The 55,186-nt window shown below is 71.4% G+C and carries 60 protein-coding genes and 1 tRNA gene (2 of these 61 running past the window's edge); 39 read left to right on the top strand and 22 right to left on the bottom strand.

The window, feature by feature from the left end:
- On the bottom strand, positions 1-89 hold the start of the coding sequence (locus AC6CQV_RS05220) for a hypothetical protein (RefSeq protein ID WP_060958695.1). Its footprint begins 310 nt before the window's first position; the window shows 89 of its 399 coding nt (coding positions 1-89); its start codon is at positions 87-89; its stop codon lies beyond the left edge, outside the window.
- A gap of 84 nt (positions 90-173) precedes the next feature.
- Positions 174-1,169: a COX15/CtaA family protein gene (locus tag AC6CQV_RS05225; RefSeq protein ID WP_498260462.1), complete on the bottom strand. Its 996-nt coding sequence runs from the start codon at positions 1,167-1,169 to the stop codon at positions 174-176.
- Between the two features lie 291 nt (positions 1,170-1,460).
- Between AC6CQV_RS05225 and sufB the strand changes: the two genes are divergently transcribed.
- From sufB to AC6CQV_RS05280, 11 genes are read left to right on the top strand one after another with little or no spacing between them, the layout of a single operon-like run.
- Positions 1,461-2,879 carry a Fe-S cluster assembly protein SufB gene (gene sufB, locus AC6CQV_RS05230; protein WP_060958694.1) on the top strand — a complete coding sequence of 473 codons (1,419 nt, stop codon included), beginning with the start codon at positions 1,461-1,463 and terminating at the stop codon, positions 2,877-2,879.
- Entirely contained in the window at positions 2,879-4,099 is a 1,221-nt protein-coding gene (gene sufD, locus AC6CQV_RS05235; protein ID WP_060958693.1) for a Fe-S cluster assembly protein SufD, read from the top strand. Before sufB ends, sufD begins: the two co-directional genes overlap by 1 nt.
- Positions 4,096-4,425: a non-heme iron oxygenase ferredoxin subunit gene (locus AC6CQV_RS05240; RefSeq protein ID WP_060958692.1), complete on the top strand. Its 330-nt coding sequence runs from the start codon at positions 4,096-4,098 to the stop codon at positions 4,423-4,425. Before sufD ends, AC6CQV_RS05240 begins: the two co-directional genes overlap by 4 nt.
- A 14-nt stretch (positions 4,426-4,439) precedes the next feature.
- Positions 4,440-5,210 (top strand): Fe-S cluster assembly ATPase SufC, encoded by a 771-nt coding sequence (sufC, locus tag AC6CQV_RS05245; protein ID WP_060958691.1) that lies wholly within the window; start codon positions 4,440-4,442, stop codon positions 5,208-5,210.
- 10 nt (positions 5,211-5,220) lie between these two features.
- A complete protein-coding gene (locus AC6CQV_RS05250; RefSeq protein ID WP_060958690.1) occupies positions 5,221-5,550 on the top strand; it encodes a metal-sulfur cluster assembly factor in 330 nt (109 codons plus the stop codon).
- Between the two features lie 58 nt (positions 5,551-5,608).
- A complete protein-coding gene (locus AC6CQV_RS05255) occupies positions 5,609-6,769 on the top strand; it encodes a MalY/PatB family protein (RefSeq protein ID WP_498260463.1) in 1,161 nt (386 codons plus the stop codon).
- A gap of 46 nt (positions 6,770-6,815) precedes the next feature.
- The gene (locus AC6CQV_RS05260; protein ID WP_101306448.1) at positions 6,816-7,757 is read left to right on the top strand and encodes a siderophore-interacting protein; all 942 of its coding nucleotides are present in this window, start codon (positions 6,816-6,818) and stop codon (positions 7,755-7,757) included.
- Positions 7,754-8,767 carry a FecCD family ABC transporter permease gene (locus AC6CQV_RS05265; RefSeq protein ID WP_498260464.1) on the top strand — a complete coding sequence of 338 codons (1,014 nt, stop codon included), beginning with the start codon at positions 7,754-7,756 and terminating at the stop codon, positions 8,765-8,767. The genes AC6CQV_RS05260 and AC6CQV_RS05265 overlap by 4 nt, the downstream gene beginning before the upstream one ends.
- Positions 8,764-9,780, top strand: a complete 1,017-nt coding sequence (locus AC6CQV_RS05270) for a FecCD family ABC transporter permease (protein ID WP_498260465.1) — start codon at positions 8,764-8,766, stop codon at positions 9,778-9,780. Before AC6CQV_RS05265 ends, AC6CQV_RS05270 begins: the two co-directional genes overlap by 4 nt.
- Entirely contained in the window at positions 9,777-10,622 is an 846-nt protein-coding gene (locus tag AC6CQV_RS05275) for an ABC transporter ATP-binding protein (RefSeq protein WP_101306446.1), read from the top strand. The genes AC6CQV_RS05270 and AC6CQV_RS05275 overlap by 4 nt, the downstream gene beginning before the upstream one ends.
- Positions 10,623-10,635: 13 nt before the next feature.
- Positions 10,636-11,661 carry an ABC transporter substrate-binding protein gene (locus AC6CQV_RS05280; protein ID WP_498260466.1) on the top strand — a complete coding sequence of 342 codons (1,026 nt, stop codon included), beginning with the start codon at positions 10,636-10,638 and terminating at the stop codon, positions 11,659-11,661.
- A gap of 67 nt (positions 11,662-11,728) precedes the next feature.
- On the opposite strand, the gene AC6CQV_RS05285 is transcribed toward AC6CQV_RS05280, so the two are convergent.
- Together AC6CQV_RS05285 and AC6CQV_RS05290 are read right to left on the bottom strand one after the other, a co-directional pair.
- On the bottom strand, positions 11,729-12,361 hold the full coding sequence (locus AC6CQV_RS05285; RefSeq protein WP_498260686.1) for a biotin transporter BioY: 633 nt from the start codon (positions 12,359-12,361) through the stop codon (positions 11,729-11,731).
- Between the two features lie 128 nt (positions 12,362-12,489).
- Positions 12,490-12,978 (bottom strand): hypothetical protein, encoded by a 489-nt coding sequence (locus AC6CQV_RS05290; RefSeq protein ID WP_498260467.1) that lies wholly within the window; start codon positions 12,976-12,978, stop codon positions 12,490-12,492.
- 140 nt (positions 12,979-13,118) lie between these two features.
- Here AC6CQV_RS05290 and AC6CQV_RS05295 point away from each other — a divergent pair, with 140 nt between their 5' ends.
- On the top strand, positions 13,119-14,717 hold the full coding sequence (locus AC6CQV_RS05295) for an ABC-F family ATP-binding cassette domain-containing protein (RefSeq protein WP_498260468.1): 1,599 nt from the start codon (positions 13,119-13,121) through the stop codon (positions 14,715-14,717).
- Between the two features lie 22 nt (positions 14,718-14,739).
- Here the strand turns inward: AC6CQV_RS05295 and AC6CQV_RS05300 are convergent, their stop codons facing one another.
- The 4 genes from AC6CQV_RS05300 to AC6CQV_RS05315 are packed head-to-tail and all read right to left on the bottom strand — an operon-like array spanning position 14,740 to position 16,857.
- The gene (locus tag AC6CQV_RS05300; RefSeq protein ID WP_498260469.1) at positions 14,740-15,699 is read right to left on the bottom strand and encodes an SURF1 family cytochrome oxidase biogenesis protein; all 960 of its coding nucleotides are present in this window, start codon (positions 15,697-15,699) and stop codon (positions 14,740-14,742) included.
- Positions 15,696-15,899: a hypothetical protein gene (locus AC6CQV_RS05305; RefSeq protein ID WP_060958680.1), complete on the bottom strand. Its 204-nt coding sequence runs from the start codon at positions 15,897-15,899 to the stop codon at positions 15,696-15,698. Before AC6CQV_RS05305 ends, AC6CQV_RS05300 begins: the two co-directional genes overlap by 4 nt.
- A complete protein-coding gene (locus tag AC6CQV_RS05310) occupies positions 15,896-16,267 on the bottom strand; it encodes a DUF3099 domain-containing protein (RefSeq protein WP_101306441.1) in 372 nt (123 codons plus the stop codon). Before AC6CQV_RS05310 ends, AC6CQV_RS05305 begins: the two co-directional genes overlap by 4 nt.
- A 41-nt stretch (positions 16,268-16,308) precedes the next feature.
- Positions 16,309-16,857 carry a DUF4190 domain-containing protein gene (locus tag AC6CQV_RS05315; RefSeq protein ID WP_061781724.1) on the bottom strand — a complete coding sequence of 183 codons (549 nt, stop codon included), beginning with the start codon at positions 16,855-16,857 and terminating at the stop codon, positions 16,309-16,311.
- A 110-nt stretch (positions 16,858-16,967) separates the two neighbouring features.
- Here AC6CQV_RS05315 and AC6CQV_RS05320 point away from each other — a divergent pair, with 110 nt between their 5' ends.
- Positions 16,968-17,678 carry a beta-ketoacyl-ACP reductase gene (locus AC6CQV_RS05320; RefSeq protein ID WP_060958678.1) on the top strand — a complete coding sequence of 237 codons (711 nt, stop codon included), beginning with the start codon at positions 16,968-16,970 and terminating at the stop codon, positions 17,676-17,678.
- A 55-nt stretch (positions 17,679-17,733) separates the two neighbouring features.
- Here AC6CQV_RS05320 and AC6CQV_RS05325 read toward each other — a convergent pair whose 3' ends face one another.
- From AC6CQV_RS05325 to glgC, 3 genes are read right to left on the bottom strand one after another with little or no spacing between them, the layout of a single operon-like run.
- A complete protein-coding gene (locus tag AC6CQV_RS05325; RefSeq protein ID WP_061781725.1) occupies positions 17,734-18,429 on the bottom strand; it encodes an alpha/beta fold hydrolase in 696 nt (231 codons plus the stop codon).
- Positions 18,430-18,488: 59 nt separating this feature from the next.
- A complete protein-coding gene (gene serB / locus AC6CQV_RS05330) occupies positions 18,489-19,124 on the bottom strand; it encodes a phosphoserine phosphatase SerB (protein ID WP_498260470.1) in 636 nt (211 codons plus the stop codon).
- A gap of 20 nt (positions 19,125-19,144) precedes the next feature.
- A complete protein-coding gene (gene glgC / locus AC6CQV_RS05335) occupies positions 19,145-20,389 on the bottom strand; it encodes a glucose-1-phosphate adenylyltransferase (RefSeq protein WP_060958675.1) in 1,245 nt (414 codons plus the stop codon).
- A 46-nt stretch (positions 20,390-20,435) separates the two neighbouring features.
- Between glgC and glgA the strand changes: the two genes are divergently transcribed.
- From glgA to AC6CQV_RS05350, 3 genes are all read left to right on the top strand, one after another.
- Positions 20,436-21,629: a glycogen synthase gene (glgA, locus tag AC6CQV_RS05340; protein ID WP_060958674.1), complete on the top strand. Its 1,194-nt coding sequence runs from the start codon at positions 20,436-20,438 to the stop codon at positions 21,627-21,629.
- Between the two features lie 57 nt (positions 21,630-21,686).
- Positions 21,687-22,478 carry an ABC transporter ATP-binding protein gene (locus tag AC6CQV_RS05345; RefSeq protein WP_060958673.1) on the top strand — a complete coding sequence of 264 codons (792 nt, stop codon included), beginning with the start codon at positions 21,687-21,689 and terminating at the stop codon, positions 22,476-22,478.
- 112 nt (positions 22,479-22,590) lie between these two features.
- On the top strand, positions 22,591-22,848 hold the full coding sequence (locus tag AC6CQV_RS05350; protein ID WP_060958672.1) for a type B 50S ribosomal protein L31: 258 nt from the start codon (positions 22,591-22,593) through the stop codon (positions 22,846-22,848).
- 69 nt (positions 22,849-22,917) lie between these two features.
- Here AC6CQV_RS05350 and AC6CQV_RS05355 read toward each other — a convergent pair whose 3' ends face one another.
- Positions 22,918-23,673, bottom strand: a complete 756-nt coding sequence (locus AC6CQV_RS05355; RefSeq protein ID WP_498260471.1) for an exonuclease domain-containing protein — start codon at positions 23,671-23,673, stop codon at positions 22,918-22,920.
- An 87-nt stretch (positions 23,674-23,760) separates the two neighbouring features.
- Between AC6CQV_RS05355 and AC6CQV_RS05360 the strand changes: the two genes are divergently transcribed.
- The gene (locus tag AC6CQV_RS05360) at positions 23,761-24,660 is read left to right on the top strand and encodes an alpha/beta fold hydrolase (protein WP_498260472.1); all 900 of its coding nucleotides are present in this window, start codon (positions 23,761-23,763) and stop codon (positions 24,658-24,660) included.
- Here AC6CQV_RS05360 and AC6CQV_RS05365 read toward each other — a convergent pair.
- Positions 24,620-25,180, bottom strand: coding sequence for a CGNR zinc finger domain-containing protein (locus tag AC6CQV_RS05365; protein ID WP_101306436.1), 561 nt, complete (start codon positions 25,178-25,180; stop codon positions 24,620-24,622). The genes AC6CQV_RS05360 and AC6CQV_RS05365 overlap by 41 nt on opposite strands.
- Before the next feature lie 90 nt (positions 25,181-25,270).
- On the opposite strand from AC6CQV_RS05365, the gene AC6CQV_RS05370 reads away from it, so the two are divergent.
- Entirely contained in the window at positions 25,271-26,362 is a 1,092-nt protein-coding gene (locus tag AC6CQV_RS05370; RefSeq protein WP_498260473.1) for a DMT family transporter, read from the top strand.
- On the opposite strand, the gene AC6CQV_RS05375 is transcribed toward AC6CQV_RS05370, so the two are convergent.
- Positions 26,304-26,783, bottom strand: coding sequence for an Lrp/AsnC family transcriptional regulator (locus tag AC6CQV_RS05375; protein WP_060958667.1), 480 nt, complete (start codon positions 26,781-26,783; stop codon positions 26,304-26,306). The two genes, AC6CQV_RS05370 and AC6CQV_RS05375, sit on opposite strands and share 59 nt — an antisense overlap.
- Positions 26,784-26,960: 177 nt before the next feature.
- Between AC6CQV_RS05375 and pdhA the strand changes: the two genes are divergently transcribed.
- The 3 genes from pdhA to AC6CQV_RS05390 are packed head-to-tail and all read left to right on the top strand — an operon-like array spanning position 26,961 to position 30,531.
- On the top strand, positions 26,961-28,085 hold the full coding sequence (pdhA, locus tag AC6CQV_RS05380) for a pyruvate dehydrogenase (acetyl-transferring) E1 component subunit alpha (protein ID WP_082734086.1): 1,125 nt from the start codon (positions 26,961-26,963) through the stop codon (positions 28,083-28,085).
- Positions 28,082-29,092: an alpha-ketoacid dehydrogenase subunit beta gene (locus AC6CQV_RS05385; RefSeq protein WP_060958665.1), complete on the top strand. Its 1,011-nt coding sequence runs from the start codon at positions 28,082-28,084 to the stop codon at positions 29,090-29,092. Before pdhA ends, AC6CQV_RS05385 begins: the two co-directional genes overlap by 4 nt.
- A complete protein-coding gene (locus AC6CQV_RS05390; protein WP_498260474.1) occupies positions 29,089-30,531 on the top strand; it encodes a dihydrolipoamide acetyltransferase family protein in 1,443 nt (480 codons plus the stop codon). The genes AC6CQV_RS05385 and AC6CQV_RS05390 overlap by 4 nt, the downstream gene beginning before the upstream one ends.
- A 13-nt stretch (positions 30,532-30,544) precedes the next feature.
- On the opposite strand, the gene AC6CQV_RS05395 is transcribed toward AC6CQV_RS05390, so the two are convergent.
- On the bottom strand, positions 30,545-31,168 hold the full coding sequence (locus AC6CQV_RS05395; protein ID WP_101306433.1) for a TetR/AcrR family transcriptional regulator: 624 nt from the start codon (positions 31,166-31,168) through the stop codon (positions 30,545-30,547).
- A gap of 117 nt (positions 31,169-31,285) precedes the next feature.
- On the opposite strand from AC6CQV_RS05395, the gene AC6CQV_RS05400 reads away from it, so the two are divergent.
- Both AC6CQV_RS05400 and AC6CQV_RS05405 read left to right on the top strand, forming a co-directional pair.
- Positions 31,286-32,485 carry an acyl-CoA dehydrogenase family protein gene (locus AC6CQV_RS05400; RefSeq protein WP_198553620.1) on the top strand — a complete coding sequence of 400 codons (1,200 nt, stop codon included), beginning with the start codon at positions 31,286-31,288 and terminating at the stop codon, positions 32,483-32,485.
- Positions 32,486-32,489: 4 nt separating this feature from the next.
- Positions 32,490-33,302 (top strand): HpcH/HpaI aldolase/citrate lyase family protein, encoded by an 813-nt coding sequence (locus AC6CQV_RS05405; RefSeq protein ID WP_498260475.1) that lies wholly within the window; start codon positions 32,490-32,492, stop codon positions 33,300-33,302.
- 15 nt (positions 33,303-33,317) lie between these two features.
- Here AC6CQV_RS05405 and AC6CQV_RS05410 read toward each other — a convergent pair whose 3' ends face one another.
- Complete coding sequence (locus AC6CQV_RS05410; RefSeq protein ID WP_101306432.1) at positions 33,318-33,926, bottom strand: histidine phosphatase family protein; 609 nt, start codon at positions 33,924-33,926, stop codon at positions 33,318-33,320.
- A 28-nt stretch (positions 33,927-33,954) separates the two neighbouring features.
- Entirely contained in the window at positions 33,955-34,830 is an 876-nt protein-coding gene (locus tag AC6CQV_RS05415; protein ID WP_191008655.1) for a Sir2 family NAD-dependent protein deacetylase, read from the bottom strand.
- A gap of 113 nt (positions 34,831-34,943) precedes the next feature.
- Here AC6CQV_RS05415 and AC6CQV_RS05420 point away from each other — a divergent pair, with 113 nt between their 5' ends.
- Positions 34,944-35,750, top strand: a complete 807-nt coding sequence (locus AC6CQV_RS05420) for a TrmH family RNA methyltransferase (protein ID WP_498260476.1) — start codon at positions 34,944-34,946, stop codon at positions 35,748-35,750.
- A 24-nt stretch (positions 35,751-35,774) separates the two neighbouring features.
- On the opposite strand, the gene AC6CQV_RS05425 is transcribed toward AC6CQV_RS05420, so the two are convergent.
- Positions 35,775-36,647 carry an SGNH/GDSL hydrolase family protein gene (locus tag AC6CQV_RS05425; RefSeq protein WP_061781732.1) on the bottom strand — a complete coding sequence of 291 codons (873 nt, stop codon included), beginning with the start codon at positions 36,645-36,647 and terminating at the stop codon, positions 35,775-35,777.
- Between the two features lie 95 nt (positions 36,648-36,742).
- On the opposite strand from AC6CQV_RS05425, the gene AC6CQV_RS05430 reads away from it, so the two are divergent.
- The 6 genes from AC6CQV_RS05430 (at position 36,743) to AC6CQV_RS05455 (ending at position 42,692) form a co-directional block, all read left to right on the top strand.
- Positions 36,743-38,584, top strand: coding sequence for a DEAD/DEAH box helicase (locus tag AC6CQV_RS05430; RefSeq protein WP_060958659.1), 1,842 nt, complete (start codon positions 36,743-36,745; stop codon positions 38,582-38,584).
- Positions 38,585-38,625: 41 nt separating this feature from the next.
- Positions 38,626-39,171, top strand: a complete 546-nt coding sequence (locus tag AC6CQV_RS05435) for an SRPBCC family protein (protein ID WP_191008653.1) — start codon at positions 38,626-38,628, stop codon at positions 39,169-39,171.
- Complete coding sequence (locus AC6CQV_RS05440; protein WP_060958657.1) at positions 39,168-40,256, top strand: VIT1/CCC1 transporter family protein; 1,089 nt, start codon at positions 39,168-39,170, stop codon at positions 40,254-40,256. The genes AC6CQV_RS05435 and AC6CQV_RS05440 overlap by 4 nt, the downstream gene beginning before the upstream one ends.
- A gap of 73 nt (positions 40,257-40,329) precedes the next feature.
- A tRNA-Leu gene (locus tag AC6CQV_RS05445) sits at positions 40,330-40,414 on the top strand.
- Between the two features lie 123 nt (positions 40,415-40,537).
- Positions 40,538-41,848 carry a M20/M25/M40 family metallo-hydrolase gene (locus tag AC6CQV_RS05450; protein WP_174524647.1) on the top strand — a complete coding sequence of 437 codons (1,311 nt, stop codon included), beginning with the start codon at positions 40,538-40,540 and terminating at the stop codon, positions 41,846-41,848.
- Positions 41,849-41,858: 10 nt separating this feature from the next.
- Positions 41,859-42,692, top strand: a complete 834-nt coding sequence (locus AC6CQV_RS05455) for an undecaprenyl-diphosphate phosphatase (protein WP_101306429.1) — start codon at positions 41,859-41,861, stop codon at positions 42,690-42,692.
- Here the strand turns inward: AC6CQV_RS05455 and AC6CQV_RS05460 are convergent, their stop codons facing one another.
- Entirely contained in the window at positions 42,693-43,565 is an 873-nt protein-coding gene (locus AC6CQV_RS05460; protein WP_498260477.1) for a PAC2 family protein, read from the bottom strand. It abuts the gene before it with no gap.
- 125 nt (positions 43,566-43,690) lie between these two features.
- On the opposite strand from AC6CQV_RS05460, the gene AC6CQV_RS05465 reads away from it, so the two are divergent.
- The 9 genes from AC6CQV_RS05465 to lnt all read left to right on the top strand — a co-directional run bounded on the left by AC6CQV_RS05465 (position 43,691) and on the right by lnt (position 53,656).
- A complete protein-coding gene (locus AC6CQV_RS05465; protein WP_498260478.1) occupies positions 43,691-44,368 on the top strand; it encodes an HAD family hydrolase in 678 nt (225 codons plus the stop codon).
- A complete protein-coding gene (locus AC6CQV_RS05470; RefSeq protein WP_060958654.1) occupies positions 44,365-45,429 on the top strand; it encodes a tRNA (adenine-N1)-methyltransferase in 1,065 nt (354 codons plus the stop codon). The genes AC6CQV_RS05465 and AC6CQV_RS05470 overlap by 4 nt, the downstream gene beginning before the upstream one ends.
- Before the next feature lie 4 nt (positions 45,430-45,433).
- A complete protein-coding gene (locus AC6CQV_RS05475) occupies positions 45,434-46,384 on the top strand; it encodes an FKBP-type peptidyl-prolyl cis-trans isomerase (RefSeq protein ID WP_492490646.1) in 951 nt (316 codons plus the stop codon).
- Positions 46,385-46,440: 56 nt separating this feature from the next.
- Positions 46,441-47,460, top strand: a complete 1,020-nt coding sequence (locus tag AC6CQV_RS05480; protein ID WP_498260479.1) for a helix-turn-helix transcriptional regulator — start codon at positions 46,441-46,443, stop codon at positions 47,458-47,460.
- Positions 47,457-48,425, top strand: coding sequence for a helix-turn-helix transcriptional regulator (locus tag AC6CQV_RS05485; protein ID WP_498260480.1), 969 nt, complete (start codon positions 47,457-47,459; stop codon positions 48,423-48,425). The genes AC6CQV_RS05480 and AC6CQV_RS05485 overlap by 4 nt, the downstream gene beginning before the upstream one ends.
- Positions 48,426-48,484: 59 nt before the next feature.
- Positions 48,485-48,715 carry a twin-arginine translocase TatA/TatE family subunit gene (locus AC6CQV_RS05490; RefSeq protein WP_060958650.1) on the top strand — a complete coding sequence of 77 codons (231 nt, stop codon included), beginning with the start codon at positions 48,485-48,487 and terminating at the stop codon, positions 48,713-48,715.
- 65 nt (positions 48,716-48,780) lie between these two features.
- Positions 48,781-49,533: a twin-arginine translocase subunit TatC gene (gene tatC, locus AC6CQV_RS05495; RefSeq protein ID WP_060958853.1), complete on the top strand. Its 753-nt coding sequence runs from the start codon at positions 48,781-48,783 to the stop codon at positions 49,531-49,533.
- On the top strand, positions 49,530-52,040 hold the full coding sequence (locus AC6CQV_RS05500; RefSeq protein ID WP_498260481.1) for a DEAD/DEAH box helicase: 2,511 nt from the start codon (positions 49,530-49,532) through the stop codon (positions 52,038-52,040). Before tatC ends, AC6CQV_RS05500 begins: the two co-directional genes overlap by 4 nt.
- Positions 52,041-52,063: 23 nt before the next feature.
- A complete protein-coding gene (gene lnt / locus AC6CQV_RS05505; protein ID WP_060958648.1) occupies positions 52,064-53,656 on the top strand; it encodes an apolipoprotein N-acyltransferase in 1,593 nt (530 codons plus the stop codon).
- Positions 53,657-53,659: 3 nt separating this feature from the next.
- Here the strand turns inward: lnt and AC6CQV_RS05510 are convergent, their stop codons facing one another.
- The 3 genes from AC6CQV_RS05510 to AC6CQV_RS05520 all read right to left on the bottom strand — a co-directional run.
- Complete coding sequence (locus tag AC6CQV_RS05510) at positions 53,660-54,034, bottom strand: RNA polymerase-binding protein RbpA (RefSeq protein ID WP_060958647.1); 375 nt, start codon at positions 54,032-54,034, stop codon at positions 53,660-53,662.
- Between the two features lie 101 nt (positions 54,035-54,135).
- Entirely contained in the window at positions 54,136-54,909 is a 774-nt protein-coding gene (locus AC6CQV_RS05515; RefSeq protein WP_498260482.1) for a glycerophosphodiester phosphodiesterase family protein, read from the bottom strand.
- On the bottom strand, positions 54,906-55,186 hold the 3' end of the coding sequence (locus AC6CQV_RS05520; protein WP_223848937.1) for an SPFH domain-containing protein. It continues 700 nt past the right edge of the window; the window shows 281 of its 981 coding nt (coding positions 701-981); its start codon lies off the right edge, out of view; it ends in the stop codon at positions 54,906-54,908. Before AC6CQV_RS05520 ends, AC6CQV_RS05515 begins: the two co-directional genes overlap by 4 nt.

Consider the following 55,186-nt stretch of genomic DNA (forward strand, 5'->3'; position numbering starts at 1 on the left):
AGGTACACGCCGCCGCCGATGGCGACGACCGAACCGCCCACGAGCACCCAGAACGGGATGCTGCGGTTCACACGGGCGGTGTTGGGCATGGGAAAGCTCCTTCTGTCACGTCACCGCACGCGCGGCGACAGATCGACTATCTGCGAACCACCAGGGGAGGAGTGATGCGCGGGCTATGAGGTCGCTGTGGACCGCACGCCGTCAGCCAGCATGGCACGGGGAGCCTTCAGGTGCAGCACCACGGCCGTCATCGCCGCCACGAGGCAGACGGCGAGCACCATGTGGATGTTGACCAGCACGATCGGCAGACCCGTGCGGGCCTGCCAGAGCCCGATCGCGATCTGCACGAGCTCCACGCCCAGCAGCAGCCCCGTCCACAGCGGCAGGCGCAGGACGCGCGGCATCCGGAAGGACCAGGCGAAGAGCACGATCGTCAGGGCGAACAGGGTGTAGGCCGGCCAGCTGTGCACGTGCTGCCAGAAGATCGGGTCCAGACCGTTGCGGGCGGCCGCGTCGTCGCCCGCGTGCGGTCCCGAGCCGGTCAAGAGGATGCCGATCACGACCGTGATCAGCACGACCGCGCTGGTGACGTGGGTGAGGATCGCGTAGCCCCGGGCGACCGCGCGCTCCCGCGGCCCGGGTGTCGCGTACACGCGGACCACGTACGCGGCCGCGATCGCCACCAGGGCCGCCGACAGCAGGTAGTGCAGGCCCACGATGCTCGGGTGCAGGTGCAGCCACACGGTGATGCCGCCGATGACGGCCTGCAGGATGATGCCGATGCCGATGGCGAGCGTGAGGCGGGGCAGCTCGGGACGGGTGCGCCAGAGGCGCACGACGGAGAGGAAGGCGAGGAGGGCCACGATCACCAGCACGCCGGTGAGGGTGCGGTTGCCGAACTCGATGAGGCCGTGGATGCCGAGCTCCTGGGTCGGCACCAGCGACTCGGGGGTGCAGTACGGCCACGTCTCGCATCCCATCCCCGAGCCGGTGAGCCGCACGAGGCCACCGGTGCCGACGATGACGACGTTGCTGACGAGGACGAGCCAGGCCAGGACACGGGTGCTGCGTCCGACACGCGCGGGAAGGCGCGAGGCCAGCGAGCGGCCGGAGCCCGAACCGCTCGCGGTCGTCGGGGCGTCAGGAGCGGAGGTCTGCGGTGCGGACATGGTGGGGTCGCCTCCCGGATGCGTGCCCGAACGGGCGCCGGCCACGCCCGTGTCGGGGTGTTGCCTGTAGACTGAAGGGGTGGGAACAGCGGCGCGCGAAGCGCGTCACGCCCCCTACAGTCTAGGCGCGCGAGGTGCGGGCCCCGACGCAGACCACGTCGGAGAAAACGACACGAAAACGGCCCTGAAAGCGGCATCCGACCTTCGCCCACGACACTCCGATCGTGAGACAGGCGCAGGCGCAGGAATGCCGGAGCGGATGACACCGCCGGGCACGAAGGAGGCAAACCCATGTCGGATGTGCTCATCGACCGCCCCGAACTCGAGGGGCTCGGCGTCTACGAGTTCGGCTGGCACGACACCGACGCCGCGGGCGCCGTCGCGCAGCGCGGCATCAACGAGGACGTGGTCCGGGGGATCTCGGCCCTCAAGGACGAGCCGGAGTGGATGCTGAAGACCCGTCTGAAGGGGTATCAGCTCTTCGGCCGCAAACCGATGCCCACCTGGGGCGCCGACCTGTCGGACATCGACTTCGACAACATCAAGTACTTCGTGCGCTCCACCGAGAAGCAGGCGCAGTCCTGGGAAGACCTCCCCGCGGAGATCCGTGAGACGTACGAGAAGCTCGGCATCCCCGAGGCGGAGCGCCAGCGACTGGTCGCCGGCGTCGCCGCGCAGTACGAGTCCGAGGTCGTGTACCACCAGATCCGTGAGGACCTCGAGGCCCAGGGCGTCATCTTCATGGACACCGACACGGCCCTGCGCGAGCACCCGGAGTTCTTCCAGGAGTACTTCGGCACCGTGATCCCCGCCGGCGACAACAAGTTCGCCGCCCTCAACACGGCCGTCTGGTCGGGGGGATCGTTCGTGTACGTGCCGAAGGGCGTGCACGTGGAGATCCCGCTGCAGGCGTACTTCCGCATCAACACCGAGAACATGGGCCAGTTCGAGCGGACGCTCATCATCGCCGACGAGGACAGCTACGTCCACTACATCGAAGGCTGCACCGCGCCGATCTACAAGAGCGACTCGCTGCACTCGGCGGTCGTCGAGATCATCGTGAAGAAGAACGCGCGCGTTCGCTACACCACGATCCAGAACTGGTCGAACAACGTCTACAACCTCGTCACCAAGCGGGCCATCGCCCACGAGGGCGCGACGATGGAGTGGATCGACGGCAACATCGGCTCCAAGGTGACGATGAAGTACCCGTCGATCTACCTCATGGGCGAGCACGCCAAGGGCGAGACCCTGTCGGTCGCCTTCGCGGGCCCCGGTCAGCACCAGGACGCCGGCGCCAAGATGATCCACATGGCGCCGTACACGCAGTCCTCGATCGTGTCGAAGTCGATCGCGCGCGGCGGCGGCCGCGCCGGCTACCGCGGCGAGGTGCGGGTGTCGCCGGAGGCACACCACTCCGCCAACACCGTGCGCTGCGACGCGCTCCTGGTCGACACGATCTCCCGCTCCGACACGTACCCCGCCATCGACATCCGCGTGGACGACGTCCAGCTCGGTCACGAGGCGACCGTGTCGAAGGTGAGCGAGGAGCAGCTGTTCTACCTGATGAGCCGCGGCATGCCCGAGGACGAGGCGATGGCGATGATCGTGCGCGGGTTCATCGAGCCGATCGCGCGTGAGCTGCCCATGGAGTACGCCCTCGAGCTGAACAAGCTCATCGAGATGGGCATGGAAGGATCCGTCGGCTGATGACGACAGTGACGCAGACCCCCGCCGATGCGAGCACCCGGGCGGAGGGTCACATCGACCCTGCGGCCTCGCTGGTCTCCAAGGTGGTGCCGGTGCAGACCCGGTCGGAGCGGCCGACCTCGTTCGACCCCGCCGACTTCGGCATGCCGACGGGACGCGAGGTGAACTGGAAGCACACGCCGGTGGCCCTCCTCGGCGACCTGCTGCGCGACGAGCCCGCCCCGCACGACGTCATCGGCGTCGAGGTGAGCGCGCCCGACGCCGTCCACCAGTCGCGTCTCGCGATCGGTGAGGCTCCGCGCGGCGAGGTGTTCCGTCCCGAGGATCGCGTGAGCGCGATCGCCTGGACGCAGGAGGCCGACGCGCCCCTCATCCGCATCCCCGCGGGCGTCGAGCTCGACGAGCCGGTGCTCGTGCGACTCACCGGCCGCGGCGGCGTCGCCCACGCGCACGTCGTCATCGAAGCGCAGGCCCAGTCGCGCGCCACCGTCGTGCTGCGTCACGAGGGCAGCGCCCAGCAGGCCCAGAACGTCGAGATCATCGTCCGCGACGGCGCCGCGCTGACCGTCGTTTCCGTGCAGCGCTGGGACGACGATGCGATCCATCTCGCGTCGCACCAGGCGCGCGTCGACCGCGACGCCACGCTCACGCACGTCGTGGTGAGCCTCGGCGGACGCGTGGTCCGCGTGAACCCCTCGGTCGAGCTCGCGGGTGCGGGCGCCGAGGGCAAGCTGTACGGCCTCGCGTTCTCCGACGCGGGCCAGCACCTCGAGAGCCAGGTCTACCTGCACCACAAGGGCGCGCAGACCGTCGGCGACGTGCTGTACAAGGGTGCGCTGCAGGGCGAGTCCGCGCGCAGCGTCTGGATCGGCGACGTGCTCATCGGGCCGGATGCCGTGGGCACCGACTCCTACGAGGCGAACCGCAACCTCGTGCTCACCGACGGGGCGCGCGCCGACTCGATCCCGAACCTCGAGATCGAGACGGGCGACATCCGCGGCGCCGGTCACGCGAGCGCCACCGGGCGGTTCGACGACGAGCAGCTGTTCTACCTGCAGGCCCGCGGCATCGCCGAGGAGGAGGCGCGGCGTCTGGTCGTGCTCGGCTTCCTCGCCGAGATCGTCCAGAAGATCGACGTCGCCGACCTCCAGGACGAGCTGATCGCCGCCATCGAGGACGAGCTCGCCCTCGCGTCGGACGCCGAGGGAGCGGCCGAGTGACCGCGCAGAAAGTGCTGAACCTGAGCGACCTCGAGCAGGACACGGCCGTGCGCGTCGAGATCGACGGTGTGCCGATGGCGGTCGTCCTCGACTCCAACGGCGAGGTACACGCCATCGGCGACACCTGCACGCACGGCGACATCTCGCTGTCGGACGGCTTCGTCGAGGGCGACACCCTCGAGTGCTGGGCCCACGGCTCGGCGTTCTCGCTGCGCACCGGCCGGCCCCTGAACCTCCCGGCGTACGAGCCGGTGCCCGTCTATGCGGTCACGATCGACGGGGACGACGTCCTCATCGATCCCACCGTCCTCAAAGAAGTGAACTGAAGAAGGTAATTGACATGGCTGTTCTCGAGATCCGCGACCTCCACGTGACGGTCGAGACCGACGCGGGCCAGACCCCGATCCTCAACGGCGTCGACCTCACCGTCCGCACCGGCGAGACCCACGCGATCATGGGCCCCAACGGCTCGGGCAAGTCGACGCTGGCGTACACGATCGCCGGGCACCCGAAGTACACCGTCACGCAGGGCACGATCACCCTCGACGGCGAAGACGTCCTCGCGATGTCGGTCGACGAGCGCGCCCGTGCCGGCCTCTTCCTGGCGATGCAGTACCCGGTCGAGATCCCGGGCGTCACCGTCACGAACTTCCTGCGCACCGCCAAGACGGCGATCGACGGCGAGGCTCCGGCGATCCGCACGTGGACCAAGGACGTCAAGGCGGCCATGAAGAACCTCCGCATGGACCCGAAGTTCGCGGCGCGCAACGTCAACGAGGGCTTCTCGGGCGGCGAGAAGAAGCGTCACGAGATCCTCCAGCTCGAGCTGCTCAAGCCCGCCATCGCGGTGCTCGACGAGACCGACTCGGGCCTCGACGTCGACGCGCTCAAGATCGTCTCGGAGGGCGTGAACCGCGCCAAGGAGGCGACCGACCTGGGCGTTCTGCTGATCACGCACTACACCCGCATCCTCCGCTACATCACGCCGGACTACGTGCACGTGCTCGTCAAGGGCCGCGTCGCGGAGGAGGGCGGCCCCGAGCTCGCCGAGCGTCTCGAGGAAGAGGGCTACGACCGCTACCTCGAGCCCTCCGACGTCGTCGAGGCCTAGGATCGAAGGCATGACCGCGACGCTCAACCCCGAGAAGTACGACGAGGTCACCGAGGCCCTCAAGGACGTGATGGATCCCGAGCTCGGGATCAACGTCGTCGACCTCGGACTCATCTACGACCTCAGCTGGGACGAGGAGAACGACGCGCTCGTCATCCACATGACGCTGACCTCGGCCGGCTGCCCGCTCACGGACGTGCTCGAGGAGCAGACCGCGCAGGCCCTGGACGAGGTCGTCGAACGGTTCCGCATCAACTGGGTGTGGATGCCGCCGTGGGGCCCCGAGCGGATCACGGACGACGGCCGCGACATGATGCGGGCCCTCGGCTTCGCGATCTGAGCGTCATGTCGTGACGTCGGGCACCGGCCGCGGCGCCGCGCCTCGATAGGCTCGACGGGTGAGCACCCTTCCCCTCGAGGCCCTGCCGTTGGAGACGTTGCGACGCCGGTCCAGCACGAAATGGCGCACCTTCGGCGCCGATGTGCTGCCGCTCTTCGTCGCGGAGACGGACTTCCCGCTCGCCGCCCCGATCACGCGGGCCCTGGCGACGGCCGTGGAACTCGGCGACACCGGGTACACGCCGCCCGACCTCGGTCTGCGCGACGCGTTCGCGGCGTTCGCGCGGCGGCGGTTCGGCTGGGACGTGGACCCCGCCCGCGTGCGCTCCACCGGCGACGTCATGATGGGCGTGGTCGAGATCATCCGCGCCGTCACGTCTCCGGGCGATGCGGTGGTGATCACGCCGCCGGTCTACCCGCCGTTCGCGATGTGCGTCGAAGAGGCGGGATGCCGCGTCGAGGCGGTGCCGCTGACCGACACGGGGGCCGGGTGGGAGCTCGACCTCGACGGGATCGAGGCGGCCCTCGCCGCCGGTGCCCGCGCCGTGCTGCTGTGCAACCCGCACAATCCGACGGGGACCGTTCACCGCGCCGCCGACCTCGCGGCGCTCGCGGAGGTCGTCGCCCGTCACGACGCCGTGGTGATCAGCGACGAGATCCACGCGCCGCTGACCTACGACGAGGTGCCCTACACGCCGTTCCTCGCCGCGTCGGAGACGGCGGCGGCGGTCGGCTACACGGTCACGAGCTCGTCCAAGGCGTTCAACCTCGCCGGCCTCAAGTGCGCGCTGATGATCACGGCGGACGCGCGGACCGCGGCCGTGGTCGCCGGCCTGCCCGCCGAGGTCGAGTGGCGCACGGGCCTGTTCGGCGCGATCGCGAGCATCGCCGCGTTCGACGCGGCATCCGACGGCTGGCTGGACGGCCTGCGCACGCGGCTGGACCTCAACCGCCGCCTTCTCGCCGACCTGCTGGCCCAGCAGCTGCCGGCCGCGCGCTACCGGGTGCCGGAGGCGGGATACCTCGCGTGGGTCGATCTCGGCTCCTACGGGTGGGGCGAGGATCCCGCGGCGCGCATCTTGGCGGAGGCGCGAGTCGCGCTCCATCATGGCCCGCAGTTCGGGCGCCAGGGGGACGGGTGGGTGCGCATCAACTTCGGCTGCGCGCCCGAGGTGCTCACCGCCGCCGTCGAGCGGATCGGTGCCCTGACGACGCGCTGACCCGGGCCGGTGTGACAACGCCAGAAGGTAAGGCTACCCTTAGAGGGTGTCTGCCGCCCCGACCGCCGTCCGCCCTGCGTACCGCCCGTATTCCGTCCGCGTGCAGGCCGTCCGCAGACTCGCCCCGCACTACGTGCGCGTGACGTTCACGAGTCCGCAGCTCGAATGGTTCGGCACCGCCGGACTCGACCAGCGCATCAAGATCGTGCTGCCGCTCCCCGGCATCCCGGGTGGTTTCGCCGACCTGGGCCAGGACGAGGAGGCGGGGGACTGGTACGACCGGTGGCGCGCGCTGCCCGCCGATCAGCGCAATCCGTTCCGTACCTACACCGTGCGCCGGGTGGATGCCGCGGCGCGCGAGCTCGACGTCGACTTCGTCATCCACCACGATGCCGGCCCGGCCGGGGCCTGGGCGGACGGCGCTCGCATCGGCGACGAGCTGATCATCGTCGGTCCGGACGAGCGCAGTCCCCAGTCGCGGGTCGGCATCGACTGGCACCCCGGATCGGCGCGCCGGCTCCTTCTCGCCGGCGACGAGACCGCGGCGCCGGCCATCTGCGGCATCCTGGAGTCGCTCGACCCGCGCTGCGAGGTCGACGCGTTCATCGAGGTGCCCACGGCGGAGGACGCCCTGCGCCCCGCGCTGCCGGCGACCTCCGCGACGCGGCTGAGCTGGATCGCCCGCGGCGACCGCGCCCACGGTCTCGCGCTCATCGATGCGATCACGACCTGGACCGCCGCGCACGGCGACGTGCTGGCGCGCGCCGCCTCGCCGCGGCCGCAGGTGCTCGACGACATCGATGTGGATCGCGATCTGCTCTGGGACAGCCCGGAAGACGGCGACGGCGAGTTCTACTCCTGGATCGCGGGCGAGGCGGGCACGGTCAAGACTCTGCGCCGCCTGCTCGTCTCCGGCTGCGGCGTCGACCGCAAGCGGGTCGCCTTCATGGGCTACTGGCGCCTCGGCCAGGCCGAGCGCGTCGAATGACCGCGCCGCGACGACCGCGACGCACCCTCGTCGTCGCGGTGATCGGTGCCGCCCTGCTGGCCGTGCTCGTGATCCTCTCGTTGACGGTGGGCGCCCGTCCGATCGCGCCTGCCGCGGTGTGGCAGGCCCTCATCGGGGGAGGCACCGCCGACGCCGATCAGGTCGTGGTCCTCACGCAACGGATCCCGCGCACGATCATCGGCGTCTGCGCCGGCGCCGCGCTGGCGCTCGCGGGCACCGTGATGCAGGGGCTCACCCGCAACCCCTTCGCCGACCCCGGTCTGCTCGGCATCAACGCCGGGGCCTCGGTCGCGGTCCTCGGTGCGATCACGCTGTTCGGGCTGTCGCGTCCGGACGGGTTCGTCTGGTTCGCGTTCGTCGGGGCCGCTCTGGCCGCCCTGGTGGTCACCGCGATCGGCGGCCGCGGGCCGGATGCGTCGAGTCCGGCGAGGCTCGCGCTGACCGGCGCCGCCGTCACGGCCGGACTCACCGCCGTGACCTTCCTCATCCTCAACACGAACGTCTACGCGCTCGACGTCTACCGCTACTGGTCGGTGGGTGGTCTGACCGCCCGCGGGCTCGACGCCGTGCTCCTGGTCCTCCCGGCGATCCTGGTCGGGGCCGTCCTCGCCCTCGCTGCGGCGCGCGGCCTCGACCTCATCGCTCTCGGCCCGGAAGCGGCGGCGGGCCTCGGACACGACGTCACCCGCAGCCGTGCCCTCGGCATCCTGGCGACCGTGCTGCTGTGCGGGGGAGCGACCGCCATCGCCGGACCGATCGTGTTCCTCGGGCTGCTCGTCCCGCATGCGCTGCGCCCGCTCGTCGGCGGCAGCTACGGCCGCCTGCTCGCCCTCGCGATCCCGTACGGCGCGGCCATCCTGCTCCTGGCCGACATCGTCGGACGCGTCGTCGCGCTGCCGGGCGAGGTGCAAGCCGGCATCGTGGTGGCCGTCATCGGCGCTCCGCTGCTCATCGCACTCGTCCTCCAGCCCCGCCGGAGCGCCCTGTGAGCGCGTCGCTCGCCGTGCGCCGCACCGCCGCCCGACGGCGGATGCGGGTCGTCGGTGTCCTCGCGCTCGTCGCGGTCGTCGTCATCGCCATCGCCCTGTCGGTGGGCGACTACCCGCTGGCCCCCGACCGGCTGTGGCAGACGCTGACCGGCTCCGGAACGCGCATCGAGCAGTACGTCGTGTTCCAGGTGCGCGCGCCGCGCGCCGCCATGGCGGTCGTCGCCGGCGCGGCGCTCGGGGTCGCGGGGGCCCTCCTGCAGACCTACCTCGGCAATCCGCTCGCCAGCCCTGACCTGCTCGGCATCTCCGGCGGCAGCGGCGTGGCCGCGGTCACCGCGATCCTCGTCTTCGGCACCACCGGTCCCGTGCTGGTCGCCTTCGCGTTCGCGGGCGGGATCGCGGTCGCCGCGCTCCTCCTCGTCGCGGGACGTACCCTGCGTGACGGAGGATTCCGCCTGATCCTGGCCGGTATCGGCATCTCGTTCCTCTCGGCCGCCCTCATCAACCTGATGATGGTGCGCGCGAAGGTCGAGGAGGCGCGGCTCGCCCTGCTGTGGCTGACCGGCAGCCTGGCCTCCACGCCCTGGTGGCAGGTGGCGACGGTGGGCGCCATCCTGATCCTGCTCGTCCCCGCGCTCGTGGTCGCGGGCCGGTGGCTTCCGATCACGCAGCTCGGACACGAGACCGCGAACGGCCTCGGCGTGGCCAGCGGCGCCGTCCGCATCGTCGTGGTGGCTGCGGCGGTGCTGCTGACGGCCGCGACCTCCGCCTTCGTCGGTCCGATCTCCTTCATCGCGCTGTGCGCCCCGGCGATCGCGCGCGCCCTGTTGCGTCACGGCGCGGTCGGCGTGGTCACCAGCGGTGTGGTCGGCGCCGTGCTGCTGCTGGCGGCCGACCTCGTCGCGCAGTTCGCGATCCCCGGCATGTCGCTCCCCGTCGGCATCGTGACCGGTGCGATCGGCGCCCTCTTCCTCCTCTGGCTCCTCGCCACCTCGAAAGGACGGCAGCTGTGATCCCGGCATCCGCCTCTCCCCGCCTCGCCGCTCGCGGCCTCGCCGCCGGATACCCCGGTCGGCGCGTGATCGACGGCCTCGACCTCGAGATCGCTCCCGGTCGGATCACGATGATCATCGGGGCGAACGCGTCGGGCAAGTCGACCCTCCTCGGAACCCTGGCCCGTCTCCACACGCCGCTCGCCGGTCGGGTCGAGGTGGACGACGTCGACGTGCGCTCCGTGCCTCGTCGCCGGTTCGCGCAGACGGTCGGACTCCTTCCGCAGCATCCGACCGCTCCGGACGGTGTGACGGTGTCGGAGCTCGTCGGTCGCGGACGCCACCCGCATCGCGGACTGCTCGCGCGGTGGAGCGCCGAGGACTCCGCCCGCGTCGACGAGGCGATGGCGTGGACGGGGGTGACCGACCTCGCGGCGCGACCCGTCGGAGACCTCTCCGGCGGTCAGCGCCAGCGTGTGTGGATCGCGATGGCGCTCGCGCAGGACCCCCGCATCCTCCTCCTGGACGAGCCGACCACGTTCCTCGACCTCAGCCACCAGCTCGACGTGCTCGACCTGCTCCGGGAGCTCAACCGCAGCCGCGGCACGACCGTCGTGGCCGTCCTGCACGATCTCAACCTCGCCGCACGCTACGCCGACGAGCTCGTCGTGATGCACGACGGCGCGGTGGTCGCGCACGGCACCCCCGCGGACGTGCTGACCGCGGAGGTCGTGCAGACCGCGTTCGGCCTGCGCGCGCTCGTGATGCCCGACCCGCTCACCGCCACCCCGCTCATCATCCCCGTCCCCGCGGCCTCCGGCGCACCCGTCGCCGCGGATGCCGCACCGTCAGAACGTCCCTGAGAGAGGAACCCCCATGAGAAGACTCCGCACGGCCCTCGGCCTTGCCACGATCGTCACCGCGACAGCGCTCCTGCTGTCGGGCTGCGCCGCCGGAACGGCGAGCGCTCCGACAGACTCCGCCGCCGCGAGCGACGGATTCCCCGTCACCATCGACTCCGCGCTGGGATCCACGACGATCGAGAAGAAGCCGGAACGCATCGCGACGTGGGGATGGGGTGCCACCGACGCGGTGCTCGCCCTCGGCATCCAGCCGGTCGCGATCCCGGCGGACACCTACTCCGGCGGCGACGACAAGATGCCGCCGTGGATCGCCGAGGCCGTCGACAAGCTCGGCGGCACCAAGCCCGAGATCCTCGACGCGAGCGCGAACGAGATCCCGGTCGAGGCGCTCCTGAAGACGAACCCCGACGTCCTGCTCGCCCCGTACTCCGGGCTCACGCAGAAGGAGTACGACGCCGTGACGGCCGCCGGCATCCCCGTCGTCGCCTATCCGGACGCGCCGTGGACCACCCCCTGGCGCGATGTCGTCACGATCACGGGCAAGGCCCTCGGGATGAGCACCGAGGCGAGCGCGCTGCTGGCGAGCCTCGATGCCCAGGTCGCGGATGCCGCGGCGGCCCACCCCGAGTTCGCGGGCACGACCATCGCCTACGTGGACGACGACGTCGACACGTTCTACCTCTATCTGCCCTCCGACCCGCGAGTGGAGATCCTCGAGGACCTCGGCTTCGTCTCGCCGCCCAGCGTGTCGGCTCTCGACACGGGCGAGGGCACGTTCTACACGACCGTGAGCCAGGAGAACCTCGACAAGATCGACTCCCAGGTGCTGTTCACCCAGGCCGAGGACCAGGCCACTCTCGACGAGTTCCTCGGCTCGTCGCGGGCGTCGCTCATTCCGGCGGTGCAGAAGGGCGCCGTCGCGGCGATGGTGGGCGCGGAGAACGTGGCGGCCGTGTCGCCGACCGCGCTGACCCTGCCCTGGGCGCTCCCGACGCTGACCGAAAAGCTCGCCGCGGCCGTCGCCCCGGCCAAGGGCTGAGCTCGTCGCCGGAAAGAGAGGAAGGCCCCGACCGGCATGGTCGGGGCCTTCCTCGTTCGCGCGGGTGTCAGCGTCGCGCGTTGCGCTCGATCGCTCGCACGCCGGCCCAGGCGGCGGGGATCAGCAGTGCCGCGAGCGCGGCTTTGACGATGCCGCCGACGATGAACGGCGTGACGCCGGCCGCAAGGATCTCCTGCACGCCGAGGTCCATCCCGAGCACCGTGTTCAGGATGAACGCCATGTACGGCACGCCGAACAGGAAGGGGACGATGCTGGCGGCGACGAAGCCGACGAAAGCGAGCACGGGCTTGCGGTCCCACGCGCGCTCGGCGAACCAGCCCGCGACGTAGGCGGCGAACACGAAGCCGATGATGAAGCCGAAGCTCGGCTTGGCGACGGCGGCGATCGTCCCCGTGAAGCCGGCGAAGACGGGAAGGCCGGCCAGTCCCGCCACCAGGTAGGTCGCGAGGGCGGCGGCGCCGCGGCGTGCGCCCAGTGCGGCGCCGACGACGACCACGGCGAGGGTCTGACCGGTGATCGGCACGGGCCAGAGCGGAACCTCGACCTGCGCCACGATCGCGACGAAGGCCGCGCCGGCGAGCACGAGGGCGGCGTCGAGGGCGACGGCGCGCGCGCGATCGGTCGGGCGTGCGATGAGGTCGGCGAGGACGGGGCGGCGGCCGGCGGCGGCGAGGGACATGCGGTCTCCTTCGAGAGGCGGACGGGTCACGGCTCAGCCTAGGGCGTCACCATCCCCGGCACCTGGCCGACATCGATGGAAGAGGCGCGGTTTCGTTGTCGCTGAGGGACAACAGCAGGCGAGCCGAGTCAGCCACCACCGCCGGCGGGAGGAATCTCCACCAACCGGAACCATCGTCCGGCCGGAGCGAGCCGGGCCCACACGGGGAGGAAGTGCGGGTCGGTGACGTGTCCGTCGAACGTGACGAGATCGATGCCGCGACCCGCGAGGACGTCCAGCGAGCGTCGGACGCTCGCTTCGACCAGCCTCTCGCCGTCCGACGCGGCCCGGGACGTCGTCTCCGCGGTGAGGATCGGGGGAGTGGAGTCGCGATACACGAGCGAGAGGGCGACGATGTCGCCGTCGACGATGGCGGCGCTGTTGGCCTCGAGGTCGAGCTCGTCCTCGAGGTCTTCCGAGAGCGCTGCGGCGAAGTCCGACGCGACCGGTGACCACTCGGCGTGGGTCCACGCGTAGGTCGCCGTTCCGTAGCCGCGGCGTCTCGACGCCGGATCGACGACGATCGTCACCCAGAAGGGTAGCGACAGGTCGTCATCGGTGAACGGGCGCACACGCATGCGATCGAGTCCGGCACCGTCCCGGCTCGTCGGAGACGGGATGGAGGCGCCGCCGGGCGGAGCGTACCCGTCGCGACGGTAGACTGGGAGGCTGGCCCGCCTCCGGGTCGCTCTCCCTCACTGAAGAATGGACGTCTGCTGTGCTGGCCGTGCACGATCTCGAGATCCGCGTGGGCGCTCGAACGCTCATGTCGGAGGTGTCGTTCCGCGTGTCGGACGGCGACAAGATCGGTCTGGTCGGTCGCAACGGCGCCGGCAAGACGACGCTGACGAAGGTGCTCGCGGGCGACCTCCTCCCGGCCGACGGCAGCGTCGAACGCTCCGGCGAGCTCGGCTACCTGCCTCAGGACCCGCGCTCCGGCGACCCCGAGATGCTCGCGCGAACCCGCATCCTGGACGCCCGCGGTCTCGGGACGCTCGCCCTGCAGATGCAGGAGTCGTCCCTGCAGATGGGGGATGCCGACGTGAAGGTGGCCGCCAAGGCGATGCGTCGCTACGGCAACCTCATGGAGCGCTTCGAAGCTCTGGGTGGCTACGCGGCCGAGTCCGAGGCGGCATCCATCGCCCACAACCTGTCGCTTCCCGACCGCATCCTCGACCAGCCGCTCAAGACGCTGTCCGGCGGTCAGCGCCGTCGCATCGAGCTCGCCCGCATCCTGTTCTCCGACGCGCAGACGATGATCCTCGACGAGCCCACCAACCACCTCGACGCCGACAGTGTCGTATGGCTGCGCGAGTTCCTCAAGAACTACAAGGGCGGCCTGATCGTCATCAGCCACGACGTCGAGCTCGTGGGGGAGACGGTCAACCGCGTCTTCTACCTCGACGCCATGCGCCAGGTCATCGATGTCTACAACATGAACTGGAAGAACTACCTGCGCCAGCGGGTGGCCGACGAGGAGCGCCGCAAGAAGGAGCGCGCCAACATCGAGAAGAAGGCCACGGCGCTGCAGCTGCAGGCCGCGCGCTTCGGTGCGAAGGCGTCGAAGGCCGCCGCGGCGCACCAGATGGTCGCCCGTGCGGAGAAGATGCTGTCCGGCCTCGAGGAGGCCCGCCAGGAGGACCGCGTCGCGAAGCTGCGCTTCCCGAAGCCGGCGCCCTGCGGCAAGACGCCGCTCATGGCGAAGAACCTGTCGAAGTCGTACGGCTCGCTGGAGATCTTCACCGATGTCGACCTCGCGATCGACCGCGGATCCAAGGTGGTGGTGCTGGGGCTGAACGGTGCCGGCAAGACCACCCTGCTGCGCATCCTCGCCGGCGTCGACAAGGCGGACACGGGTGTCATCGAACCGGGCCACGGCTTGAAGATCGGGTACTACGCGCAGGAGCACGAGAACCTCGACGTCGACCGCTCCGTGCTGGACAACATGATGTCCGCCGCGCCCGACATCAACGCGACCGAGGCCCGCAAGGTGCTGGGATCGTTCCTGTTCACGGGAGACGACGTGCTCAAGCCCGCCGGCGTGCTCTCCGGTGGAGAGAAGACGCGGCTGTCGCTGGCGACGCTCGTGGTCTCCTCCGCGAACATGCTGCTGCTCGACGAGCCGACGAACAACCTCGATCCCGCTTCACGCGAGGAGATCCTCGGTGCGCTGGCGCATTACGAGGGCGCCGTGGTGCTGGTCTCGCACGACGAGGGTGCGGTGCAGGCGCTCAACCCCGAGCGCGTCCTCATCCTCCCCGACGGTGTCGAGGACATCTGGGGCCGCGACTACGTCGACCTGATCACCTTCGCCTGACTCCCGCCGCGCGCGGGACGCGTCAGCGGGAGGTGAGCTCGTCGAGGAGGGCGTCCTCTTCCTGCATGTCGCGGTCGCGCGGACGCTGCTCCCGGCGCCGCCGACGGCGTGCCGCAGCGGAATCCGCGGGCGCGGGGGCGCGAGGCGCGTCCGGCCCGTCGGGGCCACCGCTCCCACCGGCCGCACCGCTCCCACCGGCGCCGTTCGCCTCGTCGGCCGCGGCATCCTCGGCGTCCTCACGGCGGTGGCGGATCTCGGTGCGGATCATGTACCAGATGAACACGAAGCCCATCACGGCGAAGAGGATCCACTGGATCGCGTACGACAGGTAGGGTCCGGGATCGTCGGAGGGCGATTCGAGCGCGTTGGGCACGTCGGCGACGGACGGCTCTTCGGACACGAGGAGGCCGTACGCACTCGTGATCAGTCCCGCCTGCCCCGTCGTCTCGGCCACCAGCGGCAGGTTGATCGTCGGCACCTGGCCGTCCGGGGCCGACCGTCCCGAGTTCGGCAGCGCTTCGCCCGGCTTGAGGCGCACGACCACCTCCACCTGACCGGACGGCGGTGCGGGGATGGCGTCGGGCTCCGGCTGCGCGGATCCCGGGGCCAGCCAGCCGCGATCGACGAGGAAGACGTCGCCGTCGACGGTGCGGAAGGGCACGAGCACCTCGAACGCGCTCGTACCGCCGTGCGCCCGGTTGCGGGCCAGCAGCGTCTGGTCGGTGAGGTATTCGCCGGTGAGCGACACCGGATGCCACTGGTCGTCCGGGTCGAACGCGCCGTCGGGGCCGATGAGTTCGCGCAACGGCACCGGGGCGGCGTCGTAGTTCGCGGCGACGAGCGCGAGCTGGCGGCTGCGGTCGGCGTTGCGCGTGAACTGCCAGTTCGACAGGAAGGCGCACACGATCGCGAACACCATCGCGATCGCGACGTAGCCTGCCCAGCGCAGCGCGGTGGACTGTCGGGCGGTGCGCGGGCTCATGCGGTGGTCTCCGTCTCCCAGGCGATCACGTCAACGGGGAAGTCGCGGGCGGCGAGGTAGTCGCGCAGGTAGGTGACGTGCTCGTCGCACGCGGCCCACGTCTTGCGCCGGTCGGCGGTGTGGATGCGGGGATTGCGCCACACCACCTGCCAGCGGGCGTCGGAGCGGCAGCCCGCGCGCGAGCAGATCGCGGCGCTCACGTCGGATCCGTCGATGTCGTCGGAGGTGCGGGCGACTCGGTGATGCGGATGACGGTCGGCGCGGCCGGAGATGTCGGCTGCGCCGAGGCGGGCGGCGGAGCGGGCGACTCGATCGCGCGCTCGGGCGGGATCGCCCGCTCGGCGGGACCGGCGGCCACGTTCGCGATCACGACGGCGAAGTAGGGCAGGAACATCGCGCCCGCGCCGAAGAGCCAGGTGTACCACCCGTAGGGGGTGACGGCGACCATCAGCACGAAGCACGCGACGCGGATCACCATCATCGTGAAGTACTTCGTCATCCGCGCGCTCGCGTCGTCGCGCGGAGCGCGCGGCAACGAGGTGGCGGACTGGGGACGAGAGCTTTTCACGGTCCCCTCAGCCTACGCCGATCGGCGGCGCGCGGACCTCGTCAGTACGAGCTGTAGCGCGTGCCCGCGGTCGCCCCGAGGATCACGAAGAAGAGGAAGAAGGCGATGCCGATGACGGCGATCGCCACCCCGATCCACCCCACGATCACGCCGGCCAGGGCCATGCCGCGGCCGCCCTCGCCCGTCTTCTTGATCTGGTTGAGGGAGATGTGCCCCATGATGGCGCCGCCGAGGGAGCCGATGAAGGGCAGGATCCAGACGAAGCCGAGGATCGCGGCGATCATCGAGATGATCGCGAGCACGTTGGTCTTCGGTGCGGGGGCGCCGTAGTAGGGCGCGGCGGCGCCGTAGACGGGCGGGGCGCCGGGAGCCGGCTGCATCGGAGCGCCGGTGGTCGCGCCGTAGGCGGGCGGTGCGGCCGGGTAGGTCGGGGGCTGGTAGGCGGGTGGCTGATAGCTCGGCGCCGGAGCCGCCGCGGGCGGAGGCGTGTACGGGGCCGCCGGCTGCGCGGAGGCGGGAGCGGGCGTGGGCGGCGTCACCGGCGGGGTGGCCGCGGCATCCGGGGACTGAGGGTTCGTCGCATCGGTCATGATCTCTCCTGTCTCGCGATGTCAGCCTATCGGGAGCCGTCGCCGCGGGGGAGGAGCGGGCGTGCGCCGACTAGGCTGAGGCGGTCACATCCCCAGCGAACGGAGCCCCCATGTCGCACGACCGCGTCGTCCTCGTCACCGGTGGAAACCGCGGCATCGGCCGCGCGATCGCCGCCCGCTTCGTCGCCGAGGGCTACCGCACGGCGGTCACGGCGCGCTCCGGGGAAGGCCCCGAGGGCACGCTGACGGTGCGCGCCGACGTCACCGACGCCGCCTCCCTCGACGCCGCCTTCGCGGAGGTCGAGCGGGAGCTGGGCCCGGTGGAGATCGTCGTCGCGAACGCGGGCATCACCAAGGACACCCTCCTGCTGCGCATGACCGAGGACGACTTCGACTCGGTCGTCGCGACCAACCTGGGCGGCACCTTCCGCGTCGTCAAGCGCGCCTCCAAGGGGATGCTGCGGGCCAAGTGGGGACGCGTCATCCTCATCTCCAGCGTCGTGGGGCTCTACGGCTCGCCCGGACAGATCAACTACTCGTCGTCGAAGGCGGCGCTGGTCGGCTTCGCGCGCTCGCTGACGCGCGAGCTCGGCGGCCGCGGCATCACGGCCAACGTGGTCGCCCCTGGCTTCATCGAGACCGACATGACCGCCGAACTGTCCGAAGACACGCAGGCCGAGTACAAGCGGAACATCCCCGCGGGCCGGTTCGCGACGCCGGAGGAGGTCGCCGGTGTGGTGACGTGGCTCGCCTCGGAGGATGCCGGCTACATCTCCGGTGCGGTGATCCCCGTCGACGGCGGCCTGGGCATGGGCCACTGACCGGGAGCGCGTTTCGACTCGCGGGGGCGCCGTCCGCTCGAGGGTCGGTGGAGCCTCAGCGTGAGATGGCGGCGACGATCGCCTCGCCGAGGTGCTGCGGCTGGGAGAACTGGGGCCAGTGACCACTGCCCAGGCGCACGATCTCGGTGTCGTCGATGGCCGAGAACTCGTCGGCGTACCGGCCCCACTGCGCCAGGAAACCGCGGAACTCCTCGTCGCCGAGTGAACCGGACAGCACGGTGACGGGAACGCGGTAGCGGCGTTCGTCGTGCAGCGCGATGGCGTCGGTGGGAACCCGCGCCGGCACGTCGTGGGTGAGGGGAGCGGTCCGCGCCCGCGTCTGCTCATCGAGATCGGCGACGTCGTCGGCGTCGAAGAAGTCCCAGCCGGGGAACGGCACGACGCCGTCGACGAGGTCGAACTCGGAGATCATGCCCCCGTCGTAGGGCACCGCGGTGTCGACCAGCACGACGCGCGCCACCCGGTCGGGACGTGCGTCGGCCGCGCCCCACGCGACGTTGCCGCCGCCGCTGTGGCCGACCACGACGACGGGCCCCTCGGCCGCGTCGATCGCCTCGACGGTCGCGGCCACCCAGTCGGCGATGCCGATGTCGGCGCTCTCGGCGGCGGGGGCTCCGAGTCCGGGCATGGTCAGGGGTCGTGGGGTCAGCCCCGCGGCGCGCAGCGGCGGCAGCACGTCGTCCCACGACGACGCGTCGAGCCAGAGACCGGGAATCATGATGACGTCCATGCGGTCACGCTACGCCCGGTCCCCGACATCCGTGCGGGCGCGGCCGACGCCGCGGTGCGTCAGGGCAGCAGGGGGATGAGCTCGCGCAGATCGACGGGGCCGACGACGAGGTCGGCCTGGCGCCGCACGGCGGGCTTCGCGTTGAACGCGACGCCGAGGCCCGCCGCCGCCATCATCTGCAGGTCGTTCGCGCCGTCGCCGACGGCGATCGTGCGGCGGAGGGCGACACCGGATGCCGCGGCCCACTCGCGCAGCGCGGACGCCTTGCCGGCGGCATCCACGATCTCGCCGTCGACCAGCCCGGAAAGGGCCCCGCCGTCGACCGCGAGGCGATTGGCGCGCCAGACGTCGATCCCCAACGCCGGGGCGACGGTGTCGAGGATCTCGTGGAATCCGCCGGACACGACCGCGGCCCGCCCGCCGCGCCGGTGGATCGCCGTGACCAGCTCGGCGGCCCCCGCCGTCGGCTCGACCCGGGCCCGCACCCGATCGAAGGCGCTCAGCGGCACGCCGCGCAACGCCTGCACACGCGAGCGCAGGCTCGTCGCGAAGTCGACCTCGCCGCGCATCGCCGCCTCGGTCGCGGCAGCCACCTCGGCGCCGCGGCCCGCCTCGTCGGCGATGAGCTCGATGACCTCGTTGCGCAGCAGGGTGGAATCGGCGTCGAACACGACGAGGAAACGGGCGTCAGGCACCCGTCCAACCTAGCGGTCCGTCAGCGGGCGACGTACGCGTTCTTGCCCACCACCGTGATGCCGCTGTCGGTCACCGTGAAGCCGCGCGAGAGGTCGAACGCACGGTCGACACCGACCGTCGCGCCCGGCTCGAGCACGACGTTCTTGTCGAGGATCGCGCGATGCACGCGCGCCCCCGCCCCCACCTGGACGTGATCGAACAGCACCGAGTCGGTGATGGTCGATCCCCCTCCCGACAGCGTCCACGGACCCACGACGGAGCGTTCCAGGTGCGTCCCCGAGAGCACGGAGCCGAGCGAGACGATCGAGTCGATCGCGTTGCCCATGCGGCCGACGCCGTCGCGGACGAACTTGGCGGGCGGGGAGTTCACCGACTGCGAGTGGATCGGCCAGTCGACGTTGTAGAGGTTGAAGATCGGCAGCGTCGAGATGAGATCCATGTGCGCATCGAAGAACGAGTCGATCGTGCCCACGTCGCGCCAGTAGTCGCGATCGCGATCGGTCGAGCCGGGGACGTCGTTGCGCTTGAAGTCGTACACGGCGGCCTCACCGCGCCCCACGAAGTAGGGGATGATGTCGCCGCCCATGTCGTGGTTCGACCCGGGCAGCTCGCCGTCCGCCTCGACGGCCGCGATGAGCGCGTCGGCGTCGAAGATGTAGTTGCCCATCGACGCGAGCACCTCGTGGGGGGCGTCGGAGAGCCCCGTGGGGTTCTGCGGCTTCTCCAGGAAGTCACGGATCGTGATGTTGTCCGTCGGGTCGAGGTCGATGACGCCGAACTGGTTGGCGAGCCCGATCGGCTGACGGATGCCGGCGACCGTCGCCTTGGCGCCGGACTCGATGTGGGCCGCGAGCATCTGCTCGAAATCCATCCGGTACACGTGGTCGGCGCCGATGACCACGACGATGTCGGGCTTCTCGTCGTGGATGAGGTTCAGCGACTGCAGGATGGCGTCGGCCGAGCCGGAGAACCAGCGCTTGCCGAGGCGCTGCTGGGCCGGCACCGAGGCCACGTACGAGTTGAGCAGCGCCGACATGCGCCAGGTCTGGGAGACGTGGCGGTCGAGGCTGTGCGACTTGTACTGCGTGAGCACCACGATCTGGCGCAGACCCGAGTTGATGAGGTTCGAGATGGCGAAGTCGATCAGGCGGTACTGACCGCCGAAGGGCACCGCGGGTTTGGCTCTGTCCTCCGTGAGAGGCATGAGGCGCTTTCCCTCGCCCCCGGCGAGGATGATTCCGAAGACCTTCGGCGCTGCAGGCATGCCACCACACTAGGCCCCCGTTCGCCCTTGTACTAGCGTTCGTGACATGCGCGTCGACATCGTCACCAAGGAGTACCCGCCGGAGATCTACGGGGGAGCCGGGGTCCACGTCACCGAGCTGGTCAAGGCCCTGCGCGTAGGGGTCGAGGTGCAGGTGCGGGCGTTCGGCGCCGACCGCGACGAAGCGGACACGACGGCCTACGGCGTGCCCGCCGAGCTGGCCGCGGCCAACCCCGCGGTGCAGACGCTCGGAACCGACCTGGAGATCGTCGGCGACGTCGCCGGGGCGGACGTCGTCCACTCCCACACCTGGTACGCCAACTTCGCGGGACACATCGCCTCGCTGCTGCACGGCATCCCGCACGTCATCACGGCGCACTCCCTCGAGCCGCTGCGTCCCTGGAAGGCGGAGCAGCTGGGCGGGGGCTACGCGGTGTCGAGCTACGTCGAGAAGACCGCCTACGAGAACGCCGCCGCCGTGGTCGCCGTCAGCGACGGCATGCGTCGCGACATCCTGCGCAGCTACCCGGCGCTGGACCCCGCGAAGGTGCGCGTCATCTACAACGGCATCGACGTGGAGGCCTGGCATCCGCAGCAGGACGACGCCCTCCTCGAGCGCTACGGCATCGACCCGAATCGGCCCTCGGTCGTGTTCGTCGGCCGCATCACGCGCCAGAAGGGCCTGCCGTACTTCCTGCGCGCCGCCACGCGCCTGCCCGCCGACGTGCAGATCGTCCTCTGCGCGGGAGCACCCGACACCCCCCAGATCATGGCCGAGGTCGAGGGCCTCGTCCGCGAGCTGCAGGCCCAGCGCGACGGCGTCGTGTGGATCGACGAGTTCCTGCAGCGCGATCAGCTCTGCGCGATCCTCACGTCGGCCACGACCTTCGTCTGCCCGAGCGTGTACGAGCCGCTGGGCATCGTCAATCTGGAGGCGATGGCGTGCGGAGCCGCCGTGGTCGGCACCGCGACCGGCGGCATCCCGGAGGTCGTGGTGGACGGTGTCACGGGCCGTCTCGTGCCGATCGAGCAGGTGCAGGACGGGACGGGCACACCGGTGGATCCCGAGCGCTTCGTGGCCGACCTCGCGGACGTGCTCACCGAGGTCGTCTCGGACCCCGAGCGTGCCCGCGCGTACGGGGCGGCCGGGCGTGAGCGCGCCGCGAGCGCCTTCAGCTGGCAGGCGATCGCCGAGGCGACCGAGGCCCTGTATCGGGAGGTGTCGGGGCGCGTCGGCTGAGGCGAAGACCCGGCGCGTGCCGCCGGCGGGCGAGGGCACTCCCGATAGGCTGGGAGCATGCCCCAGGTGCTCGAGTTCCTCGATGTCGTCGTCCGCCGCAACGCCCGCAACATCATCGATCACATCGACTGGGCGGTCTCGGACGACCAGCGCTGGGTGGTGCTCGGGCCCAACGGAGCCGGCAAGACGACCATCCTGCAGCTCGCGGCGACGCTGATCCACCCCACCTCGGGCGAGGTGACCATCCTCGACGAGCGCCTGGGCCGCACCGATGTGTTCGACCTGCGCCCGCGCATCGGCTTCGCCTCGTCGGCGATGGCGCGTCGCGTGCCGCCCGAGGAGACCGTGCTGGATGTCGTGCTGACCGCGGCGTTCTCGGTGCTGGGCCGTTGGAACGAGACGTACGAGACCATCGACGAGCGCCGCGCGCGTCGCGTGCTGGCGGAGTGGAAGCTCGAGCATCTCGCCGAGCGCACGTTCGGCACGCTCTCCGACGGAGAGCAGAAGCGCGTGCAGATCGCCCGCGCGGTCATGACCGATCCGGAGCTGCTGCTGCTCGACGAGCCGACGGCGAGCCTCGATCTCGGGGCCCGGGAGGAGCTGCTCGGGCTGCTCAGCGGCTACGCCCTGGCGCCCACGACGCCCGCGATGGTCATGGTCACCCACCACGTCGAGGAGATCCCCGTCGGGTTCACGCACGTGCTGCTGCTGCGCGAGGGGACCGCGGTCGCCGCCGGCCCGCTGGCGGAGACGCTCACCGAGGAGAACCTGTCGGCGACCTTCGGCATGCCGATCGCCCTCACGTCGGAGGCCGGACGCTTCGCCGCGCGGGCCACCGGCGGCGCCTGAGACATCCCCGTTCCCGCCGGGTGCGGGCTGCTGGTATGATCGATCCTTGGTGCATTCGCACCGCAGACTTCCCTCGCCCTGGCAAAATCCAGGGCACCACGTAAGGAAACCCATGAAGACTGACATCCACCCCGAGTACAAGGCGGTCGTTTTCCGCGACCTCGGCTCCGGCGAGACCTTCCTCACCCGTTCGACGGTGTCGAGCGACAAGACGATCGAGCTCGACGGCGAGACCTATCCCGTCATCGACGTCGAGATCTCCTCCGCCTCGCACCCGTTCTACACGGGCAAGCAGCGCATCATGGACTCGGCCGGTCGCGTCGAGAAGTTCAACCAGCGCTTCAAGAACTTCGGCGGCTCGAGCAAGTAAGCCCGGTCCCGCGAGACAGCCCCGCTTCGGCGGGGCTGTCGTCGTTTCGGGGCGACCTCGCCTCCGCCGTCAGCGGATCGGCCAGCTGCCGTCGACGCGGTCCTCGGAGTCGAGCCGTCCGATGCGGATGAAGTACTCCGTGAGGCTGTCGGCCTGAGCGCGTGCCCACCCGATCTGTCGGGTGTGAAGCTCGTCGAGCGCGGCGTCGATCGCATAGCGCCGCGCGAGCGCCTGAGCGACCCGCCCGGCGGCGATCGCGTCTGCGGACGCGTCGTGGGCGCCGACCAGGGGAACCGCGTAGTGGGCCGCGACGGCCTCGAGCGTGCGCTTGCCCTTGCGGAAGCGATCGTGCGCTTTGTCGAGCACGAGCGGATCGATCACGGGCGAGGGGTCGAGGATGGGCGGGATGCCGTGACGCAGTGCCTCGTACTTCAGCAGCGAGAAGTCGAACGGCGCGTTGTAGGCCACGACCGGGATGCCCGCGTCCAGCAGTTCCCGCAGCGCGGCGACGACCGCGGCGACGACCTGCGCCGCCGGAGCACCGTGCTCCTGGGCGTGCGCGGTCGTGATGCCGTGCACCGCCGTCGCCCCGTCGGGGATCGGCGCTCCCGGATCGGCCAGCCACGACTGCGCCCGGACCGCCGCGCCGTCGGCGTCGAGCAGGCCGACGTGGGCCGTGACGATGCGGTCGGTCGTGACGTCGATGCCGGTCGTCTCCAGATCGAACACGCCGACGGCATCCACCCATCTCGGCGGTCGCACGGGGGTGGTCTCGACGGTGGAGACGTCGTCCTCCCAGAGCGGGACGGCCTGCCACTGTTCCATGCCTCCGACGGTATGCGCCGGTTCCGACACCGGCGCGCAGGCACGCGGAGGAGGACGGTCGCGGGGCGCCCCTCCTAGACTTCAAGGGTGACCGTCGACTCTCCCTACGCCGAGGCCCTCGCCGCCGTGCCCGTGTCGCGGCGCGAGATCGAGATCGACGGCGCCGTGACCGCGTACTGGGAGTACGGGCCCGCCGACGCCCCGGTCACGATGGTGGCCGTCCACGGCTATCGCGGCGACCACCACGGCCTGGAGCCCGTCGTCGCCTTCCTTCCGAGCGTCCGGGTGATCTCTCCCGACCTTCCGGGGTTCGGGGAGAGCGTGCCGGTCCCCGGCGCGGTGCACACCCTCGACACGTATGCCCGATGGCTGCGCGCGTTCGTCGCCGCGGTGGCGCCCGGGGCCGTGATCCTCGGGCACTCGTTCGGTTCCATCGTCGTGGCCGCCGCCGTGGCGGCAGGGCTCCCGACGCCGCGCGTGATCCTGGTCAACCCGATCGGCGCGCCCGCGCTGGAGGGCCCCCGCGGCATCCTCACCCGCCTGGCGGTGTTCTACTACTGGGCCGGGGCCCGCCTGCCGAAGCGTCTCGGCGACGCACTGCTGCGCAACCGCGTCATCGTGCGGGTCATGAGCGTGTCGATGGCGAAGACGCGTGAGCCCGCACTGCGCCGCTTCATCCACGACCAGCACGACACGTACTTCTCGCTCTTCCACGACCGCGACGTGCTGCACGACGGCTTCGTCGCGTCGGTGTCCGACGACGTGCGTCGTTTCGCACCTGCCATCGCGCAACCCACGCTCCTGATCGCGGCGGAGAAGGACGACATCACGCCCATCGAGGCGGAACGCCACCTGCAGACGCTCTTCCCGGATGCCCGGCTCGTGGAGATCCCCGCCGTCGGCCACCTCATCCACTACGAGACGCCGCGCGAGGCGGCGGCGGCGATCACGCGCTTTCTCGGGCCTTCCGGCGACGGTACGCGTTGACGTTCATGCGGTTCCCGCAGTTGCCGGTGTCGCAGTAGAGCTTGGAGCCGTTCTTCGAGAAGTCGACGTAGACCGAGTCGCAGTCGTCCGCCGCGCACACCCGCACCCGCTTCCACTCGTCCGAGCGGATGACGTCGACGAACGCCATCGCCGACTCGACCAGCATGCGCATCGCCAGGGGGGCGTCGGGCTCGGTGGCGTGGATGTGCCAGTCGAACTCGTCGTGGATCACGAGCTGCGGAAGCGCCCGCCCGTCGCGGAGCATCGCGTTGACGAGGGGCACCGCGCCGTCGCGGTCGGCGGCCCAGAGCGCGCGCAGACGCCGCCGGTTCGCGCGCACGGCGTCGAGCTCGGCGTCGTCGCGTCGGAAGCTGCCCGTGTAGGAGAACTCCGACAGGTAGGCGTCGAGATCCTCCTGCGTCCGCAGGCGGTCGAGGCCTGCACCGTCGGTTTCGGGGAGGGTGTTGACGAGGGCCGCCGCGGCGCGCAGCGACATCTCGGTGTCATGGATGAAGACCACGTTGACTCCTGACCTCGGCGGGCACTAGTGTCACCAGTGTAATTGCTGTTGAGTCCTGACAGTCCTCCTGCTCGATCCGAAGGAACGCCGGTGTCACGCACCGCTCCACCCGCCCGCACCGCGGGCATCGTCATGGCCGTCTTCTCCGCGCTGGCGTTCTCGTCGAGCGGCCCTCTGGTCAAGCCGCTCCTCGAGGCGGGCTGGTCGCTGTCGGCGGCGCTCGTCGTGCGCATGGGGCTCGCCGGCCTCATCCTGTCGCCCGCGCTCGTGCGCGCGATGCGCCGCGAGCGCGGCTTCGTCCGCCGCCACGGGCTCTCCCTCCTGGCGTTCGGCCTGATCCCGGTGCTGGGCTGCCAGCTGCTGTTCTTCTCGGCGATGCAGCGGATGCCGGTGGCCGTCGCGCTGCTGATCCAATACCTCGCACCCGTTCTGCTCGTCGGCTTCGTGTGGCTGCGCACGCGCCGGGCCCCCTCGCGGCTCGTCATGATCGGTTCGGTCGTCGCGATCGTCGGTCTCGTGCTCGTGGTCGACATCGCCGGCGCGCGTTTCGACCTGCTCGGCACGCTCCTCGCGCTCGGAGCGGCGGTGTGCGTGTGCGTGTACTTCGTCATGAGCGAGCGCACCGGCGACGGCCTGCCGCCGCTGGCCCTCGCCGCCGGAGGGCTGCTCGTCGGCGCCGTGGTGATGGCGCTGCTGGGCGCCACGGGGGCCATGCCGTTCGCCGCGCGGCCGGTGTCGGTGACCTTCCGCGGCGTCGAGGTGCCCGGCATCCTGGCCCTGCTGTGGGTCGGGGCGGTGGGGACGACGCTCGGCTACGCGCTGGGCGTCATGGCGGTGCCGCGCGTCGGCTCGCGGCTGGCCTCGTTCATCGGTCTCAGCGAAGTGCTCTTCGCGCTCGGCTTCGCCTGGCTCCTGCTCGGGGAGGCTCCCTCCGCGGTGCAGATCTTCGGCGGTGCGCTGCTGCTGGCGGGAGTCGTCCTGGTGCGGATGGATGCGCGCGAGGCCGATGCCGTCGGCGTCGCCGCCGACGCCGTGCTGCCCGTGCCCGTGGTGCCGCTGCCGGCGGACGCCCTCCGTCCCGACGTCGTGCCGGTCGACGCGTCGCCGGTGGACGCGAGCGCGCTCAGCGCGTCGCGTCGTCGCGAGCCGATTCCAGGAGCGGCCGGATCCGATAGCCGATGACCTCGCCCATGACGAGGGAGGTCTCGGTGCGCTCCACCCCGTCGATCTCGAGGATGCGCGCGTCGACGTCGAACAGGTGCTGGGTGTCGCGCGCCGCGACCCGCACGAGCAGATCGACCTGACCGCTCATGCCATAGGCCTGCACGACCTCCGGGATGCTCGCGATCGCATGGGTGATCCGCGGCAGTTCCGCCTGCCGCACGGTGACGCTCACCATGGCCTCGATGGGCAGGCCCAGGGCGACCGGGGGGATCGCGCGTTCGAAGGACTGGAAGACGCCGCCGCGCTCCAGGCGGGCCAAGCGCGCCTGGACGGTGTTGCGGGACAGACCCAGGCGCTCGGCGAGGGCCACCACGGTGGCGCGATGGTCATCGGCGAGCGCATTCAGGAGGTCGAGGTCGACGCGGTCCAGAGGTCCCATAGTGCCCAACTCTACCAGGGACCTTCGGGTCGGTCTGCGCAACATGCTCAGGCCACGGGTGAATGCTTGAGCTAGGTGCCAGACGGACGTAGCCTTCCAGGCAACCGGCGACGAGGCCGGCCCGGGCGGCGGTCGCTCTCCACGAAAGAGCGGCACGGCCAGAGAGGGATGACGACGATGTACACCCTGACCACAGACGAAGCGATGACGGCGCTGGACGACACGGCGCGACTGCTCACCCCCGAGGGGCGACGCGTCGCCGACCCCCGCCTCGACCCGTGGGTGCAAGATCTGGACGCCGCCGCGCTGCGCGCCCTGTACCGCGACATGGCGATCGTCCGTCGGATGGATGCCGAAGGCGTCGCCCTCCAGCGCCAGGGTCATCTGGGACTCTGGGCTCCGGCCCAGGGCCAGGAGGCGATCCAGGTCGGCACGGCACGCGCCTGCCGGGAGGACGACTTCCTGTTCCCGAGCTACCGCGAGGTGGGCGTGACGATCGTGCGCGGCGGCGCACCGGCCGATCTCGTGCTCGCGTGGCGCGGTGAGGTGCATTCGACCTACGACCCCTTCGAGCTGAACCTCGCGACGCCGCAGATCATCATCGGCGCGCAGACCCTGCACGCCGTCGGGTACGCCATGGGCGTGCAGCGCGACGGCGGCGACCAGGTCGCCGTGGCCTATTTCGGCGACGGTGCGACCAGCCAGGGCGATGTGAACGAGGCGATGGTCTTCGCATCGTCCTTCGGCGCGCCGGTCGTCTTCGTCTGCTCGAACAACCAGTGGGCGATCTCCGAGCCGGTGACGGTGCAGTCGCGGTTCCCGATCGCCGGTCGCGCACCCGGCTTCGGCATCCCGAGCATGCGGGTCGACGGCAACGACGTGATCGCGTGCACGGCCGCCATGCGGTGGGCCCTCGACCACGCCCGCCGGGGGGAGGGCCCGGTGTTCCTGGAGGCCGTGACCTACCGGATGGGTCCCCACACGACCTCGGACGACCCGACCCGCTACCGCGAACGCGACGAGGTGGAGCGGTGGCGCGCCCGCGACCCGCTGACCCGGTTGGAAGCGCTGCTGCGCAGCACCGGCGACCTCGACGACGCGGCGCTCGCCGCCATCTCGCAGGAGGCGGACGCGCTGACGGGAGCCATGCGGGAGGCCGTGCTGACGGCGGTCACCCGCCCGCCGCTGGCCGTCCTCGACGACGTCTACGCGGAACCGCACAGCGGGCTGTCACGTCAGCGCCAGCGCTTCGCGGCCTACCTCGACTCGTTCGCCGACGGCGATGCGGAGGTGTCCCGATGACGCAGCTGACGATGGGCAAGGCGCTGACCGCGGGGCTGCACCGCGCCATGACGGACGATGACCGTGTGATCGTGATGGGGGAGGACATCGGTCGCCTCGGCGGCGTGTTCCGCATCACCGACGGCCTCCTCGGCGAGTTCGGGCCGAAGCGCGTGATCGACACCCCGCTCGCCGAGTCCGGGATCGTCGGCACTGCCGTCGGCCTGGCCATGCGCGGTTTCCGCCCGGTCGTGGAGATCCAATTCGACGGCTTCGTCTACCCCGCGTTCGACCAGATCGTGTGCCAGGTCGCGAAGCTGCACTACCGCACGCGCGGCCGCGTGAAGATGCCCCTGACGATCCGCATCCCCTGGGCGGGCGGTGTCGGTGCCGCGGAGCACCACTCCGAGTCGCCCGAGGCGTACTTCGTCCACACGGCGGGCCTCCGCGTCGTGGCCGTCTCGAATCCGCAGGACGCGTACACCGTCCTGCAGCAGGCCATCGCGTGCGACGATCCGGTCGTCTTCTTCGAGCCCAAGCGCCTCTATCACTCCAAGGGCGAGGTCGACCTGGACGCCGACGTCGCCGACGCGGCGCCGATGGGGCTGGCCCGCGTCGTCCGCGACGGCACCGACGTCACGATCGTGACCTACGGGGCGCAGGTCGCCACGGCGATGGATGCCGCCGTCGCGGCCGAGGACGAGGGCATCTCGATCGAGGTGATCGATCTGCGGTCGCTGTCGCCGGTCGACTACCGCACGGTGGGAGCGTCGGTGCGCAAGACGGGACGGCTCGTCGTGACCCACGAGGCCGGCGGGGAGGCCGGGGTGGGCGCCGAGATCGTGGCGAGCGTCACCGAGCAGTGCTTCCACTACCTGGAGGCTCCGCCGCAGCGGGTGACGGGTCACGACATCCCGTATCCGCCCGCGAAGCTGGAGAAGCATCACATCCCTGACCTCGACCGCATCCTCGATGCCGTCGACCGCGTCCTCGACCGGCCCCACAGCCTGACGGGGGTGGAGCTGTGATCGCGGAGTTCCGTCTGCCCGACCTCGGGGAAGGGCTTCCCGAGGCGGAGATCGTGCAGTGGCTCGTCGCTCAGGGCGACGAGGTGGCGCTCAACCAGCCGATCGCCGAGGTCGAGACCGCGAAGGCCATCGTCGAGTTGCCGTCGCCGTTCGCGGGCACGGTCAGCACCCTCCACGCCGAAGCGGGAGACGTCGTCGAGGTCGGAGCGCCGCTGATCGCCTTCCAGGTGGCGGGGGCGGAATCCTCGGAGGATGCTGCCGTCGGCGCGGCACCCGCCGCACCCGCCGCACCCGCCGCACCCGGCGGGACGTCCGCGGCCGCCGGCGCGCAGGACCCGTCCGAGGCGCCGGCCGAGGCCGCCGTGCCGAACCTCGTGGGCTACGGCGCAGCGCCTCGGGGTACCGCGCGCCCGCAACGCCGCCGGCGCATCGGCGGCGGTGCGCCCTCGAGCGACCGCTCGACCGCCGCGACGGCGGCCGAGCGCGTCCTCACGGATGCCCCGCACGATGTCGTCGCCCCCGCGGCGCAGGAGCTGCGGCCGGAACGACCGCGCTCGACGCCCCCGGTGCGCGCGTATGCGCGAGAGCTCGGCATCGACCTCGCCCTCGTCGAGGCCTCCGGCGTCACCGACATCATCCGCCGCGAGGACGTCGACAGATTCGCCGCGACGCTGGACGATCGCGCGCCCGGTGCGCACGAGGCTCCGGCCGACACCGCCGCGGCGAGCGGCGACGCCCCGCGGGAGACGCGGATCCCCATCCGCGGGGTGCGCAAGCACACGGCGGCCGCGATGGTGCGCAGCGCCTTCACCGCTCCGCACGTGACGACCTTCCTGGAGGTCGACGTCACGGAGACCACCCGGTTCGTGCAGAGCCTCCGGTCCGATCGTCGTCTGGAGGGTCACCGCATCGGGATCATGGCGGTGGCGGCGAAGGCCGTGTGCCTCGCGCTGCGCGCCGAGCCGACGCTCAACTCGTCGTGGGACGAGGCCGCCGGGGAGATCGTCCAGTACGGCTACGTCCACCTGGGGATCGCCGCGGCGACCGAGCGCGGCCTCGTCGTGCCGCACGTGCCCGACGCGGACCGGCTCTCGCTCGTCGACCTCGCGGACGAGATCGGCCGCCTCGCCGAGACCGCGCGCGCCGGCCGGACGACACCGGCCGCACTGAGCGGCGGGACGTTCTCTATTACGAACTTCGGCGTCTTCGGCATCGATGCGGGCACGCCGATCCTCAATCCCGGTGAGGCGGGCATCCTGGGGCTCGGTTCGGTGCGGCGGCGACCGTGGGAGCACGAGGGGGCGATCGTGCTGCGCGACCTCATGACCCTGAGCCTGTCGTTCGATCACCGGTTGGTCGACGGCGAGCAGGCGTCGCGGTTCCTGACGATCGTCGGCGACGTCCTCCGCGAGCCCGCCCGCGCCATGCTGCTGGGCTGACGCGGGGGAGAGGTCACCGGGCGGCGAGTGCGGCGTAGGCCATGTCGGCCAGCACGTCGCGCAGCATCCCGTCGTCGCCGGCATCCACCGCCGCGTCGCGCCGGGTGCGCACGGCGTAGGGCGTCGAGTTGATGAGACCGAACCCCGCGTGCGCGCGGACGCGGAGCTCCGGCTCGGTGAGGTCGGGGTGGACGGCGTGCAGCACGCCGACCCACAGCTCGACGTACTCTCGCTGGAGCCGGCGCACCTCGTGGCGGTCCTCCTCGCTGAGGCGGGCGAGATCGCGGTCGTGCACGCGGATGACGTCGGCGCCGCGGACGGCGAACTGGACATGGAAGTCGACGAGGTCGCGCAGCGACCGGTCGGGTCCGTGTCCGGCGTCGATGACGCGGCGCCCGCCCGTGAGCAGATCGTCGCTGGCGCGCAGGAGGATGGCGCCGAGCAGGGCGCGCTTGCTGTCGAAGTGGCGGTAGACGGCGGGACCGGTGATGCCGACGGCGGTGCCGAGGTCTTCCAGGCTCACACCGTCGAAACCGTGCTCGGCGAAGAGGCGGGCGGCGGCTTGCAGCAGGGAGTCGGCGCGCTGGGCCTTGGCTCGCTCACGCGAGGTGCGCGATGCCGCAGAACGCGTTGTCATTCCAGTTAATCCTCGCTAACCTGGACCTGTGGGTTAGTGCACACTAACCCACCCGCTCGCCCGCGCGCCACGAGATTGCGGGAGGCGTTATGCGACCGCGACATCGAAGGGGATGCCATGGCGATTCTGGATCCGTACGACCACGGACTGACCGACGAGGAGCGCGAGCTCGCGCGGATGGTGCGCGCCTTCGCCGATGAACGGGTCGCCCCGCAGGCCTACGAGGCCGACCGCACCAAGACCCTCCCGCTCGGGATCGTCGCCGAGATGGGGGAGATGGGACTGTTCGGTCTGCCGTTTCCGGAAGAGGTCGGCGGTCAGGGCGGCACCTACCTCGCGCTGGGGCTCGCGATCGAGGCGCTGGGGCGGGTGGACCAGTCGATCGCCATCACGCTCGAGGCCGGCGTGAGCCTCGGCGCGATGCCGATCCACCGCTTCGGCACCGACGCCCAGCGCGCCGAACTGCTTCCCGACCTGCTCGCCGGTCGCGCGCTGGCGGGGTTCGGCCTGACCGAGCCCGAGGCGGGATCGGATGCGGGGGCCACCCGCACGACCGCGCGGCGCGACGGTGACGAATGGGTCATCGACGGGGCGAAGCAGTTCATCACGAACTCGGGCACCGCGATCACCCGCTTCGTCACGGTCACCGCCGTCACAGGCGTCGAGGACGGGCGCAAGGAGATCTCGACGATCATCGTCCCCTCCGGCACGCCCGGCTTCACCGTGGGTCCCGCCTACGACAAGGTCGGGTGGCATGCCTCCGACACCCACCCGCTCAGCTTCGACGGCGCGCGGGTGCCCGCCGAGAACCTCCTCGGCGAGCGGGGACGCGGGTTCGCGAACTTCCTCAGCATCCTCGACGAGGGCCGGATCGCGATCGCCGCTCTCGCCACCGGAGCCGCGGAAGGATGCCTGGAGGCGGCCCTCGACTACGCCGGCAGCCGCATCGTGTTCGGCGAACGGCTGGGGACGCGCCAGTCGATCCAGTTCACGCTGGCGAGGATGCAGCAGCGCGTGCACCTGTCGCGGCTGGCCTGGCTGCACGCCGCGCGGCTGCGCGACGCGGGTCGCCCGTTCGCGTCGGCGGCGGCGCTCGCGAAGCTGACCGCCGGCGATGCGGCGATGGACAATGCGCGCGACGCGACGCAGATCTTCGGCGGCAACGGGTTCATGAACGAGTACCCGGTGGCGCGTCACTACCGCGACGCGAAGATCCTCGAGATCGGGGAGGGGACGACGGAGGTGCAGCTGCTCGTGATCGCCCGCGCGCTGGGACTGACCGCGCTGCCGCCGGTCGCGGCCGGCCCGGTAGCGTGAACGCATGACCGCCGCTTTCGACCTCGGACCTGCGCTGCTGTTCTGCCCGGCCGACCGCCCGGAGCGCCACGCGAAGGCCCTCGAGCGCGCCGACGCGGTGATCCTCGACCTCGAGGACGCCGTGGCTCCGGCGGACAAGGTCGCCGCGCGGGTGGCGCTCATCGACTCGCATCTCGACCCCGACCGCGTCATCGTCCGCGTCAACCCGCTGGACTCGCGCGAGATCGCCTCCGACCTCGCGACGCTGTCGCAGACCGACTACCGGCGCGTGATGGTCGCAAAGGCGGAGTCCGCCCACGCGATCGCACGTCTGGATCCGCGGTTCGAGGTCATCGCCCTGTGCGAGACGGCCCGTGGTGTCGCCGCCGTCGAGCAGATCGCGGCGCAGGACCGGGTCGTCGCGGTGATGTGGGGCGCGGAGGATCTCGTCGCGTCACTCGGCGGCACGTCCAGTCGCACCCCGAAAGGCAAGTACCGCGACGTCGCCCGCGTCGCTCGGGCACGGGTGCTGCTCGCCGCCGGCGCGGCCGGCATCGCCGCGATCGACGCGGTGCATCTCGACATCGCCGACGAGAAGGGACTGTCACGCGAGGCGAGGGATGCCGCGGCCAGCGGCTTCGCCGCGACGGCGTGCATCCATCCCGCGCAGGTCGAGACGATCCGGGCGGCCTACCGGCCCGACGACGACGCGCTCGCCTGGGCGCGCGGCGTGCTGGCGGCCGCCGAGGGCGAAGGCGGGGTGTTCCGCTACCGCGGACGCATGATCGATGAGCCCGTGCTCCGCCATGCGCGCACGGTCGTCGCCCGCGGCGCCTGAGCCCGCGGCATCCGCTCAGCCGAGCGGGACGGCCGCGTAGGAGCGGACGCTGAGGCGGTCGCGCTCGAGCAGGAACGTGTGCGTCGAGGCGTTGGCCAGACGCTCGCCCTCGTGCGGGAAGGCGCCCGCCGACGCGTGACGGATCACCTCGCGGATGAGGGCGCCGTGCGAGACCATGACGAGCGTCGGTCCGAGCGGCGCGGTCGCCCGGCGGGCGTCGCGGACGGCCCGCTGCAGACCGGCGAGCGCGCGCTGGCGCACCTGGGCCCAACTTTCGGCGTCGGGAACCTCCGCCTGCGCCCACTCGCCCCAACGCTCACGGAACTCGTCGACGCCCGCACCCTCGGCGACGCCGTACGAGCGCTCGCGGAGCTGCCGGTAGGCGCGCGGTGCGGCGACGCCGAGCGTCGAGGCGATGATCTGCGCGGTCTCGGCCGCGCGGGACAGATCGCTGGATGCGACCACGACGGGTCCGACGCCCTCGAGCTCCTCTCGGAGCCGCTCGGCGACCTCGCGCGCCTGGGCGCGTCCCGTGTCGTTGAGCGGGATGTCGGTCGATCCCTGGATGCGGCGCGCCGCGTTCCAGTCGGTCTCGCCGTGGCGCACGAGGATGAGAGTCGTCACCCATCGAGCCTATGCGAGCGGGGAAGCCTCAGCGCACGTCGGGCAGGGCGTGCGCGAGCGCCCGGAGCACCTCGGAGGTGCCGGCGTCGATCTTGACGCTCGCGTGCACGTCGCCGCGCGTCTGCCCGCGATTGACGATCACGACGGGGAGCCGCCGGCGCCGGGCGCGCTCCAGCAGGCGGATGCCGGAGTTGACGACGAGTGACGACCCGGCGACGACGAGCGCCTCGCTGGTCTGGACCAGCTGCTCGGCCTCCGAGAACTTCACGAGCGGGATGTACTCGCCGAAGAAGACGACGTCGGGCTTGAGCATGCCCCCGCAGACGCTGCAGTCGGGGACGACGAAGCCATCGCTCGTGGACGGCAGCACGTCGCCGTCGGGCCCCAGCTCGACCGCGTCGGGAACCGTGATCCACGGGTTGTCCGCCTCGACCCGCGCCGCGAGGTCGCGGCGGTCGAACACCTGACCGCAGTGGGTGCACAGCACGCGTCGCATCGTCCCGTGCAACTCGACGACCCGGCGGCTGCCGGCGCGCACGTGCAGGCCGTCGACGTTCTGCGTGATGACGCCGTTCGCGACGCCGCGCTCCTCCAGATCGGCGAGGGCGCGGTGGCCGGCATTGGGCTGTGCGGCGGCGAATGCGCGCCACCCGAGGTGGCTGCCCACCCAGTACCGGCGTCGCGACGCGTCGCTCGAGAGGAACTGCTGAGCGGTCATGGGGGTGCGCGTGGGAGCCCCCTTGCCGCGGTAGTCGGGGATGCCCGAATCGGTGGAGACCCCGGCGCCGGTGAGCACGGCGATGCGACGGCCGGCCAGCGCGTCCACGGCGCGGCGGACCGCCGCGGTGGTCTCGGGGTCGAGCTCGGGAGCAGCCCCGGACGTGCGATCGAGAACCGTCGACATGGCGTCCTCCCTCCCTCAGACCTACCCCGAGCCTACGCGCCCCGCTTTTCGCGGAGGTTACAGCGGGGTGGGGGAGTGCGCGCGGGCGCGGTCGGGCGTGACAGCATGGGCGGATGCCTGTCGTTCGTATCGACGACCCCGCCGATGACCGTCTCGCCGACTACCGCGACCTCACGGACGTCGCACTGCGTCGTGTGCTGGAGCCGGCCGGAGGGCTCTACATCGCCGAGTCGGCGAAGGTGATCGCGCGCGCCGTCGCCGCGGGACATCGTCCGCGGTCTGTCCTCGTGCAGCAGAAGTGGCTCGATGAGGCGCTGCCGCTCGCCGGCGACGCCCCCGTGTACCTGGTCGACGACGACGTGGCGGAGCGGCTGACCGGGTACACGGTGCACCGCGGTGCGCTCGCGGCGATGCACCGGCCCGCGCTGCCGAGCGTGGCCGAGGTGGTCGCCGGCGCGCGCCTCGTGCTGGTGCTGGAGGACATCGTCGATCACACCAACGTCGGCGCCGCGTTCCGCGCGGCGGCGGGGCTCGGCGCGGATGCCGTGCTGGTGACGCCGCGCTGCGCGGATCCGCTCTATCGGCGCAGCGTCCGGGTGAGCATGGGCACGGTGTTCCAGGTGCCGTGGACGCGGCTTCCGGACGAGGCGGACGGCGGGTGGACCGCCGGGCGCGCCCTCCTGCACGACGCCGGACTGCACCTCGCAGCTCTCGCGCTCGCCGACGACGCGGTCGGGCTCGACGCGTTCGTCGCCGCCCGGCCGCCGCAGGTCGCGCTGCTCATGGGCGCCGAAGGAGACGGCCTGTCGCGGCGTGCGCTCGCCGCGGCCGACACCGTCGTCACGATCCCGATGGCCGGCGGCGTCGACTCGCTCAATGTCGCATCCGCCGCCGCCGTCGCTCTGTGGGCGCTGCGGTAGAGCGGCGGCGAGCGGCCGCTCGGATCAGACCTGCTCGCCCGGTGCCGCCGTGCGGTCGCGCCCGGGGGCTTCGACGGTCACCGGCAGGGGCTCGGGGCGCTTGGCGGTGATGTTGTCGCCCGACGACTGGTGGCGCAGGCGCCGCAGCACCCACGGCACGAAGTGCGTGCGCGCCCAGACGAGGTCGTTCGTCCGGGCGGCGCGCCAGGTCAGACGCGGCAGCGGGTCGGGCTGCATGGGCTGCAGGTCGTTGGGCACGTTGAGGGCGCGCAGCACCATCCGGGCGATCTCGTGGTGGCCGAGCGCGTTGTAGTGCAGGCGGTCGTCGTCGAAGAAGCGCATGTCCTGCACCTCTTTGAGCGCCCACTGGTCGGCGACGATGCAGTCGTAGCGGTCGGCGATCGCGCGGATGTTCTCGTTGTAGATCGCCACTCGTCCGCGGATGCCGCGGAACACCGGTGTGAACTCCGTGTCGACCCCCGTGAAGACGACGAGCGTCGCGCCCTGCGAGCTCAGGCGCGCCACGGCGTCCTCGAACTGCTGCGCCACGGCATCCGGATCGCCGCCCGGGCGGATCACGTCGTTGCCGCCCGCGGAGAACGTGATCAGGTCGGGGCTGAGGGCGAGCGCCGGCTCGACCTGGTCGGCGATGATCTGGGCGATCAGCTTGCCCCGCACCGCGAGGTTCGCGTACGCGAAATCGTCGACCTGCGCGGCGAGGACCTCTGCGACCCGGTCGGCCCAGCCGCGGTGGCCGTCGACCGTGCCCGGGATGGGGTCGCCGATGCCCTCGGTGAACGAGTCGCCGATCGACACCATCCGGCGCCACGGGTGCGCGCTCTCGTTGGGGACGTACGGTGAGCGGTGGTCGTCGGGGGTGGGCTCGTTCCTGCGCATGACTCTCCTGACTCGTGGTCTTCTCCGAGGCTACCGGGGTCGGAGGTCACTGCCGAGGGCGGGCGTGGGGGAGGCGTCGTTTAGGGTGGTCAGTCGTGGACGGGACGGACGAGCGAGGACAGGAGCACTTCGGCAGCTTTGCCGCAGAGCACCTTTCGCCCGCCTTCCCCCAGCGTGCCCCGTGGGGGACGGCCCAGAACCTGCGCGCCTGGCAGGCCGAGGCCCTCGAGGCCTATTTCGCCCAGGACGGCCCCGACGGCGTGGGCGGCGGCCCGCGCGACTTCCTCGCCGCCGCGACGCCCGGCGCCGGAAAGACGACCTTCGCCCTGCGCCTGGCGAGCGAGCTGCTGCGCCGCGGGATCGTGAACCGCCTGGTCGTCGTCGCGCCCACCGAGCACTTGAAGACGCAGTGGGCGGATGCCGCGGCCCGCGTCGGCATCCGTCTCGATCCCCGCTTCACCAACCGCCAGAGCGCCCCGGCGCGCCACTACCACGGCGTGGCGGTGACCTACGCGCAGGTCGCCGTCAAGGCGTCGGTGCACCAGCGGCTGACGATGGATGCCCGCACCCTCGTGATCCTCGACGAGGTGCATCACGGCGGCGACGCGCTGAGCTGGGGCGACGCGCTTCGTGAGGCGTACGGGCGCGCCACGCGCCGGCTCCTGCTGTCGGGCACCCCCTTCCGCAGTGACACGGCTCCCATCCCGTTCGTGGAGTATCACCCGAACGAGAAGGGCATCCGCCTCTCCCGCACGGACTACAACTACGGCTACGGGCGGGCGCTCGCCGACGGCGTGGTGCGCCCGGTGCTCTTCCACGTCTACGCGGGGCAGATGAAGTGGCGGACGAAGGCGGGCGACGAGTACGAGGCTCACCTCGGTCAGGACAACACGAAGGACATCAACGCGCAGGCCTGGCGGACGGCGCTCAACCCCGAGGGCGAGTGGATCTCCGCCGTCCTGCGCTCCGCCGATCGGCGACTCACCGAGGTGCGACAGGACGTGCCGGATGCCGGGGGTCTGGTCATCGCGACCGATCAGACGGCGGCGCGCGCCTATGCGGCGATCCTCCGCGACATCACGGGAGAGCCGACGACCGTGGTGCTGTCCGACGACAAGGCGGCGTCGGGCCGGATCGAGACCTTCGCGACCTCGACGTCGCGGTGGATGGTGGCCGTCCGCATGGTGTCGGAAGGCGTCGACGTTCCGCGGCTCGCCGTCGGCGTCTATGCGACGAGCGCCTCGACACCGCTCTTCTTCGCCCAGGCGATCGGTCGTTTCGTCCGCGCCCGCCGGCGGGGTGAAGCGGCATCCGTGTTCTTGCCGAACGTGCCGCCGCTGCTCGCCCTGGCGAACGAGATGGAGCGGGAGCGCGACCACGCCCTCGACCGCGAGGAATCGGACGACGACGGTCTCGAGGACACCCTGCTCGAGGAGGCCGAACGAGAGGACAAGGCCTCGGACGCGCTGATCGAGGAGGGCAGCTATCAGGCCCTCGGCTCGGTGGCGCACTTCGACCGGGTGCTCTACGACGGCAAGGAGTTCGGGCAGCTCGCGGTACCGGGCACCCTCGAGGAGGAGGAGTTCCTGGGCCTTCCGGGCCTGCTCGAACCCGAGCACGTCCACGAGCTGCTGATGCAGCGGCAGTCCCGCCAGAGTCGTCACCGTCGCGCCCGTGAGGCGAAGGAGGGCGCGGTCGCCACCGACAGCACGGATGCGGGCGAGGCGTCCCTTCCGCCCGCCCTCCACCGCACGCTGCGCGAACAGCGCCAGCTGCTGAACAGTCTCGTCGGCCTCTACGCCCGCCAGAGCGGCGAGCCGCACGGCGCCGTGCACGCCGAGCTGCGACGGGTGTGCGGGGGACCGGAGGTGGCCCGTGCCACCGTCGCGCAGCTGCAGGCCCGCATCGAGGTCCTCCGCGCCCGCGTCCGGTCCTGACATCGCACCACGCCGACACCGGCGCGCGTACACTCGCGCCCATGCGCCGCGGCTACGACTTCACGTCGCGATGGGTGGTCCCGGCATCCGTCGAGCGGTGCTGGGCGCTGTGCGAGCAGAGTCTCGTCTCGGGCGAGGTGCCGTGGTGGCCGTCCGTGCGGATCGTGCCCGGGGCGCGCGCTCCCGCCGTCGGAGACGTGCGGCATCTGGAGGTGCGCAGTCCCTGGGGCTACCGTCTGCGGGTCGCCCTGACGGTCACGGAGGTGCGACCCCCGCACCTGCTCGCCGCGACCAGCACGGGCGATCTGGTCGGCATCGGGCGGCTCGCCATCGCGGCGCGGCCGGGATCGCCCGCAGACGGCGCCGCGCTCACCTGGATCTGGCGGGTCGAGCTCACGCGGCGATGGATGCGCCTCGCCGCTCCCGTGCTGCGCCCCGCGTTCGTCGCCGCGCACCGTCTGGTCATGCGCCGCGGTGAGCGGGGGCTGAGGGCTGCGCTCGCCGGTGCTTCGGAGATCCGAAATCCTGACAATACCGGCGTGAGCGGTCGGCGCCGCCGCCGTCGACGGTACCGTGAAGCCCCGTGAGCCCGACCCCGAAACCCACGCAGAGAGACCGGCGCCGCTGGGCGCGCTATCTCGCCGACGAGCGTGCCGAGGCGCAGGTCTATCGCGCCTTGGCCGCACGGCGCGAGGGGGAGGAGCGTGAGATCCTGCTCGCGCTCGCCGAGGCGGAAGGACGACACGAGGCGCACTGGCTCGAGCTGCTGGGCGGGGAGCCCGTCCGCCTTCCCGCACCCGGGTTCGGCTCGCGCGTGCTCGGGTGGATGGCCCGCCGGTTCGGGTCGATCTTCGTGCTCGCCCTCGCCCAGAACGCGGAGGGACGATCGCCCTACGACAGCGAGCCGTTCGCCACCGCGCGGATGGTCGCCGACGAGAAGATCCACCGCGAGGTGGTCCGTGGGCTCGCGGCTCGCGGGCGACGCCGGCTGTCCGGCACCTTCCGCGCCGCCGTCTTCGGCGCCAACGACGGACTCGTCTCGAACCTCGCCCTCGTGATGGGCATCGGGGCGACCGGCGTCGGCGCGCAGTTCGTGCTGTTCAGCGGGATCGCGGGACTTCTCGCGGGCGCGCTGTCGATGGGCGCCGGCGAGTACGTCTCGGTGCGCTCGCAACGCGAGCTGCTCGACGCGACCGAGCCCAGCGGATACGCCGATCACGTGCTCCCCGATCTGGACCTCGACGCCAACGAGCTCGCTCTCGTCTATCGCACCCGCGGCATGGACGAGCAGGAGGCGCACGATCTCGCGCGCCGCGTCGTCGAGACGGCGCACGCCGCGGACCGCGGCGAGCCCTACCGTCTGCCGCGGGCCGCCGGTGCCGACCACGAGGTCGTGGGCAGTGCGCTCGGCGCGGCCGGGTCGAGCTTCCTCTTCTTCGCGTCCGGTGCGATCATCCCCGTGCTGCCGTGGATCTTCGGGTTGAGCGGCCTGCCCGCGGTCGCCGTCGCGCTGCTGCTGGTCGGCACGGCGCTCACCGCGACGGGCGCGATGGTCGGGCTGCTGTCGGGCGCGCCGCCTCTGCGTCGCGGGCTCCGCCAGCTCGCGATCGGGTTCGGAGCGGCCGCCGTGACCTACCTGCTCGGTCTGCTGTTCGGCGTGTCGGCGGGCTGAGCGCGACCTCGATTCCACGTCTGGCGTCGGATCTGGTACTGTCGATCTTCGGTTGCGAAACCGAAAACCACCTGCGCGGGTGGCGGAATAGGTAGACGCGCTAGCTTGAGGTGCTAGTGCCCGTATAGGGCGTGGGGGTTCAAGTCCCCCCTCGCGCACAGAGAGAAGAAGGTCCCGTCAGGGGCCTTTTTCTTTTGCCCCTGTGGATGCCGGGGCGAGGTCCCGTGTCGTCGTGTGTCACCGCGCGGAGGCCCCCTCCTGATCGCAGTACCGTGGTGAGCATGTCCGCATCCGAGCTGCCTGAGACCGAGCTGCCCGAGGTCGTCGCCGTCGCGCGCGATCTGATCCGCTTCGACACCACCAACTTCGGCGAGGGGCGCTCGCACGGCGAACGCGAGGCCGCGGAGTACGTCGGGGCCTACCTCGAAGGTCTCGGACTCCGCCCGGAGTACTACGAGCCCATCCCGCGCCGCACCAACCTCAGCGTGCGGGTGCCGGGACGCAATCGCGACAAGCCCGCCCTCGTCCTGCACGGCCACCTCGACGTGGTCCCGGCCGTCGCCGACGACTGGAGCGTCGACCCGTTCGGCGGCGTGATCAGGGACGGGATGCTGTGGGGGCGCGGTGCCGTCGACATGAAGGACATGGACGCGATGATCCTCACCTCTGTCGCCGAGCTCCTGAGAGCGGGGGAGCAGCCGGAGCGCGACCTGATCCTCACGTTCTTCGCCGACGAGGAGAACGGCGGGGTGGAGGGCTCGCAGCTGGTCGTGCGAGATCGGCCGCACTGGTTCGACGGCGCCACGGAGGCCATCAGCGAGGTCGGCGGCTACTCGATCCCGGTGGGCGAGCAGCGCGCCTATCTGCTGCAGGTGGGGGAGAAGGCCCTCGTGTGGCTCCGGCTGCGCGCTCGCGGCACCGCCGGCCACGGCAGCCGCTTCCACCCGGACAACGCCGTGACGCGGCTGTCCGAGGCCGTCGCCGCCCTCGGGCGGTCGGTCTGGCCGCTCGAGCTCACCGCCACCACGCGCCAGACCGTCGACGGCCTCGCGGCCCTGTGCGGCGTCGACCCCGCCGATCCGGATGCCGTGGCGGACGCGACCGGCGCGGCATCCGGTTTCCTGCGTTCCACCTTCCGCACGACGACCAATCCCACGGGGCTCGTCGCGGGGTACAAGCACAACGTCATCCCGGATGCCGCGGTCGCCACGATCGACGTGCGCACGCTCCCGGGCCAGGAGGAGCGCGTGCTCGCGGAGATCCAGCGCATCGTGGGCGACGACATCGAGGTCGAGATCTCGCATCGCGACATCGGGCTCGAGGTGCCCTTCCGCGGAGAGCTCGTGGAGGCGATGGTCGGGGCGCTCGAGCGGCACGATCCGGGGGTTCCGGTGCTGCCCTACCTGATGGGCGGCGGCACCGACAACAAGGCTCTCGCCGAGCTCGGCATCGCCGGATACGGGTTCGCGCCGCTGCGGCTTCCCACGGATCTCGATTTCACCGGTATGTTCCACGGTGTGGACGAACGCGTCCCCATCGACGCGTTGGTCTTCGGGCAGCGCGTGCTCACCGATCTGATCCGCACGTACTGAAAGGGCCCCCATGCACCTGTTCGAGGCGATCATCCTGGGCCTGGTCCAGGGACTCACCGAGTTCCTCCCCGTCTCCTCCAGTGCCCACCTGCGCATCATGGGCGAGTTCCTCCCGTCCGCCGAAGACCCCGGCGCGACCTTCACCGCCATCACCCAGATCGGCACCGAGCTCGCGGTGCTCGTCTACTTCTGGGGCAAGATCGTGCGGATCATCTCCCAGTGGGCGAAGTCGCTGACCGGCCGCGTGCCGCGCAACGACCCTGACGCCCGCATGGGGTGGATCGTCATCATCGGCACGATCCCGATCGGCATCGCCGGGTACCTGTTCCAGGAGTCCATCCGCAACACGTTCCGCAACCTCTGGCTGGTCGCGATCGTGCTCATCGTCTTCGGTCTCCTGCTCGGCGCCGCCGACGCGTTGGGGCGCCGCACCCGCACCGAGAAGGACCTGACCTACGGGCACGGCCTCGCTCTGGGCCTGGCGCAGATGCTCGCCCTCGTCCCGGGTGTCTCGCGCTCCGGTGCGACGACGACGATGGGCCTGGCCCTGGGCTACACCCGTCCGGCCGCGGCGGAGGTCGCGTTCCTGCTCGCGGTGCCGGCCGTGTTCGGCAGCGGCCTCTACGAGCTGGTGCAGGCCATCAAGGACCCGGGCGACCAGGTGTACAACATGTTCGAGACGGGCGTCGCCACGGTCGTCGCGTTCGGCGTGGGCCTCGCGGTGATCGCGTTCCTGATGCGCTACCTCAAGCGCGGCAGCTTCCTGCCGTTCGTGCTCTACCGCCTGGCGCTCGGACTCGTGCTGATCGTGCTGCTGAGCTTCGGAGTGCTGCAGGCGTACTGATCAGGAGCGGCGGGGGTCGTCGCGACCGGGTTTGCCGGGGCCCTCGCCGCTTCCGCCGCGGCGCAGATAGCGCTCGAACTCCTGCGCGATGGCGTCTCCGGACGCTTCGGGGGAGTCCCAGGTGTCGCGGGTCTGCTCCAGCTGGTGGATGTACTCGGTCATCTCCTCGTCGTCCGCCGCCGCGGCATCGATCGACGCCTCCCAGGCGAGGGCCTCGGCGGGCAGCTCGCCGCGGGCGACCACCGCTCCGGTCAGCGCCATGACGCGATCGAGCAGCGCGAGCGTGGCCTTCGGTGACGGCGTGTGGCCGGCGACGTAGTGCGGGACGCTCGCCCACAGGGCCGCGGTCGGGATGCCGGCCGCCTCGGCGGCCGCGGAGAGGACGGTGAGGATGCCGGCCGGCCCTTCGTACGTCGGCTTCTCCAGTCCCAGCGCGGCGCGCAGCTTCTCGTTGTCGCTTCCCGCGAACACCGAGATCGGGCGGGTGTGGGGCACATCCGACATCATCGAGCCGAGCGCCACGATGCCCGTGATGTCCTCGCTGAGGGCGGCGTCGATCAGCTCGGCCGCGAACGACTGCCAGGCGCGGGCGGGCTCGACACCGGAGAGCACCCACAGCCGTGTGCCCTCGGCGGGATGCAGCGGCCGCCACACGGTCGCGTCGGGCCAGCTGAGGGTCCGCGAACCGTCGGCTTCCACCTTGAGCTGCGGTCGCGTGTACTGGTAGTCGAAGTAGAGCTCCGGGTCGACCGAGAAGACCTCGCGGTAGGCGCCCGACTCGCGGATGTGCGCCGCGGCGGCGGAAGCGGCCTCGCCCGCGTCGTTCCATCCGTCGAAGGCCACGACCAATACGCGTTTTCCGAGTTCGTCCACTCCGCCCCTCTCGCACGGTGAATCGATCCCTCAACGATACGCGTCGCGACCGGCGACGGGGCGGCGCCCGCGCGCGACGCGCGGTGCCGGCGGGACGCCGCGGAGCGCGTCGGTAGCATGGTCCGGTGAGCCCCGCCCTTCCCGTCGCCGTCCTGTGGGACATGGACGGCACCCTCGTCGACACCGAGCCGTATTGGATGGAGGCGGAGACCGCGCTCGTCGAGAGCTTCGGCGGCACCTGGACCCACGAGCAGGCGCTGACGCTGGTGGGGCAGGGCCTCGAGACGTCGGGAGCGATCCTGCAGGAGGCCGGCGTGCGGATGTCGGTCCGCGACATCGTCGACCACCTCACCGCCGAGGTCACCCGGATGCTGGCCGAGCGCGGCAACCCCCTGCGGCCGGGCGCGGCCGACCTGCTGAGCGCTCTGCGGTCGGCCGGGGTGCGGTGCGCCCTCGTGACGATGTCACTGCGGTCGATGGCGGAGCAGGTGGTGGCGCCCTTCGGCGACACCTTCGAGCTGATCGTCGCCGGCGACGACGTCACCCGCCCCAAGCCCTACCCCGACGCCTACCTGCAGGCCTGTCGGGCGCTCGGCGTCGATCCGTCGGAGGTCGTGGCGATCGAGGACTCGCCGACGGGGGTGCGCGCCGCGGTCGGCGCCGGGGTCACCACCATCGGGGTCCCGCTGATGGTCTCGCTGGTCGGTGCCGGCGCCCACACCCTCTGGTCGACGCTCGCCGAGCGCACGCCCGATGACATCGCCGCCGTGTACGCGGCACACCGCACAGGAGATCACACATGACAACGCCCACCCCCCTCGTCGACCTCCGACCGAGCGGGCCGTTCCGGCTGGGCGACCGGGTGCAGCTGACCGGCCCGAAGGGGCGTCTGCACACCGTGACGCTCCGCGAGGGCGGCGAGCTGCACACGCATCACGGCGTCCTGAAGCACGCGCAGCTGATCGGCCAGCCCGACGGATCGGTCGTGACCAACTCGGGCGGTCACGAGTACCTGGCGCTGCGCCCGCTGCTGCGCGACTTCGTCATGTCCATGCCGCGCGGAGCGGCGATCGTCTATCCGAAGGATGCGGCGCAGATCCTCGCCTCGGCCGACATCTTCCCGGGCGCCACCGTCGTGGAGGCGGGCGTCGGCTCGGGCGCGCTGTCGATGTGGCTCCTGCGCACGATCGGATCGGCCGGCCGCCTGGTCTCCTTCGAGCGTCGCGAGGAGTTCGCCGAGGTGGCCCGCGCCAACGTCGAGACCTTCTTCGGCCACGCGCCCGAGGCCTGGGAGGTCGTGGTCGGCGACCTCGTCGCAGAGCTGCCCGGCGCGGTGGACGCGGCATCCGTCGACCGTGTCGTCCTCGACATGCTGGCGCCCTGGGAGTGCATCGACGCGGTCGCCGACGCCCTCACGCCCGGCGGTGTCGTGCTGTGCTACGTGGCCACCGCCACCCAGCTCAGCCGCGTCGCCGAGTACATCCGCGGCACGGGCCTGTTCACCGACCCCGAGGCCACCGAGACGATGGTGCGCGGCTGGCACGTGGAAGGTCTCGCCGTGCGCCCCGACCATCGGATGGTGGCGCACACCGGCTTCCTCATCACGGCGCGCCGTCTGGCTCCCGGAGCGATGCCGCCCGACGTGCGCAAGCGTGCGCTCAAGAAGCCGAGCTATGCCGACGCGGATGTCGAGGCGTGGACCCCCGGTGCGGTCGGCGACCGCGAGATCACCGACAAGAACCTCCGCAAGCGGGTGCGCGAGGCGCAGCGCGCCGCCGACGGGGCGCGACAGGCCACCGCCGGCGCCGACGCGGACACCGGCCCCGACGGCGCGGGGGAGCGGGCCGCGGACGACGTAGACTGATCCGGTGCGCCGGATCCCTGCTGCCCTCGCCGTCGTCGGCCTCTCCGTCCTGACCCTGGTCGGGTGCGCGTCTGCATCCCCATCGGCCGCCGCGTGCGACCGTGGGGCCGACCCGTCCGGCGTGCTCGACACCGTGAGCGTCTCCGGCGCCGAAGGCACCCCCGAGGTGACCCTGAGCGCTCCCGTCTACGTCGATCACACCGTCGCCGTCGACGAGACCGTGGGTTCGGGCCAGCGCGTGACCTCCGACATGCAGGACGTGCAGTTCGCCATCACGATCATGAGCGGCTCGACCGGGCAGAAGATCCTGACCTCCGGCACGCAGGTCACCCCGCTGTCGAAGTGGCGCGAGCAGTACGCCGGCTTCGCGGACATGATGATGTGCGCGACGGAGGGCTCGCGGATCGTCGGGGCCGTGCCGGCCAGTGACCTCTCCGACGCCGCTGCTCAGGGCTGGGGCCTCAGCGGCAGCGATGCGATCGTCGTCGCGATCGACCTCCAGAAGGTGTACCTCGCCGCCGCCGACGGTGTCCCGCAGTACAACGACCGCCGCGGCATGCCGTCGGTCGTGCTCGCGCCCGACGGCACACCCGGCGTCATCATCCCCGACACGGCCCCGCCCACCGATCTCGCGGTCGAGGTGCTGAAGAAGGGCGACGGCCCGGCCGTCGGCGGAACCGACAGCATCCGCATCAACTACACCGGCGTCACGTGGGCCGATCGCAAGGTCTTCGACTCGACGTGGGAGAACGGCGCCTCGGCGGCCGTCACCCTCGACGCGGTGGTGCCCGGCTTCGCTCAGGCGCTCGACGGCCAGACGGTCGGGTCGCAGATCCTCGTCGTGATCCCGCCGGCGCTCGGATACGGCGACACGGCGAGCGGCTCGATCCCCGCAGGATCGACGCTCGTGTTCGTCATCGACATCCTCGGCGTCGACACGCCCGCGACGAGCTGACGACCGCGACCGCGCGGCAGCGCCGCCGGCGCACAGGCGACGCCTAAGATTGTCGGGTGCCCACCGAGACCGTCCGCAGCGCGCCCGAGGAGCGTCTGGTCAACCTCGTCGTCGCCCTCATGGCGACCGAGCAGGGGCTCACGAAAGACACCATCCTCGCCTCCGTCGCGGGCTACCGCGAGCAGAGCAGCGCCGGCGCGTCCAAGGATGCGCTCGAGAAGATGTTCGAGCGCGACAAGGAGAACCTGCGTTCGCTCGGCATCCCGGTCGAGACGATCGGCGACTACGCCGACCCGGACGACCTCCGCGAGGCGCGCTACCGCATCCCGACGGCCGAGTACGAGCTGCCCGCCGACATCGAGTTCACCCCCGCCGAGCTCGCCGTCCTGAACCTCGCCGGCGGCGTGTGGAGCGAGAGCTCCATGTCGGCCGATGCGCGCAGCGGTCTGCGCAAGATCCGCGCGCTCGGCATCGAGGTCGACGCGCCGATCATCGGATACTCGCCGCGCGTCAACCTGCGGGAGGCCTCGTTCGGGCCGCTGCAGAGGGCGATCGAGCAGGGGCGCGTCGTCGAGTTCGCCTACCTCAAGGCCGGCGACGAGACCGCACGGGTGCGCCGCGTGCAGCCGTACGCCCTCGTCGAGTATGAGGCGCGCTGGCACGTGTACGGGTTCGACCTCGCGCAGGACGACGTGCGCACCTTCCTGCTGTCGCGCATCGTGTCGGATGTCGCGATCACCCGCGCCGCCTTCGATCTCGCGCTGCGCGAGGGCGCCGGTGAGCGCGCGCTGGCCGGTCTCGAGGCCCTCGCGGCCCGTCAGCAGGCGCTACTCGAGATCGCTCCGGGCACCGAGGCCGCCCTGCGTCTGACCCGCCGCGCGACGGATGCCGAGCAGGGGATCCGGGTGCCGTACGTGGACGTCCACATCCTCGCCGACGAGCTCGCCTCCTACGGCCCGGAGGTGCGCGTGGTCGAGCCGGCCGCGCTGCGCGATCAGGTCATCGCCCGACTCGAGCGCACGCTCCGGCTGCACGCCGGCCCGGACGCCGCGACCGACGAGGGGGCGGGGTCATGAGCCGTCGTCGCAAGCCGCTGCTGGCGACCGATCGGGCGGCGCTCATCCTGCAGCTCGTGCCCTACCTGATCGGGAAGGGCGAGGTGTCGCTCACCGAGGCCGCCGACGAGTTCGACGTGACCGTCGAGCAGATGCGCGGGATGGTCGAGAAGCTCACCGTGATCGGCCTGCCCGGCGACGGCGGCTTCTGGCAGATGGCCAACGACCTGTTCGACATCGACTGGGACCTCCTGGACGAACAGGACCTCATCGTGATCACGAACACGGTGGGTCTGGAGCGCACCCCGCGGCTGACCGCACCGGAGGCGGCCGCGCTGCTGGCCGGGCTGCGTGTCGCGGCGACCCTGCCCGGCGTCGGCGACAGCGGCGTCGTCCAGGGCCTGCTCGCCAAGCTCGCACGGGGCGCGTCGGGCGTGCCTGCCGATGTCATCGTCGCCCCCGACACGGTGGACGACGTGCGCCTGACGGTCGCGCAGGCTCTCCGCGAACACGTCGCCGTGACCTTCTCGTACCAGGCGCCCGATGCCGCACCCACGACCCGCACGGTCGACCCGGTCAAGGTCCACATCGCGGGTGGCCAGTGGTACCTGCAGGGATGGTGCCATCTGCGCCAGGCGATGCGCACCTTCCATCTCGACCGCGTCTCCGACGTGCGTCTGACCGACATCGCGAGCACCCACGGCGAGGACTCGGTGCCCGCGCTGTTCGAGGGCGCCGCGGGAGACGTCGAGGTCGAGGTCCGCTATCGCGCGTCGGCGGCGCCGTTGCTGGCCGACTACGTCGTGCTGGACGACCCGGCCACGATCGACGCGGAGATCCGGTCGGCCCGCGTCCGGGTGGGCGACGCGCGGAGCCTCAAGCGCGTCGCGACGCGGCTCGGCGGCGACCTCGAGGTCGTCTCCCCGGATGCCGCACGCCGCGCGACCGCCGCGTGGGCCGAAGCGGGGCTCGCCCAGTACCGCTGAACCCATCCGTCGGGGCGGCAGGTAGACTGGCCAGCAACCCCACACCCGAGGAGACCCTCATGCTCGGAGGCTTGACCGGCTGGCACCTGCTGGCCCTCGTCATCATCATCCTGCTCCTGTTCGGGGCGGCGAAGCTCCCGGCTCTGGCCAAGAGCGTCGGACAGTCCGCTCGTGTCTTCAAGGGCGAGATGAAGGCGATGAAGGAAGAGGACGCGCCCGCCGCGCCGACCGCACCCAACGGCACCAGCCCCGCCCCGACGGCGGAACCCGGTACCGACACCAAGCCCTGACACTCGTGGCCACGGTCGACTCCGCGCGCATCGCCGAAGAAGAGGGTCCGCGCCGTGACCGGCGGATGTCGCTGGGCGAGCACCTCAAGGAACTGCGCCGTCGGTTCATCATCGGGATCATCGCGCTCGTGGTGGGGATGGTCGTCGCGTGGATCTTCACCGATGCGATCATCTGGGCGATGACCGAGCCCATCCGCGTCGTCGCCGAGCAGCGCGGCGACGCCGACGTCGTCACGCTCATGTACCAGAGCATCACGGGCCCGTTCGACATGCGGCTGCGGATCTCGCTGGCCGTCGGCGTCATCATCTCGGCCCCCGTGTGGCTGTGGCAGGTGTGGGCGTTCCTGGTCCCCGGCCTCACGCGCAAGGAGGTCCGCTACACGATCGGCTTCGTCTCCGCGGCGATCCCGTTGTTCGCCGCGGGAGTGTTCGTCGGGTGGCTGATCATGCCCCACATCGTCGAGCTGATGGCGTCCTTCACACCAGAGGGCGCCTCGAACATCTATGACTCGAAGTACTACTACGACTTCGTCTTCAAGCTCCTGCTCGTCGTCGGCGTCTCGTTCGTCCTGCCGGTGTTCCTCGTCGCGCTGAACCTCGCGGGCGTCATGAGCGGCATGGCGATCCTGAAGGGCTGGCGCGTGGCCATCCTCGTCGCCTCGGTCTTCGCGGCGCTCGCGACACCGGCCGCCGACATCGTGAGCATGCTGATGCTGGCCGGCATCCTCACCGTCCTCTTCTTCGCGGCCGCCGGTCTGTCCGTCCTGTTCGACCGTCGACGCGCCAAGCGCGAGAAGGCCCTCGGTCTCGAGCTGTGACGGATCCCGCCACCCGCTACGCACAGGCGCAGGCGCGTCAGGCCCACCCTCTCACCGCCGCCTTCGCCGACGAGCAGAGGTTCGAGCTCGACCCGTTCCAGATCGCCGGATGCCACGCCCTGGAAGAGGGGCGCAGCGTGCTCGTCGCCGCACCCACCGGGGCGGGAAAGACGATCGTCGGAGAGTTCGCCGTGCACCTCGCCATGCGCGAGCCGGGCGACAAGGCCTTCTACACGACCCCGATGAAGGCGCTGTCCAACCAGAAGTTCCGCGAGCTGCAGCAGGTCTACGGCGAGGACGAGGTCGGACTTCTCACCGGCGACACCAACGTCAACGGAAACGCGCGCGTCGTCGTGATGACCACCGAGGTGCTGCGCAACATGCTCTACGCCGACTCGCCGGCGCTGCGCGGCTTGCGGTACGTCGTGATGGACGAGGTCCACTACCTCGCCGACCGCTTCCGCGGCGCCGTGTGGGAAGAGGTCATCATCCACCTGCCGGCGCGGGTGCGGCTGGTGTCGCTGTCGGCGACCGTCTCGAATGCCGAGGAGTTCGGCGACTGGCTCGACACCGTGCGGGGGGACACCGCCGTCATCGTGTCCGAGACACGACCGGTGCCCTTGGAACAGCACGTTCTCGTGCGCGGCGACCTGCTGCCCCTGTTCGACGACCGCGCCGGCATCGCGACCGCGCAGGTGAACCAGGAGCTGATGCGCCTGCGGTCCGTGCGCGGCTCGTCGTTCGAGAGCAACCGGCGCGCACAGGAGCACCGCTCGCAGGAGCACCGTTCGCAGGGACACCGCGCTCACGGTCAGCGGTCCGCAGGCGACCGTGCGCCGGGACAGCGACCGTCCTCCGGCGGGCGGCGCCCCATGCGTGCGGCGAACGCCCAGCGCATCGAGCGCATCGATCGCCCGCAGGTCGTCGAGCTGCTCGCGCGCGCCAACCTGCTGCCCGCGATCTTCTTCATCTTCAGCCGCGCGGGGTGCGAAGGCGCCGTGCAGCAGGTCCGACGTGCCGGCGTGCGGCTCACCGACCGCGACGAACGCGACGAGATCCGGCGCATCGTCGACGAGCGCACGGCCGCCCTTCCCGACGAGGACTTGGCCGTGCTCGGCTTCTGGGAGTGGCGCGAGAACCTGGAGCGCGGCATCGCCGCCCACCACGCGGGTCTGCTGCCCGCCTTCAAGGAGATCGTCGAGGAGCTCTTCCAGCACAAGCTCGTCAAGGTCGTCTTCGCGACCGAGACCCTCGCCCTCGGCATCAACATGCCCGCGCGCACGGTCGTGCTCGAGAAGCTCGAGAAGTTCAACGGCGAGGCGCGGGTCGCGATCACCTCGGGGGAGTACACCCAGCTCACCGGACGCGCGGGACGCCGTGGCATCGACGTCGAGGGTCACGCCGTGATCCAGTGGACCGAGAGCCTCGATCCGCAGGCGGTGGCCGCGCTCGCCTCGCGGCGCACCTATCCGCTCAACTCCAGCTTCCGCCCGACCTACAACATGGCCGTGAACCTCATCGACCAGTTCGGGCGCGCCCGCGCGCGGGAGATCCTCGAATCCTCCTTCGCCCAGTTCCAGGCCGACCGCGCGGTCGTCGGCCTGGCGCGCGAGGTGAAGGAGGCCGAGGACTCGCTCGCCGGGTACGCGGCGGCGATGACGTGCGATCGCGGCGATTTCGCCGAGTTCGCGCGGATGCGGCGTGAGCTCACGGATCTGGAGCGCAAGGGCGACCGGTCCAGCTCACCGAAGCTCCGCCAGCAGCGGCAGGAGCAGCTGGAGTCGCTGCGACGGCGTCTGAAGCGGCATCCGTGCCAGACCTGTCCCGATCGCGAGAAGCACGCCCGGTGGGCGGAGCGGTTCTGGAAGCTGCGGCGGCACACCGACAAGCTGCGTCAGCAGATCGATGCGCGCACCGGCACCGTCGCGCGCATCTTCGATCGCGTCGTCGACGTGCTCGCGGCGCTCGACTACGTCGCGGTGGACGCCGACGGCGTGACCACGCTCACCGCGGCCGGCGCGACGATGAAGCGCATCTACGGCGAGCGCGATCTCCTCGTGGCCGAGTCGCTGCGCACCGGCATCTGGGCAGACCTGGATGCCGCGGGCCTCGCCGCGCTGGCCTGCAGCCTCGTCTACGAGCCGCGTCGCGACGAGAGCGGGCCGGGGGAGCGCGGGCTGCCGCGGGGCGCGTTCCGCGACGCGCTGGCGGCCACCCAAGAGCTCTGGGCGCGACTGGACGACCTTGAGCAGGACCACCGCCTTCCCGGGTCCGCGCCCGTCGCCACCGGCCTCGCCCCGGCGATGCACGCGTGGGCGCGGGGCGCGAGCCTCGACCGGGTGCTGCAGGAGGCCGACCTCGCCGCGGGCGATTTCGTGCGCTGGACGAAGCAGACCATCGATCTGCTCGATCAGCTGTCGATGGTCGCCGACCCGCCGATCGCGACCACGGCGCGCTCGGCGCTCGACGCCGTTCGTCGCGGCATCGTCGCTTACGGCTCGTTCTGATCCCGCTCGCTTAGGCTCGTTCCGTGCCCCGACGCCCGCGACCGTCCTCGCCGCCCCCGAGGCCGCTTCTGCCGCTGTGGGCCGCGGCGGTGACCTCGGCCGCGGCGGGGCTGCTGCTGACGCTCGCCTTCCCCGCCCTCTCGTGGTGGCCGGTGGTGTTCGTGGCCGTGCCCCTCGCGCTGGTCGGGCTCATCGGACGCAGCGTGCGCGGCGCGCTCCTGGTCGGGCTGCTGTTCGGAGCCGGGCTGTTCTTCGTGAACTTCTCCTTCACGGCGCGCTATCTCGGTCCGGTGCCGTGGATCGCGCTCGCGAGCCTCGAGTCCGTCCTCACCGCCGTGATGGCCGTGCCGATCGCCCTGGCCTACCGCTGGCTTCCGCGGTGGGCGCCGGGAACGGCGGGTCGTCTGGTGGCGCTTCCGGCGCTCGTCGCGGGACTGTGGGTGTCGCGGGAGGAGCTGCAGGGGACATTCCCCTACGGAGGGTTCCCCTGGACGCGGATCGCCGTCACCCAGGCCGACTCTCCCCTGGTCGACGTGACGTCGTGGACGGGGATGAGCGGGCTGTCCTTCCTGATCGTCTTCGCCTGCGCCGCCGCGGTCGAGGCCGTGCGTCTGGGGCGCCTGCGCGATCTGCGCACCGCGCTGCCGGCGGCGCTCACGGTGCTCGTGATGTTCCTGCTGCCGGCCTTCCCCACGACGGATGCCGGCAGCATCCGCGTGGGCGCGGTTCAGGGCAACGGGCCCGCCGGCTACTTCGACCAGCGGGCGGCCTACGACGTGCTGCGGGCTCAGCTGGCGGCGACGGCGCCGATCGAGGACGAGGACATCGACGTGCTGCTGTGGCCGGAGGGCGGCATCGACGCCGACGCCCTGTCGAACACGTCGGTGCGTGCCGCGCTCGACGCGCTCGCGGGCCGCATCGGCGCGCCGCTGCTCGTGAGCGGCGTGACCCAGCGGGGCGATCAGTACTTCAACTCGTCGATGCTCTGGAAGGACGGAGCCGACAACCCCGTCGCCCTTTACGACAAACGGCATCCCGTGCCCTTCGGGGAGTACGTGCCCGATCGCTGGTTCTACGACATGCTGGCCCCGGATCTCATCGGGCTCATCCAGCGGGAGTACACGCCGGGCACGTCGACACCGATGTTCGACGTCGACGGTGTGGGCGTCGGTCTCGCCATCTGCTTCGACGTCATCTACGACGACGTGATCCGCGAGGGCGCTCTGGCCGGTGCTCAGGTCTTCATGTTCCAGACCAACAACGCCGACTTCCGGGGCACCGACGAGAACCTGCAGCAGCTCGCGTTCGCGCGGATCAGGGCCGTGGAGTCCGGTCGTGCGGTCGTGAACCTCTCCACCGTGGGAACCAGTCAGGTCATCGGTCCGGACGGGCGCACGATCGACGCCCTGCCCGCCGACGAGCCGGGGGCGATGGTCACCGACGTGCCGCTGCGCACAGGTCTGACGCCCGGCATCCTGCTCGGCGAGGCCCTGCAGACCCTGCTCGGGTGGGGGAGCGTCCTCGCTCTGGCGGTGGTCGGCCTCGTCGCGCGGCGCCGCGCGCGCACGCCGAAGACGCCGACCCCCGAAGGGGCCGGCGTCATCACGGGGGAGTGAGCGTCAGGCGCTGAGGCGAGCGTCGCCCGTGGCGCCGCGGCGGGCGCGCAGCAGAGCCAGGCGCTCCTCGAGCAGCTCCTCCAGCTCGGGCACCGTGCGACGCTCCAGGAGCATGTCCCAGTGCGTGCGGGGAGCCTTGTCGCCGGAGTGGTCGATCTCGACGACCGAGTCGCCGACGCGGAGCACGGCCTCGGCGCCGCAGGTGCGGCACTCCCAGGCCTCGGGAAGCTCGGCGTCCGCCGCGAAGGTCATCACGGTCTCGCGTCCGCACTGCGTGCAGACATACGTGTGGTTGGCGCGCTCATGGAACACGACGCCTTCCTCGCTCTGTAGGCTGGAGGCGCCGAGTCGGATGCCGCGCAGGCTGCGATCTGCCATTGTGTGGTCCTCTCGTCGTGTCAGGTATAACGCGCGCACCTGTGTGCATCATCCGAACGGGCGTCCGGCCACCCCCTTTCACAGGGGATGCTCAGCCCGGGTCAGTGCCGCGCGGCGACCGCCTGCAGTGCGAGGTCCGCACGGTCGGTGACGAGGCCGTCCACCCCCAGATCGAGCAGCCTGTCCATGTCGTCGCGGTCGTTGACCGTCCACACGTGGACCTCGACGCCCGCCGCATGCGCGGCGCGGAGCAGGCGCGGGGTGACGATGCGCACCGCACCCTGGCGCTCCGGAACCTGGAGCGCGTCGACGTCGCGCAGCGCGCGGGCGACAAGGCCCGCCGAACCGGTGGACACCGCCGCCAGGACACGCGCGATGGTGGCCCGGCCGGCGGACGTGGCGGGCTCGCCGCCGAGGTGGCGCGCCGCGTCCAGCGCGTCTCGGCGACGCGCGTCGGAGAAGCTCGTCAGCAGCACGCGATCCGCGTGGGGGACGACGAGGCGTCCCACGGGCCGCGCGGCCGCCGCCACCTTCACGTCGAGGTTGAAGCGCAGCGTCGGGAACGCCGAGAGGGTGTCCGCCGCGGTGGCGAGCCCACCCCGATCGGCCATGATGCGTTCGAGCTCCGCGTGGTGCACCGCCGCGATCGCGCGCGGGTCGCCGGTCACGCGTCGCAGGTCGTCGTCGTGGAAGAAGACCACGACGCCGTCGGCCGTGAGGTGGCAGTCCGACTCGACGTAGACCGCTCCGGCGGCATGGGCCGCCGCGAACGCGGCGACGCTGTTCTCCACGATGCCCTCGGCATCCGGGGGAACGAACCCGCGGTGGGCGAGCACCCGCGGCGACGACGTCCCCGTGAACCAGGGGTGGGTCACGACGGGTCGACGGGAGGCGTGTGCGGTGCGGGCGCGGCGCTCGGCGGCGGGGTCGGCCCGGCTGCACCCGCGGCCGCGTCGGTGCGTGCGGCGAACGCGCCACCCAGGCCCTTCATCGCTTCGGTGAACTCGCTCGGGATGATCCAGAGCTTGCTCGATGCGCTGTTGCTGATCTTCGGCAGCGTCTGGAGGTACTGGTACGCCAGCAGCTTGTCGTCGGGGCGTCCGGCGTGGATCGCGGAGAACACGTTCTGGATGGCGGCCGCTTCACCTTCGG

It is taken from the genome of Microbacterium sp. EG9, from assembly GCF_059759475.1.

Bases quoted from the DNA above. Each gene is read 5' to 3' on its own strand.
- AC6CQV_RS05225 (WP_498260462.1), bottom strand. From the start codon at position 1,169: ATGTCCGCACCGCAGACCTCCGCTCCTGACGCCCCGACGACCGCGAGC.
- sufB (WP_060958694.1), top strand. From the start codon at position 1,461: ATGTCGGATGTGCTCATCGACCGCCCCGAACTCGAGGGGCTCGGCGTC.
- sufD (WP_060958693.1), top strand. From the start codon at position 2,879: ATGACGACAGTGACGCAGACCCCCGCCGATGCGAGCACCCGGGCGGAG.
- sufC (WP_060958691.1), top strand. From the start codon at position 4,440: ATGGCTGTTCTCGAGATCCGCGACCTCCACGTGACGGTCGAGACCGAC.
- AC6CQV_RS05250 (WP_060958690.1), top strand. From the start codon at position 5,221: ATGACCGCGACGCTCAACCCCGAGAAGTACGACGAGGTCACCGAGGCC.
- AC6CQV_RS05265 (WP_498260464.1), top strand. From the start codon at position 7,754: ATGACCGCGCCGCGACGACCGCGACGCACCCTCGTCGTCGCGGTGATC.
- AC6CQV_RS05280 (WP_498260466.1), top strand. From the start codon at position 10,636: ATGAGAAGACTCCGCACGGCCCTCGGCCTTGCCACGATCGTCACCGCG.
- AC6CQV_RS05285 (WP_498260686.1), bottom strand. From the start codon at position 12,361: ATGTCCCTCGCCGCCGCCGGCCGCCGCCCCGTCCTCGCCGACCTCATC.
- AC6CQV_RS05290 (WP_498260467.1), bottom strand. From the start codon at position 12,978: ATGCGTGTGCGCCCGTTCACCGATGACGACCTGTCGCTACCCTTCTGG.
- AC6CQV_RS05300 (WP_498260469.1), bottom strand. From the start codon at position 15,699: ATGAGCCCGCGCACCGCCCGACAGTCCACCGCGCTGCGCTGGGCAGGC.
- AC6CQV_RS05315 (WP_061781724.1), bottom strand. From the start codon at position 16,857: ATGACCGATGCGACGAACCCTCAGTCCCCGGATGCCGCGGCCACCCCG.
- AC6CQV_RS05320 (WP_060958678.1), top strand. From the start codon at position 16,968: ATGTCGCACGACCGCGTCGTCCTCGTCACCGGTGGAAACCGCGGCATC.
- AC6CQV_RS05325 (WP_061781725.1), bottom strand. From the start codon at position 18,429: ATGGACGTCATCATGATTCCCGGTCTCTGGCTCGACGCGTCGTCGTGG.
- glgC (WP_060958675.1), bottom strand. From the start codon at position 20,389: ATGCCTGCAGCGCCGAAGGTCTTCGGAATCATCCTCGCCGGGGGCGAG.
- glgA (WP_060958674.1), top strand. From the start codon at position 20,436: ATGCGCGTCGACATCGTCACCAAGGAGTACCCGCCGGAGATCTACGGG.
- AC6CQV_RS05345 (WP_060958673.1), top strand. From the start codon at position 21,687: ATGCCCCAGGTGCTCGAGTTCCTCGATGTCGTCGTCCGCCGCAACGCC.
- AC6CQV_RS05350 (WP_060958672.1), top strand. From the start codon at position 22,591: ATGAAGACTGACATCCACCCCGAGTACAAGGCGGTCGTTTTCCGCGAC.
- AC6CQV_RS05355 (WP_498260471.1), bottom strand. From the start codon at position 23,673: ATGGAACAGTGGCAGGCCGTCCCGCTCTGGGAGGACGACGTCTCCACC.
- AC6CQV_RS05375 (WP_060958667.1), bottom strand. From the start codon at position 26,783: ATGGGACCTCTGGACCGCGTCGACCTCGACCTCCTGAATGCGCTCGCC.
- pdhA (WP_082734086.1), top strand. From the start codon at position 26,961: ATGTACACCCTGACCACAGACGAAGCGATGACGGCGCTGGACGACACG.
- AC6CQV_RS05385 (WP_060958665.1), top strand. From the start codon at position 28,082: ATGACGCAGCTGACGATGGGCAAGGCGCTGACCGCGGGGCTGCACCGC.
- AC6CQV_RS05395 (WP_101306433.1), bottom strand. From the start codon at position 31,168: ATGACAACGCGTTCTGCGGCATCGCGCACCTCGCGTGAGCGAGCCAAG.
- AC6CQV_RS05400 (WP_198553620.1), top strand. From the start codon at position 31,286: ATGGCGATTCTGGATCCGTACGACCACGGACTGACCGACGAGGAGCGC.
- AC6CQV_RS05405 (WP_498260475.1), top strand. From the start codon at position 32,490: ATGACCGCCGCTTTCGACCTCGGACCTGCGCTGCTGTTCTGCCCGGCC.
- AC6CQV_RS05415 (WP_191008655.1), bottom strand. From the start codon at position 34,830: ATGTCGACGGTTCTCGATCGCACGTCCGGGGCTGCTCCCGAGCTCGAC.
- AC6CQV_RS05420 (WP_498260476.1), top strand. From the start codon at position 34,944: ATGCCTGTCGTTCGTATCGACGACCCCGCCGATGACCGTCTCGCCGAC.
- AC6CQV_RS05425 (WP_061781732.1), bottom strand. From the start codon at position 36,647: ATGCGCAGGAACGAGCCCACCCCCGACGACCACCGCTCACCGTACGTC.
- AC6CQV_RS05435 (WP_191008653.1), top strand. From the start codon at position 38,626: ATGCGCCGCGGCTACGACTTCACGTCGCGATGGGTGGTCCCGGCATCC.
- AC6CQV_RS05450 (WP_174524647.1), top strand. From the start codon at position 40,538: ATGTCCGCATCCGAGCTGCCTGAGACCGAGCTGCCCGAGGTCGTCGCC.
- AC6CQV_RS05455 (WP_101306429.1), top strand. From the start codon at position 41,859: ATGCACCTGTTCGAGGCGATCATCCTGGGCCTGGTCCAGGGACTCACC.
- AC6CQV_RS05470 (WP_060958654.1), top strand. From the start codon at position 44,365: ATGACAACGCCCACCCCCCTCGTCGACCTCCGACCGAGCGGGCCGTTC.
- AC6CQV_RS05485 (WP_498260480.1), top strand. From the start codon at position 47,457: ATGAGCCGTCGTCGCAAGCCGCTGCTGGCGACCGATCGGGCGGCGCTC.
- AC6CQV_RS05490 (WP_060958650.1), top strand. From the start codon at position 48,485: ATGCTCGGAGGCTTGACCGGCTGGCACCTGCTGGCCCTCGTCATCATC.
- tatC (WP_060958853.1), top strand. From the start codon at position 48,781: ATGTCGCTGGGCGAGCACCTCAAGGAACTGCGCCGTCGGTTCATCATC.
- AC6CQV_RS05510 (WP_060958647.1), bottom strand. From the start codon at position 54,034: ATGGCAGATCGCAGCCTGCGCGGCATCCGACTCGGCGCCTCCAGCCTA.